This is a genomic window from Marinitoga lauensis (assembly GCF_004135675.1).
Taxonomy (GTDB): domain Bacteria; phylum Thermotogota; class Thermotogae; order Petrotogales; family Petrotogaceae; genus Marinitoga; species Marinitoga lauensis.
This window is the reverse complement of the sequence record NZ_QHLX01000003.1, coordinates 230,686-288,356: the sequence shown is the minus strand read 5'-3', so window position 1 is coordinate 288,356 and position 57,671 is coordinate 230,686. Positions and strand designations below refer to the sequence as shown.

The window sequence follows — 57,671 nt, the reverse complement described above, 5'->3', positions numbered from 1 at the left end:
GTTATGGAAGAATCATGGAGAGTAGTTACACCTGTTCTCGAAATATGGGAAAATTCCAATGAAAACTTGTATTTTTACCCTGCAGGAAGTTGGGGTCCAGAAGAATCTTTTTATTTTATAGAAAAAGATAATAGAAAGTGGAGGTTATAATGAGAGTTATTAATTATGAAAACATTAACGAGATGAGCTTTGATGCCGCAAAAACTATTTATAATTTTTATAATTATTATATAAAAAAACAGGGTTATTTTACTCTGGTATTAGCAGGAGGAAATACTCCAAAATTGTTATACGAAATTTTATCTTTTGAATATAAAAATAAAATAAATTGGAATAACACATTCATCTTTTTTGGTGATGAACGCTATGTTGATAAAAACAATGAATATAGTAATTATAAAATGGCAGTAGAAACATTAATTTCAAAAATAGACATTTCAAAAAGTAATATATATAGAATTAAAACAGAAATTTCACCTATAGAAAAATGTGCAGAAGATTATGAAAATAGAATTCTAAACTTTTTTAAATATAAAAAGAAAGATGTTTCTTTTGATCTAATTCTATTGGGAATGGGAAATGATGGACATACAGCTTCTATTTTCCCAGATACACCAGTTTCAGTTGATAAATATATTGACGTAACTTCCCTAAACAGGCTATTCCTAAAATACCTCGAATAACATTCACATATAAAGCCATTAATAATAGTAAAAATATTATGTTTCTCCTTGCTGGAGGAAAAAAGATACAAATATTAAAAGAAATTCTTGAAGGTAATGATTATCCCGCAAGGTTTGTAAAACCTAAAGAAAATTTATTATATTTTATTTCAAAAAAATAATTACTTTAAGAATTTTCTTACCTCGCATGGAATAATCTAACGAGGTGATAGAATGAAAAAGATTTTATTTTATATATTATTAATCTCTTTATTTTTACTATTAAGTTCATGTATTTTTAAAATTAAACCACCAAAGGCCATTTTAACATACCCACCAGAATTCAATAACCTTCCTACAACTATTGATTTATTCTGGACGCTGGAAGGCAATGAAAAAAATAATGGTTTTTATTTTGAAATATATTATGGTAAATCTGCAACTTTATTTGATAATAAAATATCCACTTCCAATACATCTATTAGACTCGAGAATTTAGAGCCTGAAACAGAATATTACATAAAAATCAGAACTATTAAAGGCAATGAATATACTGACTCTGAAATTTATAAGATTAAAACCACTGATAAACCTAAAATATCCTTTGTCATAAATAACACTACAATTTATAAAAGTTATATAGAATTAAAATGGAGTGCTCTGATAAAGATGGAATTAAAAATTATGAGCTATACAAAAGTACAAATCCAAATTTTTCAGATAAAGAACTTTTTTATTCTGGAAAAGATACAAGTTGTAGATTAGAAGGGTTGGCTTACGGGAAGACTTATTACATTAAACTAATTGCATTTGATAATCTAAATGAGAGTAGTAAAAAAACTCTGTCAATTAAAGTTGCTGATCTGGGTTTTTATAATTTTTCACCTTCTGGTAATGCAAATAGCATTCCTGTGGATAAAATCACTTTAAAATGGATTATACAATCGATACAAATAATTATACATTAATTATATCTACGAATGAAGATTTATCTAAAACTAAAGATAATTATTATCATATAAAAACCAATCAAAAACAATATACTATAGGTAACTTACCATCTGGAACTAAATTTTATTGGCAAATAATTGATGAAGAAAATAATTTTAAAAGCCCTATTTTATCATTTACAACCTCGTACAAACCAGAAATTGAAATAACATATCCTGTAAAAAATACAGAAACAGAAAACTATGCTATTGGAATACCTATTGATGCAAAAATAACATGGATTTCTACCGATACTGATAACGATGATCTAACTTATAATATTAAATTAAAAAATATTTCGGAAAATCCTGATATCAATATTAAGAATATAGATTTTTCCACAGATTTACTGGTAGATGAAATTACAGAAAATAATTTTTATAATGTTCAATTAAAAAAGAAGCAATATTATGCAATACAAATCTCAGCCAATGACGGAAAAGGCAACATATCTAAAAGCAATGTCATAAAATTCAGAACAAATTCAGATCCTGTCAAGCCATATAATTTATATCCAAATAATGAAATAAATGTTCCAACAGACATTGCTACTTTAACCTGGGAGTCATACGATATTGATGATAATAAATTAACTTATAATATTTATTTTGGAGATAGTCAAGATAATTTATCTTTTAAAAAAAATGTTAACAATAATTATTATATACTTCATAATCTTGATTACGGTAAAATCTATTATTGGCAGGTTGAAGCAATTGATTCAAATAATGCCACAGCCATAAGTAATACGGCAACCTTTATGACAAATAAGAAACCTCTTTTTAAAGATATTTTCCCTGATAATAATACAAAAAATATAGATTTGAAGCCCGAATTAAAATGGAATTTTGAAGATCCTGATGATGAAATTTCATATTACAATTTATATTTTTCAAAAAATTCTGAAAATTTATCTTTAATAGCGACATTGACAGAAAATAGTTATAAATTTAATTATTATTTATTACCTCAAACCACATACAAGTGGAAAATTGTTGTTTACGATAGTAAAAATGCTTCAGCAACAGGTGGAATAAATTATTTCACCACAACATCAGCTCCTAAAATAGAATTAGAAACTCCAAAGGGGAACAATGAATCTTTAAAACCAGTATTTTCATGGAATTCAACAGATACAGATAATGATGAACTAAAATATATTTTAAACCTTGTTCTTCCAGATAAAACAATAATTAAAACGACAAATTCTACATCTCTAGTATATGATGATTTTTTGCTCCCAGATACTGAATATTCATGGAGTGTTTTAGTAAAAGATAGCAGTCTGGCTACTACCATTTCAGCAACTCAAACATTTAAAACAACTCATCAGCCAACAATCACTTTAATTTATCCTATTTCTGAAAAAAAGTTAGAAGCTACAGTTACTTTAAAATGGAATGCTACTGATCAAGATAATGATGATTTATATTATAAAATTTATCTTGATAATACTGAAATTGCAACAACACTAAATTCAAATTACACACTGGAAAATTTAACAGCAAATAAAACATATGTATGGAAAGTTATGGCAATAGATAGTAATTTAGCAACGTCCATTTCAAGTGAAGCAACATTCACTACCGATTCTGCTCCATATAATTATCCTGACATTACAAATATATATGATTATTATGATCCTTCAAAAGAATATACATTTAATGAAAATAAATATCCTAATAAAATGAAAATACAATGGTCAAATAGCTTAAAGGCCACATATTATAATGTATATAAAGAAAAGGATGGAATAGAAACACCCATTGCTACAAATATTATGGAAAATTATACAACAATTAATATTCCAGAAGGCGGAATTTATAATGTTTACGTAAAAGCTTTCAATAATAAAGGTTTTTATATAAAAGGAAATTCTATTTCATTAAATATTAATACCCCCCTATTTTATTAGATTTTTCACCACAAAATGACGAAACAAATATACCTTTAAACCCCAAAATTATATGGAATGCAGATGATCACGACTCTTCTACTTTTAATATATATATTTATTTTGGAGAAACCGTTGATGATCTAAGCAGCGAATATATTTCTAATGCAAATGGAACTAATGATTATACAATCAACGAAATATTAAAACCAGGAACTACATATTATTGGAAATTAAAACTTGTAGATGAAATGCATGGTGTTACAGAAACTGATTTTAGAAAATTTACCACCACTTATAAGCCCATATAACTTTTATAAGCTTATCCAGTGGTTCAACTAATGTTTCCTTAAATCCAAATATAAATTGGAAAGCAAATGATAAAGATGGTGATCAGTTAACTTTTGACATTAAGTTAAGCGGAAATGGCTATGAAACACAAAAATATACTACATCTAATAACAACTATTCTTTAAAGTTATTACCTAATTCAAATTATATATTACAAATTACTGCCAAAGATGACAAAGGCTCTTCAGATTCAACGGAAATAACTTTTTCAACAACTAAATTACCTATTATTTATAATGATTCATTACGTTCAGATAATTTAGAGCATATGAAAAATGGTGATAAAATTTACTGGAGTGCATATGATCCCGATGGAGATAATTTAATATATGAAATATATTTAGGAACATCTGAAAATAATTTAAATTTAGTTGACTCTACTATTTTATCTGAATATATACTATCTAATCTAGAATATGGTGAAACGTATTATTGGAAGATAATCGCTTATGATGATAAAGGAGGAAAAACTGAATCTGAGATAAAATCGTTTAAAACCAATGCGTTTCCAGGTTTTGAGGAAGATAAATTTTATCCATCCAATAATTCTTTAGGAATAGAAAAAAATGTTACTTTAAAATGGAATGCATACGATAATAATAACGATACTCTTAAATATGATTTATACTTTGGAACTAATAGGTCTAATTTAACCAAAATTGCAACTGATTATATTTACAACTCTTATAATTTAAGCGCTTTAAAAGAAGGAACTACATATTATTGGAAGATTATTGCAAAAGATTCATATGATGGATCAACTGAATCAGAAATAATGAATTTTACAACTAATCTAAACCCTGATATCCCAGAGATCAACTATACGTTATATAATGGCTTAGAAGCATCAATAACCTGGTATGCAAATGACCCTGAAGGTCAAAATATTACATATGATTTATTGAAATCTTTAGATGACACAGATTATAGCACTATTTTATACAATACATTAGATAAATCATATTATGCATCAAAACTTCAACCTAATACCACATATTACTGGAAAGTACGGGCTATAGACGAAAAAAGTGATTTTAGTGAAAAAACTATTTCCTTTACAACCAACTCTATTGATACCAATATCTTTACAATTGAAAGAGGGGATACAATTGAAGAAAATGAAATAATTGATGCTCTTGTAACCACTGTAGATGAACTAATTATGATTCAAAAGGATGGATCCAAATATAATTTAATAAAATTAGATTCTTCTGGAACTCAGACCGATTCTAATTCTATTTCTGTTACTCCTAAATTTGTAGATTATAATAATTCTAATTTATTAGTAATAGGAATTAGTTCAAATAATATATTCTTTGAAGAGCATAAGAGTGATGATTTAATTAGTATAGTTTCCACATCAACAAGTATCCCTGCAGATGATATAAAAGATTATTTAAAATTGGCAGAAAATCAGTATTTAATTGTTGGAAATAATTCTGGTGATGGATTTATTTCAAAGATTGATATTTCTGATGGTTCAACATTGTTAAATACTAAATCTTTTGATAGTTTGAAATTGAATTCTGTTATAAGCATCATTGATGAAGATGGAAATAATAAATATATAGTTTGTGGTTATTCAGAAAGTAGCGGTTATTTGATAAAATTAGATGAAGCATTATCTCCTGAGGCAACCTTAATAGTAGATGATATGGATAATATTTCAAAGGTAATAGCAGATGGAACATATATAGTTGCGATAGGATTTAAGAATAATGATTTAATTATCAAAAAATATGATTATAGATTGAATAAAATCTGGTCTCCTGTTTATGAAAATAATTACGTGGATTCTTTTGCCGATATTTTAAAGGTTTCTGATGGATATTTAATATTATTAAATGATTCTAATGGATATATTGAAGTTATAAAACTCGATGATAATTTAAATTATCTTTCAGGACATATATTTGGGCGAGGTGATGAAGATACCGCAAACGGAATAATAAAAACCAATGATGGTGGATATATTATATTTGGAAAGACAAAATCATTTGGTGATACCGAATATGGTAATGCTTATATAATAAAAACTGATTCTAAATTAAATGGATGGAGCACACCGGAATAGAATGGGGGATTAATATGAAAAAAGTTTTAACTCTAATAATTATAATTCTTTCAATAATATCTTTTGGACGTTTAAATAATATTTTTATTAATTATGATTATGATTTTTTTAAATATGATAGTTCTTTTACTTCTATCAATATGCATTCAATATACGTTGGATATGATTTTGGTAATATACCTTTAAAATTACAGGTTGGAAGCTCTTTGAACTTCCAACCTTCTGGTATTATTTCTACTTTTGCAAATTTTGGAAAGCTCTATGTGGAACCATATATTAAATATGATTCCATGTATTCAATTGGTATAAAGGCAAAATTATATAATTTTTATTTAAATTATAATTTAAATAAAAATATGACCCAATACTTTGGTATTGGTTTATCTATACCTATTATAAAATTTGGAGAAGATAAAATTTTATATATTAAAAGTCCAGACTATTTAAAAATACGTGCAGGAGAAAAAGAAAATATCAAATTAATTGCCACATATAATACTTTTTTTTCAGAAAATATAAATATTTTTTATAGTATAAACAATGAAAAAATAATCTATGCCGGTAAAACAAATGAATTTGGAGAAATAAAAATAACTATTCCTGCTATATATAAAGCAGGTAAATATAACATATCTATTTTTGCTAATAAAAATAAAGTAAAAGACATACATTTAGAAGTATTACCGGATAAACCATTTAAAATTTCTTTTGATTTTGATAAAAATATTCTTTTTACAGATAACGAATATCTTTTAAGAATTAAAAATATAAAAGTATATGACAAATATTCCAATGAAATAAAAAAATATAATATTAAATTCTGGAATTTTAAAATTTTAGGTGATTATAGAGAAATCAACTATTCTTATTTAAATAATTCGCTAATTTTAGAACCATTTAAAAATCCAGGAATTTATGATTTGTATTTTGAAACAAATGTTAATGAGAAATATATCAACGGAATAAAAACTATAGAAATAGAAAATAATCCAAAAAATATAAAGAAAATAAATATAAATATTGATTACCTTGGAAAGGAAAGAAATTATGCTGTTTTTGAAGTAAAGAATCCAACGATTTTATTTTCAAATGCTCAGGAAAAAGTTATAAATAATTTTCGGATTTATCATAACAAAGAAAAAATCAAAATATATAAAAATAGATTTAAAGTGCCTATAAATGAAAACTTTCCTCAATCATATACTTTTGAAATAGAGTGCATGTATTATAATTACAATTCAATAATCAAAAAAATAATAAACGTTAAAGAATAATTCAAAACTTATTCGAATTTTTATCGTCTTAATAGTTGAAAAAATCTTATCTTTATGTTATAATCTATACCGCCTGGGGACGAAACGGTTTCGACGGGGGTGGAGTAAGTCGGAAAGCGAGCCGTGGACGACTGTAACCACGTTAAACAATCGGTCAAAAAAGAGAATTGCCGAAGAAAATTACGCTTTAGCTGCTTAATATAATTAGCAGCCGTCCTTTCAACCGTTCTGGGCCAAATGGTTGAATAGGACGTCATAATTATGGCCCTTACCCAAAAACATTTCTCCCGAGTTTTTGGGGACAACTTAGGGAGATAGCTTAATCTTATCCTGCCTGTGGGAGAAGATTAAGTGAATCTTAAAACACAGGCTGCGCTCGGAGACGTCCGGCTTACTCTGCTTTCGGACGCGGGTTCGACTCCCGCCGTCTCCACCAGCAGAGCCTCGCGGAGGCTCTTTTTTTACAAAAAAACGCCCTTAATGGGCATTTCAGACTGTTGACAAAATAAAATAAGAAAAAATAATATGAGCGAATCCTAAACATTTCGCGAAGCGAAAGGTTTAGGGTTATTTTTTATAATAAAAATATTTATCCTAACCCCTTCGCAGAGCGAAGAGTTTAAGAATTTTCACCGGATGAGCGAATATTATTTGAGTATTTTATTTTGTACTTTGTCTACAAACTGAAACGCCCTTAATGGGCGTTTAGATTAATGTTCTATTTTGATTTCAGATATTTTAATATTATACTTTTATCTACCTCTTTTTCTTTATTAAAGAAGAATTCTGGTATTTTTATATATCCACTTCGTTTCATAGGATTTTTTAAATATTCTTCTATACTTTCTAAGTATCTTTTTGCTGTAATCTCCCATGTATAATTTTCAAGAACTCTTTTCTTACCTAATTTAGAATATTTATCAAAATTTGTCAATCCTTCCAACATACCTTTTGCAATATCTTCTATATCAAAAGGATCTATTAAAACCCCATATTTGCCTTGATCAAAAGACTCAGTTGGGCCCCATTTTTGGTTGCTACAACTGCAAGTCCTACTGCGGCAGCTTCAATAGGGGCTAATCCAAAAGGTTCATAAAATGCTGGTAAAACAAATATTGATCTTTTTCTTACAAAATATCTATAAGCACTTGCTAATTCTTCCTGTCCCGGTACATCAAATAAAGATATTTTACCAAATAAATTGTGATCTTCCATAATTCTTTTTATTTCTCCTATTATTCTTTGTTCTTTCTCAGATAATTTATTTATATCTTCAAATCCGTTTTTTAGCCCTCTGACAAAAATAACAAGATTAGTCCTATTTTGTAACTCTTTAGACCTAGCATATGCTCTTACCACACCCAAATGATTCTTTTTTTCATCAACTCTGCTTGAAACAACTATATATTGTTTATCTTTATTTTTAATATCTCTAATTAAATATTTTTCTATTTCTTCCCAAAAACTTTATCTAACTCATTACTTTCTGCTGAAAATATTTTAATATTTACCCCTGGAGGAATAACTTTAAATTTACTATCATCGTTTACATCCACCACATCATTATATAATGGATGACCATATTGCTCAAATCTTTCAAGATTAGTACTTACTATATTAAATGCAGAACGGTTCATAGAAACTCTTTCAGCATTTATTCTTATAGAAAAATTATATTCACTATCATAGTCATCAAAATTAAATTTATTCACTCCTAATTTATCTATTTTTTGAGCCCCAAGTGAGTGTGCTGTAAACGAAAATGGTATATTGGTAATATCTTCAAATATTGCCCCGGTAATACCTCCATCCCCATAATGAGTGGTAACAAAATCCGGCATTTTATCGATAGAATCATAATATTTCAAAATACCTTCTGCAAACTCTTTTAAATGTGGCCATAATAATTCTTTTCTTAAAAACTTATTTCCACCAAAAGGAATTCTTATAATTTTTAAATTATTATATCCTTCGTAATAATCAAAATCTTCTTTAAATTCAGGCCAATTATCATCAATTATTTTCCTTGTAAAAATATCAACTTCAATACCCAATTTTGATAATTCCATGGCAACTTCTCTAACATAAATTAATTGTCCTCCAAAATCCGGGTGTTCTGTTAATCTTGAACTGTTTTTATCAAAATTCCCTTGAGGGTTAAAAAAAGCTATCCTCATTTTTTCACCTCTTCTACTTTATAATATTTTAAAGCTCCTGATATATCATCCAATTTTTGATTTGTATTGGCTGGATAACCATAAAAGCCGTATTTTTCGCATAATTTTATGAAATCTTTTATATTATCTTCATTTATTTTTTGGGGATTATACACATAATCTGTAACCAGAACGAATTTACCTGCATCTTTAATTCTTAATATATATCTTAGTCTATTACTTATATATTTATCTGAACGTTTTCTATTCTTTTTATAAAATAAACTCTCTACACCTATTCCGGAAATGTTTTTTATATATTCTCCTTTATCATCATATTCTAATATTTCTTCTGCATTTTGCGGAACGATTAAAAAATTAGGGTTTTTCTTTCTTGCATATTCTGCAATTTCTAACACAAAATCGATCATTTCTGAAGCAGTCATTTTTATATTATATCCATTATCTGCCCAATAAATATAACTATCTATCAAATCAAGATAAACACCGGAAAAACCTTGAGAAATAATTTTATCTAAATATGAAAATATTATGTTTTTCCATTCTTTATACCAATATTTTACTTTGTAATTTCCTTCCCATTTTGGATTTTCGGCATCTAACCATTCTGGTGGATCATAATACCATTTTTCATTCCAATAAAATCGATAGTCCTCTGCTTCGCCAATGCTTAAATAAGCAAGTGGAATTATATCCTTGCTTTTTATCCGGCTTATATCCCAATGGCTAAATTTATTTTTCTCACTTCCATTTTTTGAGTAATCTATTATCAAATATTTTGGTCTATAATATGTAGTTATTTTATTTAAATCGATATTTGTCAATTGATAGATTACAGGAACATCGATTTTTTCTATAAAAAACGGGATAAAAAATGGAAATGAAAATAATATTAACAGCAAAAACACAATAAACTTTTCCATAATATCACCTAAATCATATACTTTTCTTTTATATTTTTCCATGACTCTAATGGCGCAATAGCTCCTAAATATTTTAGTTTTTCTGCGGCAAATGCCAATCCCAGCTTCGTGGCTTCAACAATATTAAGATTATTCAGCAAACCTGTATATATTCCAGACCAAACAGCATCACCAGCGCCTGTTACATCTATAACCTTTGTAGCAAAGGTTGGAATATTCTCCTCATATTTTTTATTATGTATTAAAGCTCCATCTTTTCCCAGCGTAAATATAATATTTTTTATTCCAAATTCTTCGAAATATTTTATATAATTTTTGATATCATCATCTCCAAAAATATTTTTCGCATCATCATATGAGGGTTTTGATATATCAATATAAGGTCCAAGCATTTTCAAAACCTCAATTATACTATATTCGTTATTCCATAATATTTTTCTATAATTCGGATCAAATCCTATTAAAATATTTCTTTTTTTGCTTCTTTTACCAATTTATATATTTTTTCAAATTGTTTTGTTTCAGATACTGCCCATGATGATATATGGATAATTCTAATTTTTTCCAGATTTAAATTATCAGGAACTTCAAAATTTAATGATGCACTTCTATAAGCCTTAAATTCTGGCGTTTCTTTTGATTTATTGACAAAAACAATATCAGTATATACATTTTCTTTTTCTACTAAATAGTCTATTTTTACATTATTCTTTAATAAAAAATCTTTTATAAATTCACCAAACGGATCTTTCCCTATAGTTGATAACAAATAGCTATCGATCCCTGTCTGGCTATATTTATAGCAATATTAGCTGGTGACCCACCAAAAAATTTCCGGAAAACGGTTGCATTATATAATGCATCAGACTCTGTTATCATATCTATTAATACTTCTCCTATTGATAAAAACATTTTAATCTCTCCTATATATAAAATTTTTTTACTCTATCCTCAAATATATTGTTATATTTATTAATATTTTTATTAAGTGCTTCATCAGGATTAATTTCAACAACCTTTACTTTATCTCCTTTTTGAGGTAATCTTATAATAACTTCTCCTTTAGGATTTGTAATCTGACTCATACCTGTAAAAGTATTTGTATTTAAAAGATTTACCTCTTCTCCCCATCTATTTGAGGTTGCTATAAACACTCTGTTTTCAAGAGAACGTATCTTATTTGCCTCCTGACAGTAAGGCATAACAAGATTGGCACTGTGGGCTATCACCTGTGCTCCTTTTAACGCAAGTGTTCTAAATGATTCTGGAAAAAACCAATCAAAACATATTGCTAATCCTACTTTGATACCTCTTACATCCTCTACCCAGAATCCTGTATTTCCTTTCTCAAAAAATAATTTTTCTTCATAAAATAAATGTGTTTTTCTATATATTTTATAATCACCATTATCTTTAATGAGTATAGATGAATTATAATATTTATCTCCATCTTTTTCAACAAATCCAAAAACTATATTGTTTTTTTTAGAAACTGCAAAATCCATAAATGTTCTTATTGAATATCCTTTTATATCTTCTGCTACCCATTCAACCTCACTTTTGGTATTAAAGGTATATCCTGTAAATGCGAGTTCTGGAAAAATAAATAAATCTGCATCTTCATTTTTCATTAAATTAATTCCTCTTTCAACATTTTCCTTTACCTGAAAAAGCTCTGGTCTAAATTGAACTAAACCTATTTTCATATTTTCTCACCCTTTAAAATTCTTTTTTCTGTAATTATAATATCCATTTTTATATCATGTTCAAAAATTGGAAGTTCATTTAAAATTTGAAAATCAAAAGCCACACCTATTAAAAAACCTTTTTTGTGATTCGAAAAATATCTATCGTAATAACCTCCACCATATCCTAATCTATACAATTTTTTATCAAAAGCTACTCCCGGTACTAAAAATATATCTATTTCTTTATTATAAGATTCTCCTCTGGGTTCCATTATACCAAAATTTCCTTTTTCAAAATCATTTAAAGATGTTATTTTTATAAAATTCATATCTTTGCCTTTAACTTTTGGAAATAAAATCTCTTTATTCTTCAAAGTTTCAATTAAACTTAATAAATTCACTTCATTTCTAAATGGATAGTACATAGCTATACTTTTAAAATTTAGATCGTTTAAATACTTTAAAATTCTCTCCGTAATTAAAATACTGTACTTATCATATAAACTTTTTTCTAAATTAAGTCGTTTTTTTAACATCATTTTCCTTATTCCATCTTTCATTTTTTCACATCCATAAAATTAATATGCATAATACTTTTATTCATTTCAAGTATATACAATCTGTTATTTCTATAATATTTGACTATTTTTCCTCCATTAATCTTTTTTATTACTCTTTTTGATTTTATCATAAAATATTTTGGAAATAATGTTGAATTAGGTAATATCACATTTAATTCGTTATTTTTCCAATAATATTTTACAGTCTGAGTTAAATAATCAAAAAAATATGGATATGCTTCAGAAGCAGTTTGATTCCTTAGCCACGGGAACTTCTGTTTTATGGTATCATAAAATGTTCTTAAATTATTATACATTTCATCCCATGATCTATTTTCAGGATTTCTATCAGATGCAAATAAATCATCTGGATGTATAAAATGTTGAAATGTTCCAAAGTTTGCAAGCGTGTTTATAGTTGATAAATATATCCTTTTTAATGGATAATATCCATACGTCGAACGTGGTATAATTACCACAAAATTATTTGTTATCCTATATTCAGAAAATTCATCTTTACCTTCATATGATGTACCTATGGTTTTTATTGTTGGTATCGCTTTTAATAAATATTTTGCTCCAAATTCATCTATAAGATTATTTGGCGCTACGTAGCTACTTATAACTATAGGATGTCCAAGTATTTCACTTATAAACTTTTTTGCTGCATTTAAGCTCAATATTATATTTTCTGGATTAGCCCATCTATCTTTTGTTAGAGAATTATGATTATAGCCATGCAAACCCAGTTCGAAATCCGATTCATCAATTTCCTTCATAGCTTTATAAGGATTATTGTTATTGCTAATAAAAAATTCTGTAAATTCAAAAGGAGGAGTACTTGATCCATTATAACTCAATGGTGTAACAAAAGTATATTTTATATTATATTCCTCTGCAAATACTTTTATTGATGGCCACCAGACATCGTAATAATACTTATCATCTGTAATCATTTTATTATTAACCTTTGCCTTTTTTACATTATATGAAGGCAGAGGAAAATCATCTATATAAAAAATAAATGAATTCAATATACCAGCAATTGAAACATCCTGCATTTCTAAAATTGATTGTAAAATTAATCCTCTTAATTCTTTTACAATAATTCCAGGATACATATATCCCATATATCCAGAATTTACCTTTTTATACCATATTGCTGGAACTTTTACATTATTACCACCTAAATAGGCCAGAATAATATTTTTTTTAGAAAGTTCAATATTAAAAGATATGTTAAAATACCTATCAATCACACTTTCACCATTTTTCATATTACCAATAGGAAATATATCCTTTACAAATATTATTTTCGATATATCTATATTATCATTTTTTATATTTTCTTTCCATGGTGTATTTGAAAGGAGTGTTGCGAATACAAATGTTCCCCCATTTTCAATGAACCTTTTTATTGTCCCTGTTTCAACATATTCAGCATCTGTATTCCATATGATGTATTTATACGGTAATAAATCTATTAATGATAAATTGTAAAACTCTTCTACATCAATAGAATCGTAGTTTATTTTTGCATATTCAAATATTTTATATAATTCTTTTTGTGAATTTAAATATTGAGTAGCATCAAATTTAGTTTTTACAATAAGCACTTTATTTTCAATGCCAACCTTTTGATTAATCAAACTTGATATTATTTTCTCAATATTTAAAATAATATCTCCCTTTTCATTTACAAAGCTTCCAAAGATTGCACCTCCACCATTGTTAGATAATATTATCATGGGATACTCTTCATTATCTACTTTATATGATAATAAAATATCGTCATTATCTCCAAAAACAATATATTTCTCCACAGGTTCTTTCAATGAAGTGGGAGGCTGAGTTAAAAAATATTCTTTTTTATAATTAACTGTATAATTTTTCAATTCACGATATCCATATATATAATGAATTCCTATTTTATTTAATAAATTATTTATTTCTCTAATATCAGAAGTCACACCGAGATTATTAAAGAAAAAGAAAAAGCCTCCTTTTTCAACAAAGTTTGATAATTGTCTTAAATATAAATGCGAATTTTTCATCTCTGGAGAATAATACCAGCTAATTACACCAAAATACTTGCTATTATCAATTCTATAATAATTCATATCTTCTATATTTTTCAATTCATAATTTATATTATATTTTTCCAGAACAGGTATTATGTGATATTTAAACATGAATTCTCCATATTGTTCTGACTTTTTATATAGCAACAATAAATCTTTTTGCCCGAATAAGGATATCGTCAAAAAAGCCAATAATAAAATTACAATAAATTTTTTCATTTTTGTTCCTCCATTAGTTTTTTTATATCTTCATAATAAAGGTAGAAACCATTTTCAACTGCTAATTTTTGTCTATAATATTCAATTTTAACTATATTTTGAACTTTTTTTATTAATATTTTATATCCTAAAAAGGTTCCTATTGCAAAAGCAAATGAATAACTTGCTCCCAATGTGTAATATCCAAAATTTTTTATAAATATAATGCTTAACGTACTATTTATAAGTAACACCATTATATTTAAAAATAATGCTTCATTTCTAAAATCAAAATACAACAATAATAGCATTATCATTAAATAAAACGAATTCATCATAGCCCCAATTAATCCAAGCCTTAAAACCGATTTAAACATTTCTGATACAAATGGCAATAAATTCATTTCATTCAAAAAAAATAATATGAGAGTTATAATCATCTGAACTCTTACTGTTAAATTTATATCAAATTTCAACTCTTTCTCCATATCTTTTTGTCTAATAACAATTTCAGAATAATTATAGCCTTCTATAAGTGCGTCATAAAATAATTTATAAGTTTTATAAAACCTCGTTTCTAAAACCAATATAAACATCGTAGCAGTAGGAATTATAGTTAAATAAGCTAAAAACATTGGACTGTCATAAATAAAAGAAAAATGAAAACCTTTTAATGGAATTTCACCAAAATCTTTGGAATACCATGTAATAAAATCATCAATCCATAATGCCAGATAATATGTAAAACCTATAAAAATATTTTGCCAATACTTTTTTATTTCTTTCATCCATTCAAAGGTTATATTCATTTTAGTTCCAAAATACACCAAAGTTATTACATAATGAACAAAGGTTCCAATATTAACTCCAAATGCATAACCCAATATATATCCAAGCGGATTATTTTCAGATCCAAGATAATTAGAGAAAATTATTGCAAAAAAACCCATAACAAGATATGCCATTATATACCAATTTACAGCATCAGTAGAAATAGAAGCTATGGAAATTATCCATAAAGTCAATAAGGAAATAACCAGATATGAAAAAGAAAAAACAAACCATAATTCATGTTTATTAAATAGAAAAAATACTAATAAAAATAAAATTGCGAATAAAATAGCATATAATAACATTCCCATTACTTCCGGTATAATCTTTTTGTATTGCTTCAGGTAAATTAAATCGGAAATGCGTCTTGACTCAAACATAATAAATAAACCTGAAATTATTATAGAGTATACAAAAGAATATACTATAGCTATATTGAAATAAATATTAGTAATTTTTAAAAGTGATAATATTATCCATAAAGATATTGTTGTAATTATCCATGGTCCAGAGGAAATAACAACTGAATACGCTATAGCTAACAAGTCTGTAGATACTCCACCTTTATGAAACATTTTATTTAATCTAAAGCCAACTCCAGCCAATTTATTTCACCACCGAAAAATACAGGTCACGATAATTTTTTATCATATGTTCAAGTTTATATCTTTTTTCCACCCTAATTTTAGCTATTTTTGACGCATTATATCTAAACTCATCGTCTTCATATAATTTTATCAATCCATTTGCCAATCCCACAAAATCCTTAGGTTTTACAACCACTCCTGCATCTCCTATAATATCCTCTTCTGAACCATATATCATTTCTGAACATGCTCCAACATCAGTGGTTACTACTGGAATTCCAACTGCAAATGCTTCCAAAATTACTAAAGGCTGTCCTTCACTAACACTGGATAATAATAAAACATTTATTTTTGGATAATACTCTAAAACATTCACCTTTCCAGTAAACTCTATTGTATCCTCAAGCCTGAATATATTTATCATTTCCTGACATTCTTTATAATATTCCGGTTCTTCGTCGGTAGGACCTATTATCAGTAATTTGAAATGTGGTATTTTTTCTTTTACCATTTTTGCAGCTTTAATTGCTGTTTTTATATCTTTTATTTCAACAACTCTTCCAACCAGTCCTACTACATATGGATCTTTTTCTTTCCTATATTCTAATTTTGAAAATTTTTCATAATCAATTCCATTTGGTATAACATACATTTTGGATTCATCATCGCATAATTCTTTTTCAAACATTTGATTTTTTGAAAAAAGCGTTGTTATTTTATTTGAACCTTTATATACTAATGCACTAATAGTATTAAATAATTTAATCCAGGCTAATCTATATTCATCTTTTATCCAACCTGCTTTTAATACCTCCAATTGTCTTTCTCTGTGATATATACCATGTTCTGTTAATATTACAGGTATATTATTTTTTATTCCATTCATAATAGCAGATATACCTGCGTACCCAGTAGTTATTGTATGATAAATATCACATTTTGGAAAATCTACTGTCATTGAGTTCAAAAAAGGCAAAAGCATTGATTGTAATGTCCAAAAATAATTGGTAAAATTTTCATATGGTATGTATGCTTTATAGAACTCAAGCATAACTTCCCAATAAACATCTGATTTTAAAATACTTGTAAAGTCATAATTAAAATATTCATGAAAAAAACTATATAATTTATCTGCCATAACTTTTTCATCAAATGGATACTTTAAAATGTCCTGTAATTTTTTGCCAAATTCTTTTGTTACTCTGGGTTTTTTCGAAAAATCATATTTAGCAAATAAAAAGTATTCAAAATAGTCTACAACATTTTTGGAAAAAGTATATTTAGGTACCCTGATTTTTGGTACATCACCTATTTGAATTACACAAAACTCAACATCTTTCATATTTTTTATCAAAGTATTTCCCCAACTGGAAACGCCTCCAGTAACATAGGGATATGTTCCTTCAAATATTATTCCTACTCTCATATTATTCACCTTTTAATTTAAGATACTCAACTATTAATTTTATATTTTCTATATCTTTTTTATCAAATAAATAAGATACTTTTTTTAGTTCTTCTGGGTAAAAAAGATTTAATATAAACAATATCTGCAATTTTTCAGTTCTGGAAGATTTTTTTATTATCTCAGTTAAAAATTTTTCATTATTGGTAAGTAAATACAAACCCAGCTCAGTTTTAAAGTCTGATTTTCCCATAAATTCTTCAATTTTTTTTGTATTGGATAATTGCTTCAAAGAAGCGATTAAATATTCATACTTCAATTTTTGAGCGTATTCCAGTGTTTCTATATCTTTCAAAGCATAAGAAATTGAAATTAATTGATTTATTAAAAGTAAATCTTTGTCAGTATAGCTTTTTTTATTCTCTAACTTTGTTAAAATTTCTTTTTGCTTTATATATGAAGATCTTTTATTCCACGGAAGATTTTTTACATAATCTGGATCAAAACTATAATTGCTATTATAATTAACAATTATAATAACAGTTATTAATAATAAAGTCAATATAAACAGTAGATAATATGGTTGAAACATTTTTATTCTGAATTTCATTTTATCCCCCCAATAAAAATTTTATCGACTCGTGTTCCGGGGAAAAACCCAGATCTATAAATTCAGAAACAAATTTTTGAACGCTTTTTGGTTTTCTCCGCTTTATATAATACATAATGGCATATTCATATAATTCCTGTGCCCTAATTTTATTAATTTTTTCATTTAATACTTCTTCTAAAATTTCATATTCATTTAAAGATTCAAGTATTCTTAATGTATAGACTATTAATACTGGACTTTCTGGAAATATTTCCACTGCTGTTCTTAAAATTATAGAACTTTGCCATAAAACCTCAAACTTATGTTCTCCAGCTAGAAATCCAGAATTGGCATAATAATATGAATATTTTGCATAATTGATATAATCTTCCAGGGTATTTAAATTTTTCATATAATAAGAGATCTTGCTAATCAAATGATTTTCCAGATTCGTCAATGCATCAGAAGCATATAAAATAACATCGGGATGTGTATCTTCTTTTATAGCATTTCTAATTAGATTTATACCTTCAATAAATTCTATTTTCTCTTCTTTTATTGAATTATAAACCAACCTTACAACATATTTTCGCTGATTAGGATCTCCATATTTCAATATAATATTAAATGGAGCTAAATCAACAGAAGAAAAAGCAATATTACTTGTATCCACTAATTTATGTTCATAATAATTAATAGGTTTATATATTGGTTCAATTTTTTTATATTGCAATATTAAAATTAATGGATAAAAAGGATATAAAATAAAAGATATAAAACTTTTTGTCAAAGCATAAAAAAATCTTTTCTCAGTTAAATAATAAAACATAAACGAAATAAGATAATATATCGTTAATGCGATATATCCCAAAGTATTATAATGAAATATAAATAAAAATATACTCAGTATCCCAAATATCAAAGCTGTTATTAAAAACAAATAAATATATTTATTCATTTTTCGAATAGGCCTCCAAAACCTTTATTCCAGAATATTTAGATATAACATTTAAAACCCTTTTCAAACCTTCTTCAGCACATGAAGTCAAGATAATTCGAAATTCTTTCTTTTTCTCATCAAAAAAAAGAAAATCAGTATCTCTTATAAATGTTTTTAATATATCTATTGAAATATCATTACTATATTTAGCAATTATTACGGAATACGGAATTTTAAATCTTTCTCTTCTCTCTTCTATTTTTTCCAATATATTATTAAACTTTTCCATTGGTTTAAAAATCTTATTTTCATTTTCCGTTAAATCCTGAGCTGCCAGAAGCAGTGTATTTAACCAGCTTGCAAGAATTTTTAAATAAATTTCAGTATTTTTATTTATTTTTTCCGGATCTATTATTTCAACTATTATAAAACCCAATATTTCTTCATCATGTTTTATACTTACTGCCATAGCTGGTTCGTATTCAAAATCATATTCCATTTCTGTTAAATATAAAACATTTGCATTTGCACTTCCAAATTCTTTAGCCATCGAGATAACTATAGATTTATCCATAGGAAATGAATTTGGCAAAAATTGTGGTCCTTTTCTCACCTTTAACCTTAAAAAATTATTTTTTCCTAATGTATAAATGGATACTGTTTTAGCATAAATAAATTCCGATATAAGTTCTATTGTTTCATTAAATATATCTTCTGAACTATTATATTCGATATCTTTTAATTTTTCAACTAACAAAGATACTCCTTGCTTTTCCAGAACTAATTTGTGCTCAAGGTCATCAGTAATGTTTTTATACTTTCGAATATCCTCTTCGAGAGATTGTATCTTTTTTTCAACAAATCTATTTCCTCTTTCTGAGAATCTATTTTTGAACGTACATATCTCTAAAAAATCCTATAATAAATCCAAAAGCAAAATAAAAAGTGGGATTTTTAAAACATCCATGAAACTATTATTTTAAAAAGTCTTCTTTAACATTAAAAAATATAGATGAAAAAATATATACAGTGCTTAATCCTCCTGCAAATAATGAAAAATTAATTCCATAACGTATTGCAATAAAAATTGAAAATATAAAATATGGATTTGGATAAATAAAAATATAACCAAAATATTTTTATTTAAATCCAGGATGAATAATAATGTTAAAATAATTATGATTTCAAAAATTGCGTAAATCTTTGTGTTTTTCATTTTCTATCCCCAAAACTCCATGTTTTGCTTTTATTGAATATAGGTTGGCATATCTAACGATTTTTTTTCTGTTTTATAATCTATATTTAAAAATTTCATCCCATATATTTTTTCACCATATATATTTTCACCTACAAGCCTGACAACCCTTGTATTTATTTTGTTCAATATTAATTTATCATCCATGGTTAAATCTTTTATAACGTATTCTTTTTCTTCATCAAGATACTCTTTTACAACAATTTGCATTCCACCAGCACTAAAATCCCGAGTTTCAAAAGGGATTAATTTATTTTCTTCATTATCTATTAATGTTCCTTCTTTTATTATTGGTATTCTAAAAAATAATCTTTTCTGAATTTTAAAAGCAATCTTAGGTAAAAAACTGTTATTTTTTCCTTATCTATTTTTAATACACTTGATTTTATCATTATATTTGAACTGTTTTCATACACCCGTATATTCAATTTTTCTCCTATATATAATTTAATCCTTGAATTTCTATATATTGGAGGTAATATTTGTGCATATTTACCTGAAAAATTTAATAACATTATTCGGCTGTTACCTATAATATGCTGATGTGGAAATTCCACATCAATCAAATCACCAGGAGACAATATCTTTCTTACCTTTATTTTTTCTATAAAAACACTCTCATTATGCTTCATAATCTTTCTCCTTCATTATATAATTTCAAAATTATATATATATTATAACATATCTCATATATATGCCTTAAAATATATAATTATTTTTAATATTTTTTATTGAATATCTTTTTAGAGTACAAATTTTATACTTATTCTTAAGAGAAGTTTCTTTATAAGTACAATTTCTGTACTAATATAGTACATATGTTCTATATTAGTATAGTTGGCACACCGTTGCTTATATATAATTATGGCATTCAATTATTTTAACTTAAAATAAAAAATTTTAGGAGGTATGAAAATGAATAAAGTAGCAGTAACAGGATTAGGCACTATTAATTCAATAGCAAAATCAAAAGATGAATTTAAAGAAAATTTAAAAAAGATGACCATTGGAATAGACCATATAACTCAGTTTGATACAACAGACCATAAGGTTAAAATTGCAGGTGAAGTTAAAGACTTTGATCCAATTTTATATATGGATAAAAAGCTAGCCAGAAGATATGACAGATTCTTACAATTTGCCATAGCAGCCACCAAAGAAGCTTTAGAAGATAGCAATCTTGAAGGGAAGAATGGAAAGAAAATGCTGCTGTAATTGTAGCTTCTGGAATTGGCGGATTTAAAACATTATATAAAGAATTTCAAAAAATGGAAAACAAAGGGCCAAAAGTGGTAAGTCCTTCTTAATACCCATGATGATATCTGATATGGCATCTGGAGTTGTTTCGATAGAATTTGGATTAAAAGGACCTAATTTTAATACAGTAAGCGCCTGTGCTTCTTCTTTACATGCAATCGCAATGGGAAGCATGCTAATTAGGCATGGATATATTGATGTAGCTATTGTGGGAGGAGCTGAAGCCACCATCGATCCAATGCCAATAGCAGCTTTTGCCAATATGAAAGCATTATCTACAAGAAATGATGATCCAAAAGGATCTTCAAGACCTTTTGATAAAGATAGAGATGGATTTGTTATGGGTGAAGGAGCTGGTGTAATTATTTTGGAATCAGAAGAACATGCTAGAAAAAGAAATGCAAATATTTATGGATATATTGAAGGATTTGGTATGAGTGGTGATGCATATCATATCAGTGCTCCTGATGAACAGGGAACTGGTGCTGCTAAAGCTATAAAATTAGCTTTAAAAGACGCAAATGTTGAACCAGAAAAAATTGATTTAGCTAACTGCCATGCAACTTCAACACCAGCAGGAGATATTGCAGAAACTCGAGCTTTAAGGAACGCTTTAGGTGAGCATGCAAAGGAGATTTTTATCCAGGGATCAAAAACATTATTTGGACATGCCCTTGGTGGTGCAGCTGCAATTGAATTTGTTGGACTTGTTTTACAAATGAAAGAGGGCTTTGTACACGGTATGCCAAATTTAGTGGAACCAAATGATGAATTAAAAGATTTAAAAATTCCAAAAGAAACTGTTGACTTTAAAGCAAAATATGCAATTAAAAATGCTTTTGGATTTGGAGGTCATAATGTTTCAATTGTATATAGGAGTTTATAAGGAGCTGATATAAAATGAAAATTGGAATTGTAACCGATAATACTTGTAATTTACCTACAGATTTTCTGGAAAAAAATGATATTGGATATGTTTCTCTTTATATTCTGAGGGAAAGTAGACATATAAAAGCAGTAGACCTATGTCCAACAACATTTTATGAAGAATTAAAAGTTGGTTCATATGTTCCTCTAACTTCTCAACCATCTGTAAAAGATTTTGAAGAGGTTTATAGAGATATGTTAAAAAAGTACGATTATTTAATCACACTCACTATTTCAGAAAAATTGAGTGGAACTTTAAATTCAGCAAAGCTTGCAGCCTCAATGGTAGATGAAAAAAGAATTTTTGCTATTGATACCAAATTAACCAGTTTTGGACTTGGTTTTTTAATATTAGAATTAAAAGATAAAATTGAATCTGGAAACTATGAAATAAGTCAACTATTGGAATATGCACAAAATTTTTATACTACAATAAGAACTATTTTTAGCGTGACAAATATTGATTACTTATATAAAGGAGGAAGAATTGGGAAAGCAAAAGCATTAATGGGAGGATTATTAAATATGAAGCCAATCCTTTCTCTGGAAGAAGGAGAAATAATCCCTGTAAAAAATGCTCGAGGAATTAATAAAATGGTGAAAGAAGTAGTAAACCAATCTCTTACCAGAATAGATACTTTAAGATTAAAGAAAATTGCTGTTATTCATACAAGTAATCTAAAATACGGAGGCTTAATAATCGAAGAACTCAGAAATCAAGGAATTCATGATGATGATATTATTTACTCCTTACTTGATCCTGTAATAGGAACACATTTAGGTCCAGATGCCGTGGGGGTGATTACACAATGGGAATAATGAATATCGATAAAATAATGGAAATATTACCACATAGATATCCATTTTTACTTGTTGATGGAGTTATTGAAATAACTGAAAATAAAATAATAGCATATAAAAATGTCAGTATAAATGAACCTTATTTCACTGGTCATTTTCCTGATTACCCTATTATGCCAGGAGTATTGATAATAGAAGGACTAGCTCAAACTGCTGGATTATTATTAATGAAAGACTTAAAAGAAAATTCTATTCCCCTATTTTTAGGTATTGATAAAGCAAGATTTAAAAAGGAAGTCAGACCAGGAGATAAACTAATATATGAAATTGAAGTACTTCAGGAAAAAATGGGAATGTTCAAATTAAAAGCAACAGCCAAGGTTGAAAATAAAACTGTTACAAGTTCAGAATTAATGGTCGGAATAAAGAAGGGATAATATGTATATATCACAAATTAATGCTTTTATCCCAGAAAAAAAATTGGATAATCATACTCTGTCAAAAAAATTCAATGTTCCCGAAGATTGGATATATAAAAGAACTGGTATAAAAAATAGATATTTATCTGAAATAGATGTATTTCAAATGGGTATAAAGGCAGCAGAAGTTTTAGATCTTGATGGGGTTGATACTGTACTTTTTGTTTCTTCTGTAGGAGCGCATTATGTTCCTTTTTATGTCAGAATATTTGAAAAACTAAAAATTAAAAATTCACGTTATGGCATTGATGTTTCAAACGGATTTGTTGGTTTTGTAACCTCATTACATATTGCCGATGTTATGTTTAGAGAAAAAATTGCAAACAAAATACTATTAATAGTTTCAGAAAAGTTATCCGATCTCGTCGAAGAAAATGATATTAATACAGCCATTTTATTTTCTGATGCTTCTGTTGCTATGATTTTAGAAAATCATGATAAATGTATTTGCGATCATAGAGTTGTATATGATTCAGAATATTTAGATGCTTTAAATATAAATGAGAATAAAAAAATAACAATGAATGGTAAGAGAGTATACAAATTTGCTGTAAATAATATGAAAAAGATGTTATCACAATATATTAATGAATATGGAAAAAAAATAATTGTTCCACATCAGGCAAATAAAAGAATACTGGAAAGCGTTAAAAAAAGCTTTAATGATTTAGAATTTTTAGATATTATCGAAGAATATGGAAATACTGGTGCTGCAAGTATTCCCTTAACTTTATTTAAAACTTATGGAAATACTAAAATTATATTAAAAGATCATTTACTTATCTCAGTTGGTGGAGGAATGACAACATCAGCAATAACCTGGAGGTGCAACAATGAATAGAGTAACAGAATTGCTTAATATCAAATATCCCATTTTAGAAGGCGGTATGGCATGGGTTGGAACAGCAAAACTGGCTGCTGCAGTCTCTGAAGCAGGTGGCCTTGGAACCATTGGTGCTGGGAGTATGACACCTGATATTCTAAGAGAATCTATTAAGACAATAAAAACATTAACCAAGAATACTTTTGCTGTAAATATTATATTGGTAAATCCTTATGCCGATCAATTAGTTAAAATAGTAAAGGAAGAAAATGTTCCTGTTGTAATTTTTGGAGCTGGTAATCCAGGTAAATATATTCCACAATTAAAAGAAAAAAATATAAAAGTATTGGCTGTAGTTTCATCAGAAAATCTTGCTAAAAGATTAGAAAAAGCAGGCGTCGATGCTATTATCGGTGAAGGAATGGAATGTGGAGGACATATAGGTGATGTTTCTACTATGGTTCTAATACCAAAGCTTGTTGATGTATTAAATATCCCTGTTATTGCAGCAGGGGGTATTGCTGATTTAAGAGGAATGAGAGCAGTTTTAGCACTGGGAGCTGAAGGAATTCAAATGGGAACAAGATTTGTTGCTACCCATGAGTGTGAAGCACATGAAAATTATAAAAAATTAATCTTGAAAGCAGGCATAAGAGATGCTATTGTTACTGGTGCATCAATTGGTCATCCAGCAAGAGTTCTAAAAACAAAATTTGCTAAGAAAATAAAACAACTTGAAGTTGCTTCACCAGAAGAAGCAGAGGAAATGCTTGTTGGAAGTTTGCGAAAAGCCTTTATGGATGGAGATTTAGAAAACGGATCTTTTATGGCAGGCCAAAGTGCAGGATTAATCAATGAAATAAAAAGCGTTAAAGAAATTGTCAAAGAATTTGGAGAAGAATTAAAAAAATATTTCGAGAGGTGATAAAATGATAGCATTTGTTTTTCCTGGACAGGGTTCTCAAACTCTTGGAATGGGAAAAGAGATTTTAGAAAAATATCCCGAATATAAGAAGTATTTAGATAAAGCCTCTGAGGTTATTGATATAGATTTAGAATCTATTATTTTCGGTGATGACGAAAAAATATTAACCCTAACAGAAAATGCTCAACCAGCCTTGCTAACAATCTCGTATATTATGTACATGTATGCTATTGAAAAATTAAACATCACTCCTGATGTTGTTGCCGGACATTCCCTTGGAGAATGGACTGCACTGGCTGTAGCTGATGTTATCTCTTTTAAAGATGCCGTAAAATTAGTAAGGCTAAGGGGCAAATATATGAGCGAAGCATGTCCACCAGGTGTTGGAGGAATGGGTGCAGTTATAGGATTAAATATAGAAAAAATAAAGGAAGTTATTTCACAATTTAAAAATTTAAATATAGCCAACCACAATTCACCAGAACAAATTGTAATAAGTGGTAATAAACAGGAAGTTATAAAGGCTCTTGAAATGCTTAAAGGAAAAGGTGCAAAAAAAGTTGTTGAATTGAATGTAAGCGGTCCATTTCACTCAAGGCTTGTTGAACCTGCTCAAGAAAAAATGGAAAAAGAGTTAGAAAAAATAAAATTTGAAGAACCCAAATACAAACTAATTCAAAATTTTACTGGAGATTTAGAATCAAATCCTAAAAAAATTAAAGAAAATATCATAAATCAAATTACAGGAACTGTAAAATGGGTAGATTCCATTAAAAAGATGAAAGAAATAGGAGTAGAAAATGTATATGAAGTCGGACCAGGAAAAGTATTAACTGGTTTAGTAAAACGTATTGATAAATCGTTAAATCCTAAAAGTATATTAAAAATTTAATTCTATCAAATTTCAAGACAGCCATTACAAAATCCCGGCATCAGGCCGGGATTATATTTTTTCTAATACTTCTTTTAACTTTTCTTTTTTTATTGGTATAGCTAAAAAGTCCTTTGCCCCATTCATTATAGCTTCTTTTATATATTCTTTTTCTGAAAACGATGAAGTAACGATTATATTTGCCATTCCATCATTTTCTAAAATAAATCTCATTGCTTCAATGCCGTTCATTACAGGCATAAGCAAGTTCATTATAACTATATCCGGATAATATTTAAAGTAAAATTCAACAGCTTCTTTCCCATTTTTTGCTTCTCCGATAACATTATATCCTAAATCTTCAAGCATGTCTTTTATAACTATCCTATCAAATTTTGAATCATCAACTACTAATATATTATATGGCATCTTACCACCTCACATCAAACCTTCAAATAAATTAACCTGGTTCTTTTCTGGTAATCCTTTTAACATTCCTAATTTTCTAAATGTTTCAACTGTAGTTTTATTAATCCCTGTTCTTTTTAACAAGTCTTCTACTGATAAAAATTCTTTTTCCTGTCTAGCATTTACTATGCTTATAGCAGCTTTTTCACCTAAATTGGGAACTTTTATAAATGGTATTCTTAATTTATTATCTTCAATAATAAAATTTTTAGCATCTGATTTATATATATCAGGTGGTAAAAATCCAAACCCACGTAATAACATTTCATAAGATAACTCTAAAACTGTTAATTCATTTTTTTCTTTTACATCAAGGATTTTAAAGATTTTAAATCAAATATTCTAGATCTAATAGCATTTCTACCTTTTAATATTACTTCTGTATTAAATTCATCCCCTTTAACTGAAAAATATGTAGCATAAAATGCCAGTGGATAATGAACTTTAAAATACGCAATTCTAAATGCCATACTTACATATGCTGCCGCGTGAGCTTTTGGAAACAAATATTTTATTTTTTTACATGAATTGATAAACCATTCTGGTACTTTATTTTTTTCATTTCATCTTCATCTTCCGAAGCTAATCCTTTACCCTTCCTTACTTTTTCCATTATAAAAAACGAATGTTTTTTATCCAAGCCTTTTTGTATTAAATAATTCATGATATCATCACGACACGCAATAACTTCATCAACTGTAGCTTTTTTGGCAGCTATTAAATCTCTTGCATTGTTTAGCCATACGTCCGTTCCATGAGATAAACCAGAAATCCTTACAAGAGCTGCAAATGTTTTTGGTTTAGTTTCTTCAAGCATTCCTCTAACAAATTGTGTTCCAAATTCAGGAATACCCAATGTTCCAACAGTTGTTCTTAATTCAGAACTCAAATCCACTCCTAAAGCCTTTGATGATGAGAAAATAGACATAGTTTCCTTATCATCCATTTTTATATTTTTATATTCCACACCTGTTAGATCACTTAACATTTTTAGGAATGTAGGGTCATCATGCCCTAGCGCATCTAGCTTTACCAAATCATCATGAATAACATGATAATCAAAATGCGTTGTCATCGTATTGGCTTTTCTATCATTTGCAGGATATTGAACAGGGTAAAATCATAAACCTCCATATTTTTAGGAACAATCATTAATCCTCCTGGATGCTGCCCTGTTGTTCTCCTTGCTCCTTCAATCTTTTTAGCCAATCTTATTATTTCAGGGTTTTTCAGGTCTCCAGCATATTCTTCTGCATATTTTCTCACATATCCATACGCTGTTTTTTCTGCAACTGTTGAAATTGTTCCTGCTCTAAATACATGATCAACGCCAAATAATTCTTCAATAAATTTGTGCGCTCGTGATTGATATTCCCCAGAAAAATTCAAATCAATATCTGGTACTTTGTCTCCTTCAAATCCCATAAATGTTTCAAATGGTATATCCTGTCCATTTTTTTTCATTTCCGTTCCACATTTTGGACATTTCTTATCAGGTAAATCATAACCGGAATCATATGATCCATCAGTAATAAATTCACTATATTTACATTTTGGACATACATAGTGTGGTGGTAACGGATTGACTTCCGTTATCCCCATCATCGTTGCAACTAATGAAGACCCTACAGACCCTCTTGAACCAACAAGATATCCATCATCATTGGATTTTTTAACTATTTTTTGTGCCATTAAATACAATACAGCATAACCATGATTAATGATGGACTTCAATTCTCTTTCTATTCGAGCTTTAACGATTTCAGGCAATGGATCACCATATATTTCTTTTGCTGTTTTCCAGGATAATTCCTTTACTGTATCGTCTGCTCCTTCTATTATAGGAGGATGTAATTTTCCTTCTAATGGTTTAATCTCTTCTATCAAATCTGCTATTTTATTGGTGTTTTCAATTACTATTTCTTTAGCAATTTCTTCATCTTCAAATATTTCATAGGCAGCCTCTAACATTTCTCTGGTAGTTCTAAAATATTTATTAGAATCATATATTTTTTTCTTTTTTCCTTTAGTAGCTGAACCTATTATTAACGCATCTCTGGCTTTTTTATCTTCCTTGTTTAAATAATGCGCATTACTCGTCATTACCACCGGAATATTATAACTCTTTGCAGAATTATACAAAAGTTTATAAAACTCTTTTATTTTATTTCTATCAACACCACCATGTTCAACACTGTCAAGAGGTTGTATTTCAATATAATCAAATAAACTAATCAACGAATTTATTTCATCAATAGATGCCCCTTTAGAATACTCTTCAAATATTATATTTTTAGTACATCCACTACCTATTAAAAGACCTTCTCTGTTTTCAAGTAATTCATTTAATAAAATTGTCGTATCTCTATAAAAATACTCTGTATGCGCTTTGGATATCAATTTATATAAATTCTTTAACCCAACTCTATTTTTAACAAGAACAGTAGCATGATATTTCCTTAATTTTTTAAAATCTATCATTTTTTCAAGATTAATTAATTCATTTAATGTTTTAATACCTCTTCCTTTAGCTTTTTCCAGCAATTTTAAAAATGCATATGCTGTAACTTTAGCATCTTCATGTGCCCTATGATGTTCAAAATTTCCTAATCCCAATGCTTTAACTACCTTATCAAGTGAATGTCCACCTTTTAAATTCAATAAAGCTCTTGCCATTGCAAGAGTATCAACATATGGCATTTTTATTTCAATATTCATAACTTCTTTAACCCATCTTCTCAAAAATCTATAATCAAAATTCGCATTATGAGCTACCAGAACAGAATCCGATATAAAATCCAAAAATTGGGGCAACACTTCATTAATAGACGGGGCATCTATTAACATTTCATTTGTTATTCCTGTAATTTCCTGAATCTTTTGTGGAACATTCTTATTTGGCTTTACCATTTTATGAAAAGTCTCTGTAATTTCACCTTTTTCAATTTTTACAGCACCGATTTCAATTATCTCTTCGATATTTGGGTCAAATCCCGTTGTTTCAAAATCAAAAACAACAAAATTATAATCAAATTTGATTTCTTCTGAAAAATTGTTTACAATAGAAACTTTGTTATTAACCACATTAATTTCACAACCATATATTGGTTTTATATTATTCTTTTTCGCCACATTATAAAAAACAGGTATAGACTGAACTACCTCATGATCTGTAATAGCAACAGCCTTATGTCCCATTTCGCTGCAGTTTTTACCAATTCTTCAACGTCTAGAACAGAATCAAGTGCGCTAAACTTAGAATGTGCATGTAATTCCACCCTTTTTACTTCTGCATCGTCCATTCTTTCTTTAGGCTTTATTTTTATAATATTATCAGGATTTATTACATATTCTTTTTGATATTCATCATATGTAATCCTTCCTTCAACTTTTATAAAATCATTTTCTTTTATATTTGTATTTAGTTTTTCTGCCGAGTTTTTAAATGTTTTTATAGTGATAGAATCTGTATTATCAGTAATATACATTGTTAGAATAATAGCTCTATCATTATATTCTTTATAAAACACTTTTCCTTCCACAACTACTTTTGAAGTTTGATACATTATTTCAGTTAATCTCTCAAGAGGGATAGAAACTTTTTTAAATTTGCTTCCCAATATAACTTCATCATCTAAATTAATTTCTTTGTTATTATCTGCAGAAACTATTGTTTTAGAGTTTTTATCACTAATATCTTCATCATAATCTTCAATAATTTCATAATCTTTATTCTCAATTTCTGTATAATCTATATTTAAAGATTCATCAAAAATAAATTCATAATTTGGTAAATACCCAAGACTTCTATTCAATATATTATCTATAATTACTTTGTTTTTCTTTATTCTTTCAAGAGCAAATCTATTTGAAACTCTAAAGAGTAATTCGTCATCAGAAATATCAGGTAACAAAAAACGAAGGTAATTTTCTTCTTCATTACCTCTTATTAAATCTATCCAATTTTCCACAATATAGTTCAAATCTTTTTCTGTAAGCAGGACAAATTTAACTGGCATTTTCATAAGCCTTGAAAAAAATCTTTTTATACTCTTTTCCTCATTCTCATTTAATGGATTATAAAGTTTTAAAAGTAGAAAATCATTGATTTCTATTTCACCTTGAAGATTGAAAGGATCAAAGCCTAATTTAGAAAGCAAAAAATCCGAAATTTTCATCGAAAGACCTCCTGAAAGATTATTAATGTTTACTATACCATATTTTCTTTAAAATTATTGTATCATCAAAATAAAAATGGAGTTCATTGAACTCCATTTTTATTATCGAACAAGTAAAAATATTTTTTATTAAAAATTTTTCCAAACCCCTTCGCAAAGCGAAGTGATTGAGTTCAAACGAACTCCATTATATTTTTTGATTGCCTGAGTAGCAGCTACTAAATCTATATCCCAAACTGGAGAAAACGGTGGCGAATAAGCAAGATCCATATTTCTTAATCGATCAACATTTCCATTAGTATATATAAGAGAAGTTATTGTATTTAATCTTGGATGTATCTCTCCACCAATAAATTGAGCCCCTAAAATTCTACCTGTTTTTTTCTCAAAAACAAGTTTTATCTTTATTTTTTTGGAACCTTTATAATAATGCGCTTTACTCCCAGATTTAATAAATACTGCTTCTGCATCAAATCCTTTTCCTTTTGCTTCTTCTAAAGTCAATCCTGTTTTTGCATATTCAATATCTTCAAATTTTGTGATTAATGATCCAACTACTCCTATAAAAGAATCATTACCTCCTGCTAAATTTTTTCCAGCTATTCTTCCCTGTTTATTTGCAGTTGTTCCCAGAGGAATATAGACATTTTCCTTTGTTATAAAATGATTTACCGTTGCACAATCTCCAGCTGCATATACATCATTAATATTCGTCTCCATTTTTTCATTAACTATAATAGCTCCGTTCTTTGCTAAATCTAAGCCTTTATCCTTTAAAAATAATGTATTTGGTTTTACTCCAATAGATACAATTACCATATCTCCAGTATATTCATTATTTTCTGTAATTACTTTAAAAACTTCCTCTTCTTTTATAATATCTTTAGCAAAGGTATTAAATATAACATTTACACCTTTTTCTTTCAGTCCATTAATAAATTCTTCATGTATTTCTGGTTCTATATTTCCAAGTATATGGTCCATGCCTTCAATAATAGTAATTTCTATTCCATGTTTTTTTAAAGCTTCAGCGGTTTCTATACCAATAAATCCTCCTCCGATAATAATTGCTTTTTTAGGATTTTTCTCATTTATAAAATTGAGAATATCCTTTGCATCATCAGGATTCCTCAATTTAAAAATTCCTTTTTCACCCCATGCTTTAAATTTTGGAATAATTGGTGAAGCACCCGTTGAAATTACTAATTTATTATAAGAAACCTCTTTTTCACCTTCTTCAGATTTAATATAAACAATCTTATTTGAAAAGTCTATTTCATATGCTTCATGTTTAACGAAAACGTCTGCTCCTTTTTTTCTTTAAATTTTTCTGGTGTTAAGGCTATAACATCTTCCGGAGAAGCTACATCACCACTTATTACATATGGTAATCCACACCCTCCATAAGATATATATGGTTCCTTTTGAAATATTGCTATTTTTAGATTTTTATTTATTCTTTTAGCACTTGCTGCCGCACTCGTTCCAGCTGCAACTCCACCAAGAATAACTACATCGTATTCCATTTTTTCCATTTTTCCACCTCCAACAACTTCATCTTAACTTTCGATATCTTATATTAAACAAACTATATCATTATTAAACTTATTATTAAAAATAAAAGGAGCTTTGCTCCTATTTTAAAATATCATAATATGACAGTAATGACAAAAATACAGAATATGTCAAATAAACTATACTTGGGATATAAAATATCTGATTTTTCCCCAAACTGGTATTTCCAAACAAAGATGCTCCAAACCACTGAATACCATGTTTAAAAATTAGATATAATATAGCAAAAATCATAATCATAGATATTAAAAGTTTTACAAACGCTGTAATCCTGGTGGCTTTTATATTACCTTTCAAATAATATATAGCATTAAATTGTTCAAAAACGCTATAACTTAAGTACAATATACCGAGCAATATAATGTTAACTACATCTAAAGTAAATTGACTTCCAAGCATACTTTGAATTAACGGTTTTTGAAAATATATCATTCCTACCATCAAAGTTAATATTAATGAAATCAGAAAATTAAAGCTGGAAAATATAATCTTCAACCAGCCTATCCCAGCATTACCAGAAGAAAATTGTTCAACTATTTCCTGCTGGTTTTTATATTCTGATTTATTATATATTTTTACAGGATTAACTTTTTCAGATAAATAATGTTTTTTACTTTTTCTTTTTTTATCTTCATTATGTATTTTTAATGTTGCCATTTTATCCTCCTAAAATTTCCTTGAAAATTCTAAAGCTCTTCTTTTTTCCAAAAAACAAAACCTGATTTCTTTTAAAGATTTTGCGTTTTTGGAAAAGTCATTAATAGCTTTAGAATAAACATCACATGCTTTATCAAACGGATACCCAAAGATCCCGGAACTAATAGCAGGTAAGGAGATTACTTTTAATCCCATTTCTTCTGCTTTTTTAAGAGAATTATATACTGCATTATATAAATATTTATCCTCATTTGAATTCCCGCCATTCCATACGGGTCCTACAGCATGTATAACATATCTTGCTTTAAGATTGCCTCCTGAAGTAATCCCAACTTCCCTGTCTTTATTATACCATTTTTTTTTATATATTCATTACTCTCTTCCTGAATAATTCTTCCACCAGCTCTAACAATAGCTGCTGCAACGCCCCCACCGTGTGCAAGATATGAATTTGCAGCATTTACAATAGCATCTGAATCTTCTTTTGTTAAATCTCCAACCACAATTTTTAAAACAACACTATTTATCTCTTTTTCAAAGATAACTTTATTCATATTCTCACCTCAGATTAAACAAAAAAGAGATATACTGTTCCCAATGCCATTGGCACTAATACAGGCAAAAATGATTTTTTCATATATTCTCCAAAGGTTATTGTTTGATTATAATTTTTTTCAAGTAAAGATACTCCTACAATATTTTGAACTGCCCCAAGTGGTGTTAAATTTGTTCCCAAATTTGCTCCTATTGCATAAGCATACCATAATTCAAATGGTGCTCCATGTAACACTAAAAGTTTAATAACTGGAGCTAAAATTAATGTCCCGGGAACTGCACTTAAGAATGGAATAATAAATGCAGATACCCACATAATCACAATCATTAATAAAAATGGTGTATGCAACAATGGATTAAACAAATGAGCTATTGCTTCTGTTACCCCAATTTCCTCTAAAGAAAAAGCTATTGTAAATAAACCACCATAAAAAAACATAGTATCCCAATCAAGGTCTTTAGACATACTTTCAAAATCTTTTTGAGTCAACAACATTAATACTAACGCACCAGCAATTGCTATTAATGCCAGGTCTATTTTTATAACAGAATGAAACATAAAACCAGTTAAAACTATTGCAAACACAGATACCCCTTTATACATCAATGATTTATTTTCAATAGCTTTTTCCGGATCCATATCTGATAATTTTCTTAACCTTTCATTAAAAACTTTAGTATCAACTTTATTATTTATTTTAAACATTAAAAGAACCGCTATAAAAGACAATGCAGTAATTGGTAACATTACAGTTAAAAATTTAGCGAAATCCAGATGACCAATGGAACCTAAAACAATATTTAAAGGACTACCTATAAGGGTACTCATACCACCAATATTATCAATATATATTGTTAGTAATAGAAGAGGTGCCGGATCTACTTCAAGCGTATCTGCAACTAAAAATATAATAGGAGCCATTAACATTATTGTGATTAAATTATCCAAAAATGCTGAAAATAACGTTACAATAAGCATGAGTAAAGTTAAAACTATCCAGAATTTATAACGACTTAATTTAATAGCATTAACAGCTGTAAATGTAAAAAATCCACTTTCTTTAAGAATTTCAACAATGATCATCATTCCCAGCAAAATACCAAGCGTCTCAAAGCTAACTATTCTACCAAGATTTTCAAATTCCAAACCATCTACAGGTTTAAGAATAAAAAGTAAAACACCAAAAAAGAAAGTAATAATAGACTTTTTAATCCTTCTCGCAAAAATAATAAAATAATACGCCACTATAGCTATTCCCAAAACCAACAACTCTGACATAAGACCGCCTCCAATTAGATAGTTTTAACATACTAATTAAACTCTTTTTCTTTAAAGTTATCTTGAAAAGTATTTTAATTTTTAAAAACGTTTTTCTTTTAATTTTAAACCAACATTCTTCATAATTTAGTGAAAATGTGTTAAAATATTGATAGGTATTCATGGAGGTGATAATATGTTTGACAACTTTACAGATAGAGCAGCAAAAGTTTTTATTGAAGCTCAAAATGAAGCACGTTTTATGGGCCATCCCTATGTAGGGACCGAACATCTGTTATTAGGGCTTTTAAAAGTAAATGGAAAATATTTATCTCAAATATTTTCATATTACAATCTAACATACGGAAAAATAAAGTCTGAAATAACTAATATTGTAGGAGTTAATGCATCACATAATATCGTTGGCTCTTCACCACAACCTACGCCAAGAGCAAAAAGAATAATTGAATTAGCTTATGATGAATCCGAAATACTTGGAACTTCACAAATTGATGCAGAACATTTACTTCTTGGAATATGCAGAGAAGGCGAAGGAATTGCAGCACATGTTTTAAGAAGATTGGGATAAATCTTGTTGAAATGAGAAAAAACTGGCCGATTTAATGCTAAATAAAAGTGAAAGTATAAAAGGAGAACAATCTTCATTTGCAGAAGAAGATGAAGAGAGGATAAGACAAAGACAAAATGCTATAAAACAACTTGAGGATACGGAACAGATTTAACCGATAAAGCTGCAAAAAAGAGTTAGATCCTGTTATCGGTAGAGAAGTTGAAATAAGAAGATTAATGGAAATACTTGCCAGAAGAAAAAAGAACAATCCTGTACTTATAGGAGAAGCAGGGTTGGAAAAAGTGCTATTGTCGAAGGATTGGCCGAAAAAATTGTTAATGGTGATGTACCTGAAGTATTAAAAATAAATGTATTTTTTCTCTGGATTTGACTTCTTTAGTTGCTGGAACAAAATATCGTGGTGAGTTTGAAAAAAGAATGAAGAAATTAATGCAAATTCTGGAAAAAACAAAGATATTATATTATTTATCGATGAATTGCATATGATAGTCGAAGCAGGTGCAGCAGAAGGTTCTTCAATGGATGCTGCAAATGTCCTTAAACCAGCATTGGCAAGTGGAAATATCACTGTAATTGGAGCAACAACTCCTTCAGAATATAGAAAATTTATAGAAAAAGATCCTGCACTGGAAAGAAGATTCCAGAAAATTTATGTAAATGAACCAACATACGAAGAAGCATTGGAAATATTAAAAGGTATTAAATCAAAATACGAGGAACATCATAAAGTTAAATATACATATGCTGCTCTGGATGCGGCAGTTAATCTATCTTTACGATACATAACTGATAGGTTCCTTCCTGATAAAGCTGTTGATTTAATCGATGAAGCTGGTGCAAGAGTTCGCTTAAGTGCTCTTACTTTGCCAAATAATTTAAAGAAAATTCTCAATAAAATAACTGAACTTGAAAACAAAAAAGATTATCTTGTTCAAAATAACAAATATGAAGAAGTAGATGAAATAAAATCGCAAATAAGTGATTTAAAGAAAAAATATGCAAAAAAATATAGTGATTGGCGAAAAAAAGCTGAAAAAGAAATTATAGAGATTACTGAAGAACATATTTCAGAAGTTGTTTCAGATTGGACAGGAGTACCATTGAAAAAATTAGAGATGTCTGAAATGGAACGATTATTAAATCTTGAAGCTGTATTACATGAAAGAGTTATTGGACAGGATGATGCTATAAAAGCTGTATCTCGAGCAATAAGACGCGCCAGAAGTGGAATAAAAGATCCACGAAGACCTACAGGTGTTTTCCTATTCCTTGGACCTACTGGTGTCGGAAAAACAGAATTGGCTAAAACCATTGCAGAGTATTTATTTGGTGATGAAAAAGCATTGGTTAGAATTGATATGTCTGAATACATGGAAAAATTTAATGTTTCAAGATTAGTAGGTGCCCCTCCAGGCTATGTTGGCTATGAAGAAGGAGGTCAATTAACCGAAGCAGTTAGAAGAAGACCGTATTCTGTTATATTACTTGATGAAATAGAAAAGGCTCATCCAGATGTTTATAATATATTATTACAGATTATGGATGATGGACGTTTAACAGATTCCCAGGGTAGAATTGTCGATTTTAGAAATGCTATTATTATTATGACAAGTAATTTAGGAAGTGAAACAATAAATAAAACTAAACGTTCCATGGATTTGTTGACGATGAATCTGAAGAAAAAAAATATAATGAAATAAAACTATCCGTTATGGAAGAGGTCAGAAAGGCTTTTAAACCAGAATTTTTAAACAGATTAGATGAAACAGTTGTATTTCATCCACTCACTAAGAAGGATATGAAAGAAATAATAAAAATACAGCTAAAAGATTTGGAAAAGCGGCTAAAAGAAAAAGATTTGCATTTAAAATTCAAAGAAGATGCCGTTGATTTCCTTATTGAAAAAGGATTTGATCCAATTTTTGGTGCCAGACCATTAAAAAGATCTATTCAAAGATATTTAGAAGATCCATTATCTGAAGAAATTTTAAAAGGCAGATTTAAAGAAGGAGATAAAATAATTATAGACGTTAAAAACGATAAAATACATTTTAAAAAGGCAGAAGAACTTCTTCTAAACAGAAGGTGTTATAATGCCAAAAAGAAACAAAATTATTTTGTATGTTCTGAATGTGGGTATGAAAGCACCAAATGGTTTGCAAAATGCCCTTCATGTAATGAATGGAATACCGCGGTGGAATTCACCGCGGATATTTTTGATGATAAAGTGAAATCAACACCATCAGAAATTTTATTTTTAACCGATAATATAAAAGAACCAGAAAAAATTGATACCGGGTTTAAAGAACTTAATGAAATTTTATACGGTGGATTCGTTGAAGGTGCCATATATTTATTGGCTGGAGAACCTGGAATTGGAAAAAGTACTTTTTTAACTCAAATATCATCAAATATAAGTCAGCAAAATTTTGTTATATATGTTTCCGGTGAAGAATCTGCAGAACAGGTATTCCAAAGATTTAAAAGACTTAACGTTAAATCAAACCAAAATAAAATCGGATTAGTTTTTGAAAATTCTCTGGAAAAAATAGTTGCTTTACTGGAAAAGCTTGAAAACAAACCTAATTTTTTAATTATTGACTCCATACAAACCATTAAATCGGATAATTTTTCTTCATATGCCGGAAGTGTGTTGCAAGTAAAAGAAGTTACAAGATACCTTTCTGAATATTGCAAAAAAGAGGCATTACATTGATAATAGTTGGTCATGTAACCAAAGGCGGAATTATAGCTGGACCTAAATTTTAGAACACATGGTGGATGCAGTATTACAATTCGAATTAGAAAAAGCATCAGGATTACGCATGCTGAGAATTTTGAAAAATAGATATGGCCCAACAGATGAAATTTTGATGTTTGAAATGACTCAAAAAGGATTAAAACCTATTTCTGAATATACCAGTTATTTTTTAAAAGATTATAAAAATGCATCAGGAAATGTTTTAACTATAGTTAAAGAAGGAAGCAAATTAATCCCCATAGAAATACAGGCTTTAGTAAGTAAACCTGTGTATGGTAACCCAAGAAGAGTTACATCAGGTGCTCCACTTGACCGATTGCTTATGATAATTGCTGTTTTAAGTAAAAAATTAAGGTTACCTATTGAATCGAAAGATATTTTTTTAAGCACCTCTGGTGGTTTCAAAATTTCGGATACTTCAAGTGATCTTGCTATCGCATATGCATTGCTTTCATCATTATTTGATATAACAACAAACGAATCTATAGTCGTTTTAGGAGAAATTGGCTTAGATGGAAACATTAGAAATATAAGAGATCTGGAAAAAAGGATTGATTTTGCCAGAAAATTAGGAGTAGAAAACATAGTTATTCCTATTTCAAAAAATAAAACAACAAACACCTTAAAAATCAGCAGTTTAAGTAGCTTAGTTAAAAAATTCTTTTCATAAAAAGAGGTGATTCTATGAAAAATACATTCTCTGAAATACTTAGCTCTTTAGCACCAGGTAAAAAATTGAGAACTGGTATAGATTTAATAATTTCTGCAAATCTTGGCGCATTAATATTCTTAACAGATAATGCTGAAGAACATTTAGAAAGGGGATTAATTCAACTTGGTTTTATTATAGATACAGATTTTGAACCTGAAAGACTATATGAATTAGCTAAAATGGACGGTGCTATTGTTTTAAATAAAGATGCTACTAAAATTTTATATGCTAATGCCCAACTAAATCCATCAAGTGATATTCCGAGTTTTCAAACAGGAATGCGCCATAGAACTGCAGAAAGAATGGCTAAACAAACCAACGAAATACTTATTGCTGTATCAAAAAGAAGAAACCAGGTTTCAATATATCAAGGAAATAACAGCAGAGTTTTATATCCAGAAATTATAATATTGCCAAGATTAAATCAGGAAATTGCTGTAGCTCAACGTTATAAACAAAGTTTCTTTGAATTACTATCAGAAATTAATATAGCTGAAATGGAAAATAGAGTTATATTGTCAAACGTGGTTGAAGCTATATCAAAAGGTTTTATGACCTTAAAAGTTGCTGAAAAAGCTGAAAAATATTTACTTGAATTAGGCGAAGCTGCTGAAAGCTCAAGACTTGAAATAAATGAAATTTATAGAATTACCCCAAGATATCTTGGAGCCTTAATTATGGACTATTCAAAAAATTTATTGGATTATCAATATCCTCAAGACTCACTAAATCTATTCAGTGGATTAAAAACAGAGGATTTTTTAAATATGAAAATAATTGCCCAAAAATTAGGATATGATATTGAAACAGAAAACGATCTTGAAGAATTTTTTGTTTCACCCAGAGGATTCAGGTTATTATATTCTACAAGAATACCATCGATTATTGTAAGAAATGTTGTTGAAACATTCAAAAATTTAGATACCTTAATGAAAGCAAATATGGAAGAATTAATAAATGTTCCTGGAATAGGTAAAAAACGTGCTGAAAGAATTAATAGAGCTATAAAGAGAAAGAATGAATTCTCAGAAAAACTCTCTTCTGAAATGGAGGAATTTGAATGAAAATAATAACCAATAATAAACATGCCACCTATCAATATCATATACTGGAAAAATATGAAGCTGGAATTGAATTAAAAGGCTCAGAAGTAAAATCTTTACGTGAAGGCAGAGTTAACCTAAAAGATGCCTTTTGCAAAATAGAAAAAGGTGAAATATATCTATATAATGCCCATATTAGCCAGTATAAAAATGCTTCATTATTTAATCATGATCCGGAAAGACCCAGAAGATTGTTAATGCATAAATATGAAATTTTAAGGCTAGATCAAAAGGTAAAAGAAAAAGGGCTAACAATTGTCCCATTAAAAATGTATTTTAACGAGAAAGGTCTTGTTAAAGTGGAAATCGCTCTTGTTAAAGGAAAAAAACTATATGATAAAAGAGAAGACATTGCAAAACGTGATCTTGAAAGAAGAATAAGAAAAAGTATTAAATATGATATGTGAGGTGTATTATGAATAAAGCTATTGAAATGAAAAACGTTACCAGAAAATTTGGGGATGTTATTGCTTTAAATAATATTGACTTTGAAATAGAAACAAAAAAAATTGTGGATTATTAGGTCCGAATGGTGCTGGAAAATCAACTTTAATGAAAATAATCTCCACATTAATATTACCCTCTTCAGGTGAAGTGAAAGCTTTTGGAATTGATGTTGTAAAAGCAAAGAGTAAAGTTAGAAATCTTATCAGTCTTGTATCAGATTATACTGTTTTAGAAGATGAATTAACCCCATATGAAAATTTAATATTATTTGGAAAAATTAGTAATGTGAAAAATGATTTAAAATCAAAAGCATTAAATCTTCTGGAAGATTTTGGATTATCACAATATAAACATAGATTAACTAAAAATCTTTCCTCTGGAAATAAGCAAAAATTGAATATTGCCCGTTCTCTTATAAAAAATCCTAAACTATTATTATTAGACGAACCAACTATTGCTATAGATGTAGAAACTTCCAGATTCATACGAGAATATATATTAGATCAAAACCTAAAAAAAGGTAAAACTATTCTTATTTCTTCACATTATATGTGGGAAGTTGAACAAATTGCCTCAGAAATTGCTATATTGGTTAATGGAAAAATTATTGCTCAGGATAAAATGATAAACATTATGAAAAAGTTTGAAAATGAACTATCTATAATAGAAGTTGAATTAGAAAGCTCTGAATATCTTTCCAATTTAGAGGCATTAAAAAATGAAGAAATAATATCTGGACTAAAAATTATTTCTTCAACAACTGCAATAATAGAAACCAAATTAAAAATTGAACATTTTGACGAACTCATAAAAAAATACAACATAAAATGCGTGTACAGAAATATGAAAATATCCTTAGAAGATGTTTATTCTTATATAATAAAAGGAAGATCATAATATGGAAAGATTGGATAAATTCTTAGCCAATGCAAAAATAGGTTCCAGAAGCGAAGTAAAAAAACTAATAAAAAGCGGTTTAATAAAAATAAACGGCAAAACTATTAAAAAAATCGATTTTAAAGTGACTAAAAATGATATTGTTGAATTTAATGGTAAAAAAATAGAAGGACATAAATTAATATATATCATTATTAATAAACCAATTGGTTATCTATCCTCCACATACGATCCAAGAGATAAATATATTCTACAATTAATAGATCACAAATATAAAGATGAATTGAGTATTGCAGGAAGATTAGATAAAGATGCTCATGGTTTATTGCTTTTAACCAATGATGGAGAATTAATTCATAAAATTATTTCTCCAAAGAAAAATATATATAAAACATATGAAGTTAAAGTATCTGGTAATATTACAAAAGAAAAAATTAAAAAATTAGAAAGTGGAATTCAACTAAAAGACTTTAAAACAAAACCTGCAATTGTGGAAAAAGCAAATGAAAATATTATTATAATAAAAATTTCAGAAGGCAAATTTCATCAAATAAAAAGAATGATGAAAGCAGTAAATCTTGAAGTTATTGATCTGAAAAGAACAGCTATAGGAAAACTTCAACTTCCTGATAGTCTAAAAGAAGGAGAATGGATTGAAATTGAAAAACCAGATCTTTTCAATAATCGTTCCCCAGAATAAATAATAACCGAATGCAATTTTACCTTTCTTTTCAAATATATATGATATCAAAACAGAAAAAATAATTATAGAAAATACATTAGGTCCATAATTCAATGATAATCCAAATATGAGCTTTATATCTCCATATCCCAATGCATCTCTTCTGGCATAGTAAAATAGAAATGAGATAAGAAATATTCCTATAAATATAAAAAAACTATTAAATTTCATTAACCCTATCAATATAATTAAATAATTTAAAACATCTGGAATATATAATGTATTAAAATCTACAAATGCTATACAGGCTAACAATATTATAACAATATCTATTTTTCCCATAATCATAGCAAAAATAACTCCCGAAAAAATCGGGAGTATAATTTTTTTATTTTTCAAAAACGCTTTTTTTATCAGACTAAAATCTTCTTTAATCAATGAGTATAGCTTTTTCATCTTCATCCAAAATTTCGTCTAAAATATTTTTCATTCCATAATAATACCATGGGAATTTTTCTTTAATTTCTCTGATCATTAGCCTTGCTTCTTCTTTCTTACCGGATTTTAAAAGTGGAACTGTCAATAATATCTTAAAATGTTCATATTCCTTGTTTTTATCCAAAAATTTATTTATAAACTTTTCAACCTTTTCATATTTTTCATTTTGGAACATTATTTTTGCCCATATTTCAACATCACTTACATATTCAGGCTGTGAGTTTGATATCTCTTCTTTCAACTCTTCTGCTTCTATGCTTCTACCTAACTTTTTATAAATTTCTGTCAATTCATATTTGGCTAAAATACTCTTTGGATATTTATTTAAAAACTTTTCTAATATTCTTGCCGATTTTTCAAAGTTATTTGATTGCCTATATGCATCAGCTATCATAAAATATGTAACTGTGTTCTCAGGCATTAACTCCACTTCTTTTAACCAGATCTCGGCAGCCTTTTCAAACTCACCAAGATTAAAATACGTTTCACCTAATTCCGATAATGCTGCAACATTCCATGGATCTTGTTTAATGGCTAATTCTAAATATTTTTTCCCTTCTTCCAAATTGCCTTCTTCTACCAGCACTGAACCAAGTATTTCATATGCTGGTGTATAGTTCGGATCTATTTCAATCATAAATTTAACTATTTCTTTTAATTCATCAAAATTATGATGATCAGCATAATCCAATATTATATCGTATAATTCATTTAATGTAGCATGATTAAAATCGGAAGGCTTTAAATTAAATTCTTTTAAATAGGAAAGAAATTCAGAAAATATGAAAGGTTTTGTAACAAAATTAGAAGAAATTCCAGAAATATGTTCTGAAATAATCTTTATTTTTTTTGCTTCCGTCATTAATTTCTCCTTCGTTTTCAAATCTGCCATCATTAAATCAAGATCTCCTTCATACATAACATCTGATAAAATAACTGGAAAGACCGTATTTGTATTTATTTCAATCTTTTCATCTTTTAACTTTAAAATAGCCACTGTTTCCATGGGTATCTCCTCCCTATATTTAATATAGTCGTAATTTTATTTTATCATTTTTAACATAAAATAATAAATGTTATAACTTATAATAATCTGGTATAATATCAAATAAGAATTAAATATTCATAATTATTTTAAAAAATTTAAACATTTATTCAGATAAGGTGATTGCATGAAAAATTTTACAAAAACTATTTTATTTATAATTTTTTTGATTATCATTTATGCCTTTTTTATTGAACCTTTTTCAATAAAAAAAAGTTACCTAAGTATAAAGCAAAATATTAAAAAGCCAATAAAAATTATTGATATCACAGATTTACACATATATAAATATATTTTTTTTCATGATAAAATCTTAAATGAAATAAAAAAAGAACAACCTGATTTAATTCTTTATACTGGAGATTCTATTGTAAAAAATACTGACAAAAATAGTTTAAATATATTTTTTAAAAAATTAAGTGAAATTGCTCCAGTGTATGCTGTTTATGGAAATTGGGATTATTACGATTTAAATATGGTAAATGATGTATATAATAGCAACAACATACACCTAATAAATGATAATTCTATAAGCTTGTATTATGGTAATTTCACACTAAAACTCATAGGACTACCAATCTATAAAAAATTATCTTATGCTGATACAACAAATGCAAGTTATACAATAGTAATGGAACATATTCCTGATACAATATTTTATAACAAAGAAGCTTTTGATCAGGCAAACCTTATTTTAGCAGGTCATACCCATGGCGGTCAGGTTTACATTCCTTTTATAACCAAACTATTTTTGAAAAAGTATGCATTTTATATGCGTGGAGAAAAAAAGTTTAGTAATAATAAATTGATGTATATAAATAGGGACTCGGGGCATGGTTTAATATCAGACTTTTTTCACCTCCAGAGATTTTAGTTATCACCATTTCTAATAATTAAATTTTAATATAATTGTTTATTAAAATATAAATTCTTTCTTGACTAAGAAAAGAGAATATGTTATAATTTGTCAGACAAAAATATTATAATATAGAGGTGAATAACATGAAAAAAGGAATACACCCTGAAATGAAACTCATCACTGTAAAGTGTGCTTGTGGTGCTGAACATCAGCTTTACAGCACAGAAGATAATTTCCGTGTTGATGTTTGTTCAAAATGTCATCCATTTTATTTGGGTGAAACAAGCTCTCAAATTATCGATACAGAAGGAAGAGTTCAAAAATTCAAGAACAAATACGCAAAATTTCTCAACTCATAGGTGGAGGATAACCTCCCATATTGTTATATATAAATTATTTTATGGAGGTAGTATTTGTGGCTAAAAGTATGGCATTTGGCGAAACTGTGAAAGTAACGGTAAAAGACATTAAAAAATTCGGAGCTTTTGTTACACTAGAATCTGGTGAAGAAGGTTTTATTCACATTTCAAAGATTTCAAATGACTATGTAAAAAACATCTCTGACTTTTTAAAAGTTGGTCAAGAACTCGAAGGAAAAATCATTGGAAAAACAAAAGACGGTAAAGTAGAGCTCTCCTTGAAAACTGAAGATGTCCAGGAAGAAAAGAAAGATGACGAGTTTGAAAAGAAACTCACAAGATTCTTGAGAGACAGCGACAGAAAGTTATCCGAGTATTCAAAAAGACTCGATAAGAAAAGAGGTGGCAAGGGAAAAGATAACATTTAATAATTTAGTGGGGATATAAGGCGGTTAAAACCGCCTTATTTTTTTCGCTTGATGATACTGAATTACTGGATTTTTTTGAATCATTTATATAAAAACCACTTCCTTTAAAAGAAATACCTACCCTTCCTATTCCTTTTTTAGCTAAGTTTCCACATTTTTCACAAAAAACTTCTGGTGTTTCACTCATACCGTGCATTACTGTAAATTCATGTCCACATTTCTCACAAACATATCTGTATATTGGCATTAATACACCTCCCGTCCATATATTTCTAATAAATTTTAACAATATTATATTTAAAATCCATTTCACATAATTTAACTTCATAAAAACATCATCATGACTTTTTTAATAAATTCATTTTTTACTTGAATTATCAAAAGTTTTAGTGTATAATATTTTTTGAGATGTATGCAGAAAAAGGGAAAAGGAGGCAGATGAAGTGTCAATTTTAACAATATTAGCAGTTATAGTTCATGTAGTATTATCTATTGCTTTGATTTATTTTGCTTTGCACAGAATGCAAAAAAACGCAGAATTGGGTGGAGCTTTCGGTTCTGGTGCTGCACACACAATGTTCGGCAGGGAAAAAGGCTTTGATCCAGCTGCAAAAATGGCATTATGGACTGGAGTTTTATTTATGATTTCATGTTTTGTAACAGCAGCACTCCTTGCGAGGTGATTGAATAGTGGATTTTGAAAAGCAATTTGACATCATAAAAAGAAATACGATAGATTTAATAACAGAAGAAGATTTAAAAGAGCGTTTAAAATCCAAAAAAAATTTACGAATTAAATTAGGAGTTGATCCTTCAAGGCCTGATTTGCATTTGGGTCATGCTGTTGTATTAAAAAAATTAAGAGAATTTCAAGATTTAGGTCACCAGGTAGTTTTAATCATCGGAGATTTTACTGCAAGAATTGGTGACCCTTCTGGTCGTTCAAAAACCAGACCAATGCTTACAAAAGAAGAAGTTGAACAAAATGCTGAATCATACAAAAAACAAGCATTTAAAATTTTGGATCCTGAGAAAACAGAAATTAGATATAATAGTGAATGGTTGGATAAATTGAGTTTTTACGATGTTATAAAATTATCTTCCAATTATACAGTTGCAAGAATGCTTGAAAGGGATGACTTCGCAAAGAGATTGGCTAACAATGAACCTATAAGTGTTTCTGAATTCATGTATCCTTTGGCACAGGCTTATGATTCAGTAATGGTTGAAGCAGATGTCGAAATAGGTGGGACCGATCAATTATTCAATCTTCTTGTGGGAAGAAAAATTCAAGAAGCTTATGGTCAACAGCCTCAAATAGTTTTAACTATGCCTATAATTGAAGGCACTGATGGAAATTTAAAAATGAGTAAATCATATGATAATTATATTGCTTTTGAAGATGAACCATTTGATATGTACGGAAAGGTTATGTCAATACCAGATACATTAATAATAAAATATATGAGATTAGCAACCGATGTAAGTGAAAATGAAATAAAAGAATATGAAGAAAAATGAAAAATAACTCAATAAACCCAAGAGATGTTAAGATGCGTTTAGCTTACGAAATCGTTAAATTCTTTCACAATGAAGAAAAAGCAGAATATGCTCAAAATGAATTTATAAAAGTTTTCCAGAAAAAAAATATTCCAGACGAAATGAAAGAAATTATTGTTGAAAAAAATATAAGTGCAATCGATTTAGTAATGAAAACAAAATCTGTTTCCAGTAGAAGCGAAGCGAAAAGACTTATAAATCAAGGTGCTGTAAAAATTAATGATGTTAAAATCGATGATCCTTTCCAATTATTAGAAATTAATGGCGATGAAGTCTTAAGAATTGGGAAAAGACGATTTTTTAAACTAAATACTAATTGATAGAATTTTAGTATTTTATAGTATAATATAATTAGTGCGTTTTAATAATCAAAAATTCAAAATTTAAAAGAGGGGGTAGAGCGTATGCGTAAAACACTTTTAGTATTGGCATTAGTTCTTTTCGGAGTATTATCTTTTGCATTTAAAGATGTTCCCGAAGATCATTGGGCATATGATTACATTATGGATTTAGCAAATAGGGGTATCCTTCCAATGGAAGATAACTTCAATCCTGACATTGTTTTGACAAAAGCCGAAATTGCTGTATTATTATCAGACACATTAACTTATGTTGAAAATGATCCTGTATTAGCAAAAGCAGAGGATATAAAGAGAGTAGAAACAGTTATGAAAATTTTTGAACAAAAATTAGCTTCAGTAGAATCAAAAGCTATGGAAGATAACAAAGCTTTAAGCGTAAAATTAGGTGCTGTTGAATCTGCAGTAACAGCAAATCAAAATGTATTAATTAACCTAACAAAAAAAGTTAATGCATTAGGAAACGGTTTAAGCACTTTAAAAGCTAATAGCTCAAGAAGTTATTTAGAACTAAAATATACTGTATTAGATTTATCTGACAAATTAAATTCATTGCCAAAATTAAAAGATGATGTTTCTGTTAACATCGAAAACATTGATGGGTTATGGGAAGAATTAGATACATTAAGATCAGACTTAGATTATGTTGCTGGCCAAAACGCTAAAGAACATAGTGAAATAAAAGCATTAATTGCTAAAAAAGCGGATACATCTTCTGTTGAAGAATTATCAAAAGATTTAAAAAAGGCAAATGATGAACTTGCTACACTTAAGAAAGTTGCATATAAAGCTTATAATAATGCTGATATGGTTTCAGAAGATATGTTAGATCTTCAAGACCAATTAGACAATCTATCTTCACAATTATCTAATGTTCCTGGTGATTTATTGAAAGTTCAATATTTAGCTAATGATTTATCCGATAGAATGACTAATGTTGAAGGAAAAGTAGCTGCTAATGAAGAAAAAGTAAACAAGACAAATATGTTAGCTATTATGGGGTAGCATTGGCAGGTATTGCATTAGTAGTTCCATTTGTAATGAAATAGTGGTAATTTATAATCATTTGATTAATTAATTTAACGTTAAAAACTCTTGACTTTTATTTACGAATATGATAGAATAATTACAGTTTATATCAAATCAAATTAAATTATATTTAAGGAGGTTGTTTGAATGAAGAAGATTTTCGCTTTAGTCATGGCATTAGCTTTATTGGTATCTGCATTTGCAGCTACAGAAGTGCCTGCAACATTGTCAGTTACTAACCAGTTTTTGAAGGTAGTGTTGGTTTTGAAGTTGGCTTTGATGAAAATGGTTTGGATTTGAATTTAACAAATTCATTAAAAGTTACTACAGCTTTTTCAAGTGGTTATTCAGCTACATATGGTGGAAAAACTGAAGGTATGTTATCAGTTGTTTTAAGTGGAGATGTATCTACTTTGGCAAAGGATACTGTTCCTGCATTGACTTTAAAAAGCATTACATACGAAGACAACATGGTAAAAGTTTTATTTAACAACGGTGGTATGTTAGATTATTCAAAATATATTATATACAACACTTATGATTCAGATGGAAATGCTCAATTGCCCGTAGTAGGTGACAGATATGCAGCAGTTACTTTAAAAGGTTTTGACGCTGATGTATTATATGTTGATTTAACATCTGGTTATGATGTTGATACAGATGCTACACATGTAGATAATCCAACAATGTTAAATGGTGATTTATTAGCAGCTAAAAAATCATTATCCGTTTCTATGATTGATGCTGATTTAACAGTTGCTGCTTGGTCAGCAGATTCAACAAGATTAGCAGTTGCTGGTCCTGCAACAAAAACAGGATTCGCTGTATCTGCTGAAACAACTGGAAAAGATGCTTTAGCAGGTTTAACAGCTGATTTATTCTTTGGTTCTCATGATGGTTCATCAGCATATTTGTTATCTGCAAGCTATTCAAAAGATTTTGAATCAGGTATGTTTACAGTAACTCCTCATATGACATTTGATTACGCAAAATCAGCTACATTACCAGAATTCATTAGACCTGTTTCAGATGCAACAAAAGTTACTTTTGGTGCTGATTTATCAGCAGATTTTGGAATAGCTGGAAGCTTATCATTAACAGATAAAATCACATTACCATTACCTGGAGATATGACATATACATATGCAGTTGAATACTCAAATAAAATTCATGATTTATTCAATATTGAAAGTGTAAAAGTTTCTAAAGCTGATGGAACAGAAATTGCTTCTCCATTAAACTTATCAGCAAAAGTATCAGGTTCTACAACAATGGACGCTGTTTCAGCAGGTTATGATGTTACTTTAGGTTCAGTTGCATTGGATAAAGTTTCTGATGAATATGCTGTTGATATTCATGTAAAAACTGGTTATGAAGCAGATATGGTTACAGTATCAGGTGATGTATGGTATAAATTACATGCAGCTACAAAAGATGCTACAAATAATTTAGGTTATATGGTTACAGTATCTGTTAAACCTATGGATAAAGTTGCTGTAGATTTATCATTAAAGAACTTTAGTGATACTGACAGTGATGGAAATTACTTTGAAGAAACATTCAATGAACCAGCTGATTTCTTATACTCAGCAGATGTAACTTACACACCAAATGATGCTATTACATCTGGATTACACTTAAGCAATGCTACATATGGCGGAAAATCTTTCTACTGGAATGCATACGTAAAAGGTTCAGTAAGCTTCTAATATTTTTAAATAATAAATCCCGGCTTTTGCCGGGATTTTAATTTATATAACATAAGTCTGCAAATCGAATTTGATTTAAGCTGTATTTTTATATAATTTTCGATTATTATATATATAACAAAAACTCCCGGATTATTCCGGAGTTTTTTATGGCGGGACGACGGGACTCGAACCGCGGCCACCGGTGTGACAGACCGGCATGCTAACCAACTGCACCACGTCCCAACCGACCGAATATATTGTACCAAAAGAAATATTACATTTCCAGTCCTGAGTGGTTTCTAAATAGTGACGTGTTTTTTAGTATTATTTTAAAAAGAAAAGAATTGAAAATGAATTAAGAATTTTTACATAGTAAAAAACGCTAAAATTTACATTACTGCTTGATTTTAAGCCAAAAATGTGGTAAAATTCCTTTGAAATGCGTTTATATCAATATATAGGGGTGCATGTATGAACAAAAAGGAACTCGTTAGTGCATTAGCTGAAAAAGTTAATGTTACAAAAAAAGAAGCTGCTTTATTTGTTGATTCTTTTGTTGAAGTTGTTTCCGAAACTTTAGGAAAAGGCGAAAGCGTTAAGATTGTTGGATTTGGAACATTCGAAGTTGTAGAAAGAAAACCAAGAAAAGGTGTTAACCCACAAACAAAAGAAGCTATCGAAATTCCTGGTGGAAAAGTACCTAAATTCAAAGCTGGTAAAGAATTAAAAGCCAGAGTAAAATAATTTAAACGGAGCCAGATGGCTCCGTTTAAGTTTAATGGAGGTTTAATTATGACTTTAATATACATAGGCCTTGGTGGTTTTCTGGGTGCCATTTCAAGATACTTAGTATCAAAATATATAAATTCTCTTTTTCTCTTGGCAATATGCCATATGGAACTCTATTTGTAAATATTTTAGGTGCTTTTGTTTTAAGTTTTTTAATGTCTTTAGGTATATATAAATTAGAATTTCCTAAAAGTTTTATGTTATTTTTCGCAACTGGTTTTATAGGTTCTTTTACTACTTTTTCTACTTTCATGTATGAAACTATTGTATTAAGTGAAGAATCTTTTACGTTATATTCTTTGTTATATTTATCAATTAGTATTATCCTGGGACTTTTATTTGCTTTTTTAGGATATGCGCTGGGGAGGATGGGATCATGAATTTTTTAAGAATTTATTTGGGTGAAAGTGACCATTGTGGTCATGAGCCTGCATATAAGCACATAGTTAAATTATGTTATAATCACGGTTTAAAAGGTGTAACTGTACTTAAAGGCGTTATGGATTTGGAGAAAAACATCATGTTCATAGAGCAGATTTTTTTACTTTGAGCGAAGATTTACCAATTATAATAGAAGTTATCGATGAAAAAGAAAAGATTAGAAAATTAATTGAAGAAATTAAAAAATGCAATTTTGATGGACTTGCAGTTTATTGGGATGTAAGTACTGTCAGAATAGAAAAAGAAGCCCTTTAATCTGGGCTTCTTATATTATGTTATTACTCATATATAATTCTAATGCTTCCTCTTTAAAATTCTCTACTAAACTATCAATTTCACTTTCTGAAACTTTATTCTCCATATATCCTAATTTCTTGTTTAAAAAGTTTTTTATTATTTTCATTTTTCTCCCTCCCCATTTAATGATTTCAATTTAATTATATATTTTAATTTATACAATTCGGTATCCGAACTATTATGTTATTTAACATTTATCTTTTCTCTTTCATTAACCCTCACACTTTTAAAATGGGAAGGAAATAGTTTCTTAATTTTTATTTAATAACTACTATTTTCTTTAAAAAGTTTATGCTTTTCTTTATTATATTTTTTATTTCCTCTTCCGTATATTCATAGTTTTTTTCACCATATTCTTTTAAAACAAATAGATTTGTTAAAAGTTTAAATTCTTCAGGATATTGTATTTTATTTAGTAATTCATAAGGAGTTAAATACGAAAATATCCTGAAAAATCTTTTTCTGATATATTTATATCCTTCTTCTATTAAATAGGGTATATCTTCATAATCAAGTTTATCGATAGAGAATTTTTCTATTTCCTTTTCCTCTTTTTCTTGATTAATAAAAAATTTTCTAATAAATATTACAGCAGTAATACCAAGCAAAATGGATACTATAAAAAAGATCCATTTTATTTCCTGATATAATTTTATAAATGCCGTTCTTGGTGAAGCCGCTATCTCTCTAAATATATTCATTTGGTGTCCTGAATAATTTGCATCAATAGTTTTATTTTGAACATTAGTATTAACGTTACCAGAGAATAACTCACTTTTATCCAGAGGCAATCTTCCTCTTTTCATATATGCTATACCTGTTCCCATTAATGCCCATATTGAAAAAAATATTATAAGTGAAATTATTATTTTTCTTTTTTCTTTCTTTGTAAATAATTTCCACGTAATAATTGCTAGGATAATAGATATTATTCCACCTATAAAGATATTTATCAATACTATAACATCTATAACCTTATTATTCAACTGAATCATTGATTTTTCTTCTACATTTATATCTCCTGTATATTCTTTCTTCTTTTTTCTACAACTGTTTTTTTAACATTATAATTATTACCTTTTATAATTTCATTTATTTTTCATTTTCTAATTTTTTTCTTTTAATAACTGAGTATCTGGTGAGAGATGAAATTCTTTAAATGGATTATAATATGTATTAAAATTCCACAAACTAAATATTATAAATATAGAAAAAAGTGAAACAAAGATTTTCTTATTTTTTTGTTCTTTAAATAATTCAATAAGTGAAACAATAAAAGTTATAAGTGGAAATATGGGATTAATCAAATTTCTTAATAATATAATAGATATCAAAAATATAAATGTAAATTTTATAATGTCTCCAGGGTTAAGCGGCAAATAATAAGACAACACTACAATAGCAATTAAATTAAAACTATAAAGTAAATTTTTTGATCCTGTTGCATTTAAAAGAAAAAATACCAGAGTATATATACCTGCTAAAGACAAAAAAGCTATATAATATGGCATTCCAAATTTTCTTATTCTAATAAATAAAAAGGAAAATAAAATTCCCAGTAAAAAAATCACTATTCCAGAATGGAAATTAAAAGGCACAAAGGTTAAAAATATAGATAATAAATATAATACCCTTTGATTTTTCAATGAAATCCCCTCCATTTATATTGTTTCAAATACTTCTGTTAAAGAACTATTTGGAGATACTAATCTTACTATTATATGGTTTTCTTCCAATAAAACAGCCTTTTTTTCAAGATCTATTGCTTCAACTCTAAACATATCATGTTCTTTTATATCTAACTTGCCTTCTGTTTCAATCCTGAATCCATATGGCATTATTAATACTACAACCTTTGAAACTTTTGCTCTTATTCTTATTAAGTCTGGAATAATTTCATCTGTTAAATGTATAGAAATTATTATTACTGTATCCTCATAGGTAAAATAAGGTATATCTTCTTTTATTATTGTATCTAATCTAAATTCTGGATCATTTGTACCTTTTGCACTGGATAATAGATCAAAATAGTCAAGCCATTCCTTTGAAGAATATTTTTTTACTTCTTTCCCTATTAATACCAGATTTACATCTTCATGTTTCATTTTTTGATACCTGATAATACTTGCAGCTGCTTTTAGTGCATACTCCTCATATATTTTTCTTTCACTTTTCCAGAAAACATTATTTTTAGGAATTCCGTCTGGAAGGTTTAAATCTACAAACATATATATTTTTCCCGTAGATGTATGAGAATATTTTTTTACCATTAATTTATCGTATTTTGCAGAGATTTTCCAATTTATTCTATTCATAGGCTCATTATTATATTCATCAATATTTTCTACGTAAGTTACATCTTCTAATACCCTTATATTAGATTTTTGCCCGGGCAATAATTTTTTTAAACTTTCTTTATTGAATTCAGAATAAATAAATTCTGGCAATACTTCTATGGTTTTTTCCACTTTTTTTGTTTTCCAGAATTCAAATCCTAATGGAGTTTTATAATTAATACTTATATACCCTATCTCTTTTATTCCACGTGTTCCAAAAGAGGTAACGAATACTAATTTCTTTTTTCATTGGCTGATAATTTGATTTTTTGAAAAGGTGGTCTTAATCTACTTAATAAGTTAGACGGAGAAACTGTTATAATTATGTCTTCATCTGAATTGTTTGTTAAATATAATCTATATTCAACTTCTTCCTCAATAAAACATTTTTCATATTCTATATCATATTTAATATCTAAATTTTTAAATACTTTTTTCTTTTGAAAAAACTCATACCAGCCGAAACCTACAAGAGCTAATAGCAATATTGTATAATTGCTAAAATAAAATAGATTAAATAATATTGATATTACTGTCATTATTACCAGACTTTTAATTTTATATTTCATGCTATCATCTACTTTATCACTTTAACTTCTTCTAATATTTCACCTATTAACTTATATGTTGATACTTTTTTTATTTTTGCTTCTGCTTTTAATATTATTCTATGCGCAAGAACATAAGGGCTATCTTTTTTACATCATCTGGAATAACAAAATCTCTTCCTTCAATAGCTGCAATACTTTTAGATAACTGCATTAATGCAATTGAGCCTCTCGGACTGGCTCCTATCTTTATATCTTTGTGATTTCTTGTTCGATTTACTATATCTACTATGTATTTTTTTATTTCTTCAGAAACATGTACATTTTTTATTTCATCCTTTATTTTTCTTATTTCCTCATTATTAGAAACTTTATTTATTTTATTTATTGGATGTTCTTTTTCCTGGGATATTAACATATTAATCTCATTTTCAAAATCTGGATATCCAAGATTGAGCCTTATCATAAACCTATCCAATTGTGCTTCTGGCAGCGGAAATGTCCCCTCATATTCTATTGGATTCTGTGTTGCAATGACAAAAAAATTATCTTCCAATTTATGTGTTATCCCATCAATTGATACTTGATTTTCAGCTAATGATTCTAACAATGCCGACTGTGTTCTTGGAGTAGCTCTGTTAATTTCATCTCCTAATAGTATATTTGTGAAAATCGGACCTTTTTTCAGTATAAATTCATTTTTATTTTTATCAAATATATATAATCCTATTAAGTCATTTGGTAATAGATCCGGTGTAAATTGTACTCTTTTAAAATTTAAATCAAATGATTTCGCTAAAGCACGAGCTAACATAGTTTTACCAGTTCCTGGAACATCTTCAAGCAACACGTGACCATTAGAATAAAATACTGCTAATACCATTTTTATTTGTTCTTCTTTCCCCTTAATAACTATCCCCACATTATCTATAATCTTTTTGGATAAATCTGTTGTAACCATACCCCACCTCTTTCTATTAATATTTATATTTTATTACCCACAAAAAATTATATCATAAAAAAATGCTCCCTGATGGGAGCTAAATTTGTCTGTTTGTTATTTATTTTAAGGGTTGTAATAATATTATATCTTAATTTCCTTAAGAATTACTTAGAATACTGTTTCACTCCCATTTCAACATTCTTTCTTTTACTTTATTTATCTCTTTTCCTGTTAAATATATAATTAAAATCAATAAAAATATAGGCAAAAATCCTCCCACCAAATGATATAAAAGTTTTGAATCAAATAGAAAATCAATAAACTTACTTTTTAATTGAGGATTTTCAAAAGACAGTATATATAAATTGCCTGGAATAAAAATACCAAAACTAAATCCCATTATAACCCCTTCAAGATACATTACTTCCTTACCTTTAATAATATTTTTCTGAGATAAATCTCTTTTTGGATTCTTCAAATACATACTAACTCCTAAAACTGAGGAATATACAATCAGAGTAATTACCGGTATAATCATTACAAAAATTACCCATGTTGCTTTCCCAAAAATAAAAGATAATAATGCTATTGCTATATATTCAATAGAGAAAATCAAAATAGGTAACATAATTTTTGAAAATATCATATTTCCCATACTAATAGGAAAAAGCTTTGGCATTGGCCATATTTTCCCCTCATAAGAAATGGAAAAAATAGAGAGCATTGCTGCATATATAGATGCAATCATTATAAAAACAAAACTCATAACATCAGAACCAGAAGATGTGAAAACAAAAATAAGTGGTAAAAATACTGGATATAATATAAGAAAAAACGTTTGAGAATCTCTAAATAATAATTTAAAGTCTTTTTTAATTGCTGGAAATCTTGAAGTTTTGAATTTTATTTCATAATTTTTCTTTTTGCCTTTTTTACGTGATACTGTTAGTTCCAATGAATTAGAAATTGTAAATACTATATATCCCAATATTATAATTACAGATAATAACATAGTCAAAGCTAAAAAATTGCCTTTCATAGTTAATATTACCCATGTGTGTGGCCATGCATAATTCAACAATAATGAAGATAATTTCTTTAAGGACTCTGCAACCTGTGCTGGAGAAGCATTTTCCATTATTCTCGGAATAATATTAGTTATTCCCACATACAGAAATATACTTATAAAATACATTATCATTGTCATTCTTTTGGCAGATGTTTTAGTTAAAAATTTTGAAAATAAAACTCCACCTAAATTTGAAATTAATAAAAGTATTAAAATATATCCCAAACCTGCTAATATTGAAAAAAATATATTGGTTTTTGCGATAATGGCATATATTACAAACACAGGAATCATCATACCAAGCGGTAATCCTGCCATAACAAGACTATCTATTGCACTGGAAATATAGATATCCGAACGTTTTAAAGGCATAGAAAGTAATATTTGTGTCATATCACTTTCATATAGATTGGCAACAATAGCGGGAGAATAATTGATAAAAAACATAAATCCCATTAATAAAAACCACATAGAAAATACTACATCAAGCATACTCCATGGTAAATCAATTCCAAACTGAGAAAAAGGAATATTTAGGTCTTTAAACATCATATACAAAATAGGCGATAATGATGCTCCGAATATAACCGCTGGAACTAAATAAGCAATTAATGCATTTAAAGGACTGGACTTTTTATATGTCCCATCTTTTTTCTTTTTAGGCCTTATTTTATTTTGATATGAATATTTTAATATCAACCATATTTTGTTTTTCATATAATCACCCCTAAAGTTCTTTTATAATATCATCTAATTCACCTGCACCTGTTAATTCAAGGAATAAATCTTCAAGTGATTGTTTTTCAGATGTCTTTGAAAGAGCTTTTAATTCTTCTAAAGTTCCTTCTGCAATTAATTTACCAGAAGAAATAATTCCAATTCTATCACACATTTTTTCTGCAATTTCCAGAATATGTGTTGTTAAAAATATTGTTGCTCCTTCTTTAGAATACTTTTCCAATAACATTTT

Annotated in this window: 62 protein-coding genes, 1 tRNA gene, 1 other RNA gene and 8 pseudogenes (2 of these 72 only partly in view); 33 read left to right on the top strand and 39 right to left on the bottom strand. The window is 28.1% G+C overall.

Features of this window, described 5'->3' with window-relative positions:
* The 9 genes and pseudogenes from zwf to ssrA form a co-directional block, all read left to right on the top strand.
* A pseudogene (gene zwf, locus DJ007_RS20095) lies at positions 1-150 on the top strand (glucose-6-phosphate dehydrogenase) (it extends 1,360 nt beyond the left edge of the window).
* Positions 150-683: a 6-phosphogluconolactonase gene (gene pgl, locus DJ007_RS06570; protein ID WP_129408839.1), complete on the top strand. Its 534-nt coding sequence runs from the start codon at positions 150-152 to the stop codon at positions 681-683. The pseudogene zwf and the gene pgl overlap by 1 nt, the downstream one beginning before the upstream one ends.
* A 38-nt stretch (positions 684-721) precedes the next feature.
* The gene (locus DJ007_RS20090; protein ID WP_368359530.1) at positions 722-844 is read left to right on the top strand and encodes a hypothetical protein; all 123 of its coding nucleotides are present in this window, start codon (positions 722-724) and stop codon (positions 842-844) included.
* A gap of 52 nt (positions 845-896) precedes the next feature.
* Entirely contained in the window at positions 897-1,427 is a 531-nt protein-coding gene (locus tag DJ007_RS06560; RefSeq protein WP_129408837.1) for a fibronectin type III domain-containing protein, read from the top strand.
* A 5-nt stretch (positions 1,428-1,432) separates the two neighbouring features.
* Positions 1,433-1,630: a hypothetical protein gene (locus DJ007_RS06555; protein ID WP_129408836.1), complete on the top strand. Its 198-nt coding sequence runs from the start codon at positions 1,433-1,435 to the stop codon at positions 1,628-1,630.
* Entirely contained in the window at positions 1,594-3,567 is a 1,974-nt protein-coding gene (locus DJ007_RS06550; protein WP_129408835.1) for a fibronectin type III domain-containing protein, read from the top strand. Before DJ007_RS06555 ends, DJ007_RS06550 begins: the two co-directional genes overlap by 37 nt.
* A gap of 598 nt (positions 3,568-4,165) precedes the next feature.
* A complete protein-coding gene (locus DJ007_RS06545; protein ID WP_129408834.1) occupies positions 4,166-5,971 on the top strand; it encodes a fibronectin type III domain-containing protein in 1,806 nt (601 codons plus the stop codon).
* Between the two features lie 14 nt (positions 5,972-5,985).
* A complete protein-coding gene (locus tag DJ007_RS06540; protein WP_129408833.1) occupies positions 5,986-7,245 on the top strand; it encodes a hypothetical protein in 1,260 nt (419 codons plus the stop codon).
* A 75-nt stretch (positions 7,246-7,320) separates the two neighbouring features.
* Positions 7,321-7,681, top strand: a transfer-messenger RNA (tmRNA) gene (gene ssrA, locus DJ007_RS06535).
* Positions 7,682-7,963: 282 nt separating this feature from the next.
* Here ssrA and DJ007_RS15730 read toward each other — a convergent pair.
* The 17 genes from DJ007_RS15730 to DJ007_RS06460 form a co-directional block, all read right to left on the bottom strand.
* The gene (locus tag DJ007_RS15730) at positions 7,964-8,191 is read right to left on the bottom strand and encodes a hypothetical protein (protein ID WP_206076183.1); all 228 of its coding nucleotides are present in this window, start codon (positions 8,189-8,191) and stop codon (positions 7,964-7,966) included.
* Positions 8,192-8,226: 35 nt separating this feature from the next.
* Positions 8,227-8,610: a glycosyltransferase gene (locus DJ007_RS15725; protein WP_368359526.1), complete on the bottom strand. Its 384-nt coding sequence runs from the start codon at positions 8,608-8,610 to the stop codon at positions 8,227-8,229.
* Between the two features lie 83 nt (positions 8,611-8,693).
* Positions 8,694-9,422: a glycosyltransferase gene (locus DJ007_RS15720; protein ID WP_206076182.1), complete on the bottom strand. Its 729-nt coding sequence runs from the start codon at positions 9,420-9,422 to the stop codon at positions 8,694-8,696.
* On the bottom strand, positions 9,419-10,387 hold the full coding sequence (locus tag DJ007_RS06525) for an MJ1477/TM1410 family putative glycoside hydrolase (RefSeq protein ID WP_206076181.1): 969 nt from the start codon (positions 10,385-10,387) through the stop codon (positions 9,419-9,421). The genes DJ007_RS15720 and DJ007_RS06525 overlap by 4 nt, the downstream gene beginning before the upstream one ends.
* Positions 10,354-10,752, bottom strand: a complete 399-nt coding sequence (locus tag DJ007_RS19020) for a carbohydrate kinase family protein (protein ID WP_276318703.1) — start codon at positions 10,750-10,752, stop codon at positions 10,354-10,356. The genes DJ007_RS06525 and DJ007_RS19020 overlap by 34 nt, the downstream gene beginning before the upstream one ends.
* 53 nt (positions 10,753-10,805) lie before the next feature.
* Positions 10,806-11,114: a PfkB family carbohydrate kinase gene (locus DJ007_RS19015; RefSeq protein ID WP_165974047.1), complete on the bottom strand. Its 309-nt coding sequence runs from the start codon at positions 11,112-11,114 to the stop codon at positions 10,806-10,808.
* A complete protein-coding gene (locus tag DJ007_RS06510; protein ID WP_129408830.1) occupies positions 11,099-11,257 on the bottom strand; it encodes a hypothetical protein in 159 nt (52 codons plus the stop codon). The genes DJ007_RS19015 and DJ007_RS06510 overlap by 16 nt, the downstream gene beginning before the upstream one ends.
* 11 nt (positions 11,258-11,268) lie before the next feature.
* The gene (locus tag DJ007_RS06505; RefSeq protein WP_129408829.1) at positions 11,269-12,051 is read right to left on the bottom strand and encodes a nitrilase-related carbon-nitrogen hydrolase; all 783 of its coding nucleotides are present in this window, start codon (positions 12,049-12,051) and stop codon (positions 11,269-11,271) included.
* Positions 12,048-12,593, bottom strand: a complete 546-nt coding sequence (locus DJ007_RS06500) for a 5-formyltetrahydrofolate cyclo-ligase (RefSeq protein ID WP_129408828.1) — start codon at positions 12,591-12,593, stop codon at positions 12,048-12,050. Before DJ007_RS06500 ends, DJ007_RS06505 begins: the two co-directional genes overlap by 4 nt.
* The gene (locus tag DJ007_RS06495) at positions 12,590-14,893 is read right to left on the bottom strand and encodes a DUF2194 domain-containing protein (RefSeq protein ID WP_129408827.1); all 2,304 of its coding nucleotides are present in this window, start codon (positions 14,891-14,893) and stop codon (positions 12,590-12,592) included. The genes DJ007_RS06500 and DJ007_RS06495 overlap by 4 nt, the downstream gene beginning before the upstream one ends.
* On the bottom strand, positions 14,890-16,308 hold the full coding sequence (gene pelG / locus DJ007_RS06490) for an exopolysaccharide Pel transporter PelG (protein ID WP_129408826.1): 1,419 nt from the start codon (positions 16,306-16,308) through the stop codon (positions 14,890-14,892). The genes DJ007_RS06495 and pelG overlap by 4 nt, the downstream gene beginning before the upstream one ends.
* Position 16,309: 1 nt before the next feature.
* Complete coding sequence (pelF, locus tag DJ007_RS06485; protein WP_129408825.1) at positions 16,310-17,716, bottom strand: GT4 family glycosyltransferase PelF; 1,407 nt, start codon at positions 17,714-17,716, stop codon at positions 16,310-16,312.
* A 1-nt stretch (position 17,717) separates the two neighbouring features.
* On the bottom strand, positions 17,718-18,305 hold the full coding sequence (locus DJ007_RS06480) for a hypothetical protein (protein ID WP_129408824.1): 588 nt from the start codon (positions 18,303-18,305) through the stop codon (positions 17,718-17,720).
* A 1-nt stretch (position 18,306) separates the two neighbouring features.
* Positions 18,307-19,245 carry a hypothetical protein gene (locus DJ007_RS06475; protein WP_129408823.1) on the bottom strand — a complete coding sequence of 313 codons (939 nt, stop codon included), beginning with the start codon at positions 19,243-19,245 and terminating at the stop codon, positions 18,307-18,309.
* Positions 19,238-19,984, bottom strand: coding sequence for a GAF domain-containing protein (locus tag DJ007_RS15715; protein ID WP_206076180.1), 747 nt, complete (start codon positions 19,982-19,984; stop codon positions 19,238-19,240). The genes DJ007_RS06475 and DJ007_RS15715 overlap by 8 nt, the downstream gene beginning before the upstream one ends.
* 489 nt (positions 19,985-20,473) lie before the next feature.
* Entirely contained in the window at positions 20,474-20,752 is a 279-nt protein-coding gene (locus DJ007_RS06465; protein ID WP_240739362.1) for a PilZ domain-containing protein, read from the bottom strand.
* A gap of 17 nt (positions 20,753-20,769) precedes the next feature.
* Complete coding sequence (locus DJ007_RS06460) at positions 20,770-21,114, bottom strand: flagellar brake domain-containing protein (RefSeq protein ID WP_129408821.1); 345 nt, start codon at positions 21,112-21,114, stop codon at positions 20,770-20,772.
* Between the two features lie 283 nt (positions 21,115-21,397).
* Between DJ007_RS06460 and fabF the strand changes: the two are divergent.
* From fabF to fabD, 6 genes and pseudogenes are all read left to right on the top strand, one after another.
* Positions 21,398-22,625: pseudogene (gene fabF, locus DJ007_RS19005) on the top strand (beta-ketoacyl-ACP synthase II).
* 14 nt (positions 22,626-22,639) lie between these two features.
* Positions 22,640-23,485 carry a DegV family protein gene (locus DJ007_RS06450; protein WP_129408820.1) on the top strand — a complete coding sequence of 282 codons (846 nt, stop codon included), beginning with the start codon at positions 22,640-22,642 and terminating at the stop codon, positions 23,483-23,485.
* Positions 23,485-23,904 carry a 3-hydroxyacyl-ACP dehydratase FabZ gene (fabZ, locus tag DJ007_RS06445; RefSeq protein ID WP_165974060.1) on the top strand — a complete coding sequence of 140 codons (420 nt, stop codon included), beginning with the start codon at positions 23,485-23,487 and terminating at the stop codon, positions 23,902-23,904. Before DJ007_RS06450 ends, fabZ begins: the two co-directional genes overlap by 1 nt.
* A 1-nt stretch (position 23,905) precedes the next feature.
* On the top strand, positions 23,906-24,787 hold the full coding sequence (locus tag DJ007_RS06440) for a 3-oxoacyl-ACP synthase III family protein (RefSeq protein ID WP_129408819.1): 882 nt from the start codon (positions 23,906-23,908) through the stop codon (positions 24,785-24,787).
* The gene (locus DJ007_RS06435; protein ID WP_129408818.1) at positions 24,780-25,694 is read left to right on the top strand and encodes a nitronate monooxygenase; all 915 of its coding nucleotides are present in this window, start codon (positions 24,780-24,782) and stop codon (positions 25,692-25,694) included. Before DJ007_RS06440 ends, DJ007_RS06435 begins: the two co-directional genes overlap by 8 nt.
* Positions 25,695-25,698: 4 nt before the next feature.
* Complete coding sequence (gene fabD / locus DJ007_RS06430; RefSeq protein WP_129408817.1) at positions 25,699-26,586, top strand: ACP S-malonyltransferase; 888 nt, start codon at positions 25,699-25,701, stop codon at positions 26,584-26,586.
* A gap of 51 nt (positions 26,587-26,637) precedes the next feature.
* Here the strand turns inward: fabD and DJ007_RS06425 are convergent, their stop codons facing one another.
* The 10 genes and pseudogenes from DJ007_RS06425 to DJ007_RS06395 all read right to left on the bottom strand — a co-directional run bounded on the left by DJ007_RS06425 (position 26,638) and on the right by DJ007_RS06395 (position 35,277).
* Positions 26,638-26,994 carry a response regulator gene (locus DJ007_RS06425; protein ID WP_129408816.1) on the bottom strand — a complete coding sequence of 119 codons (357 nt, stop codon included), beginning with the start codon at positions 26,992-26,994 and terminating at the stop codon, positions 26,638-26,640.
* A gap of 9 nt (positions 26,995-27,003) precedes the next feature.
* The gene (locus DJ007_RS17400; protein WP_240739330.1) at positions 27,004-27,297 is read right to left on the bottom strand and encodes a helix-hairpin-helix domain-containing protein; all 294 of its coding nucleotides are present in this window, start codon (positions 27,295-27,297) and stop codon (positions 27,004-27,006) included.
* Positions 27,298-27,338: 41 nt separating this feature from the next.
* A complete protein-coding gene (locus tag DJ007_RS17395; RefSeq protein ID WP_240739329.1) occupies positions 27,339-27,539 on the bottom strand; it encodes a hypothetical protein in 201 nt (66 codons plus the stop codon).
* 5 nt (positions 27,540-27,544) lie between these two features.
* Positions 27,545-28,108, bottom strand: a complete 564-nt coding sequence (locus DJ007_RS17390; RefSeq protein ID WP_240739328.1) for a hypothetical protein — start codon at positions 28,106-28,108, stop codon at positions 27,545-27,547.
* Positions 28,105-30,231, bottom strand: a complete 2,127-nt coding sequence (locus tag DJ007_RS17385; protein ID WP_240739327.1) for a PolC-type DNA polymerase III — start codon at positions 30,229-30,231, stop codon at positions 28,105-28,107. Before DJ007_RS17385 ends, DJ007_RS17390 begins: the two co-directional genes overlap by 4 nt.
* A complete protein-coding gene (locus DJ007_RS17380) occupies positions 30,192-31,211 on the bottom strand; it encodes an OB-fold nucleic acid binding domain-containing protein (protein ID WP_240739326.1) in 1,020 nt (339 codons plus the stop codon). The genes DJ007_RS17385 and DJ007_RS17380 overlap by 40 nt, the downstream gene beginning before the upstream one ends.
* A gap of 129 nt (positions 31,212-31,340) precedes the next feature.
* Positions 31,341-32,737, bottom strand: a pseudogene (locus DJ007_RS20085) (FAD-dependent oxidoreductase).
* A 109-nt stretch (positions 32,738-32,846) separates the two neighbouring features.
* Positions 32,847-33,443, bottom strand: a complete 597-nt coding sequence (locus DJ007_RS06405) for a hypothetical protein (RefSeq protein ID WP_129408813.1) — start codon at positions 33,441-33,443, stop codon at positions 32,847-32,849.
* Positions 33,444-33,452: 9 nt separating this feature from the next.
* Positions 33,453-33,997: pseudogene (locus tag DJ007_RS06400) on the bottom strand (macro domain-containing protein).
* Between the two features lie 14 nt (positions 33,998-34,011).
* On the bottom strand, positions 34,012-35,277 hold the full coding sequence (locus DJ007_RS06395) for an ArsB/NhaD family transporter (RefSeq protein ID WP_129408812.1): 1,266 nt from the start codon (positions 35,275-35,277) through the stop codon (positions 34,012-34,014).
* A gap of 175 nt (positions 35,278-35,452) precedes the next feature.
* On the opposite strand from DJ007_RS06395, the pseudogene DJ007_RS20080 reads away from it, so the two are divergent.
* The 7 genes and pseudogenes from DJ007_RS20080 to DJ007_RS06365 form a co-directional block, all read left to right on the top strand.
* Positions 35,453-37,916 (top strand): annotated as a pseudogene (locus DJ007_RS20080) (ATP-dependent Clp protease ATP-binding subunit); the annotation flags it as partial.
* Positions 37,893-38,564: a DUF7125 family protein gene (locus DJ007_RS17355; protein ID WP_438268387.1), complete on the top strand. Its 672-nt coding sequence runs from the start codon at positions 37,893-37,895 to the stop codon at positions 38,562-38,564. The pseudogene DJ007_RS20080 and the gene DJ007_RS17355, both read left to right, overlap by 24 nt.
* Positions 38,565-38,622: 58 nt before the next feature.
* Entirely contained in the window at positions 38,623-39,279 is a 657-nt protein-coding gene (locus DJ007_RS17350) for a magnesium chelatase domain-containing protein (RefSeq protein WP_240739324.1), read from the top strand.
* 14 nt (positions 39,280-39,293) lie between these two features.
* Complete coding sequence (gene disA / locus DJ007_RS06380; RefSeq protein WP_129408810.1) at positions 39,294-40,385, top strand: DNA integrity scanning diadenylate cyclase DisA; 1,092 nt, start codon at positions 39,294-39,296, stop codon at positions 40,383-40,385.
* On the top strand, positions 40,382-40,831 hold the full coding sequence (smpB, locus tag DJ007_RS06375; protein ID WP_129408809.1) for an SsrA-binding protein SmpB: 450 nt from the start codon (positions 40,382-40,384) through the stop codon (positions 40,829-40,831). The genes disA and smpB overlap by 4 nt, the downstream gene beginning before the upstream one ends.
* A 145-nt stretch (positions 40,832-40,976) precedes the next feature.
* Positions 40,977-41,768, top strand: coding sequence for an ABC transporter ATP-binding protein (locus tag DJ007_RS06370; protein WP_240739323.1), 792 nt, complete (start codon positions 40,977-40,979; stop codon positions 41,766-41,768).
* A 1-nt stretch (position 41,769) separates the two neighbouring features.
* Positions 41,770-42,468 carry a pseudouridine synthase gene (locus DJ007_RS06365; protein WP_129408808.1) on the top strand — a complete coding sequence of 233 codons (699 nt, stop codon included), beginning with the start codon at positions 41,770-41,772 and terminating at the stop codon, positions 42,466-42,468.
* Here the strand turns inward: DJ007_RS06365 and DJ007_RS06360 are convergent.
* Entirely contained in the window at positions 42,403-42,888 is a 486-nt protein-coding gene (locus DJ007_RS06360; RefSeq protein WP_206076179.1) for a prepilin peptidase, read from the bottom strand. The genes DJ007_RS06365 and DJ007_RS06360 overlap by 66 nt on opposite strands.
* Complete coding sequence (locus tag DJ007_RS06355; RefSeq protein ID WP_129408806.1) at positions 42,881-43,954, bottom strand: tetratricopeptide repeat protein; 1,074 nt, start codon at positions 43,952-43,954, stop codon at positions 42,881-42,883. Before DJ007_RS06355 ends, DJ007_RS06360 begins: the two co-directional genes overlap by 8 nt.
* Positions 43,955-44,159: 205 nt before the next feature.
* Here DJ007_RS06355 and DJ007_RS06350 point away from each other — a divergent pair, with 205 nt between their 5' ends.
* The 3 genes from DJ007_RS06350 (at position 44,160) to DJ007_RS06340 (ending at position 45,639) form a co-directional block, all read left to right on the top strand.
* Complete coding sequence (locus DJ007_RS06350; RefSeq protein ID WP_206076178.1) at positions 44,160-44,867, top strand: metallophosphoesterase; 708 nt, start codon at positions 44,160-44,162, stop codon at positions 44,865-44,867.
* A gap of 128 nt (positions 44,868-44,995) precedes the next feature.
* Positions 44,996-45,211, top strand: coding sequence for a 50S ribosomal protein L31 (gene rpmE / locus DJ007_RS06345; protein ID WP_047265630.1), 216 nt, complete (start codon positions 44,996-44,998; stop codon positions 45,209-45,211).
* A 68-nt stretch (positions 45,212-45,279) separates the two neighbouring features.
* Entirely contained in the window at positions 45,280-45,639 is a 360-nt protein-coding gene (locus tag DJ007_RS06340) for a S1 RNA-binding domain-containing protein (protein WP_129409018.1), read from the top strand.
* 4 nt (positions 45,640-45,643) lie between these two features.
* On the opposite strand, the gene DJ007_RS06335 is transcribed toward DJ007_RS06340, so the two are convergent.
* Entirely contained in the window at positions 45,644-45,886 is a 243-nt protein-coding gene (locus DJ007_RS06335) for an FmdB family zinc ribbon protein (RefSeq protein WP_129408804.1), read from the bottom strand.
* A gap of 196 nt (positions 45,887-46,082) precedes the next feature.
* On the opposite strand from DJ007_RS06335, the gene secG reads away from it, so the two are divergent.
* The 5 genes and pseudogenes from secG to DJ007_RS06315 all read left to right on the top strand — a co-directional run bounded on the left by secG (position 46,083) and on the right by DJ007_RS06315 (position 50,296).
* Entirely contained in the window at positions 46,083-46,322 is a 240-nt protein-coding gene (gene secG / locus DJ007_RS06330; protein WP_129408803.1) for a preprotein translocase subunit SecG, read from the top strand.
* 7 nt (positions 46,323-46,329) lie between these two features.
* A pseudogene (gene tyrS / locus DJ007_RS06325) lies at positions 46,330-47,519 on the top strand (tyrosine--tRNA ligase).
* 84 nt (positions 47,520-47,603) lie between these two features.
* The gene (locus tag DJ007_RS06320) at positions 47,604-48,563 is read left to right on the top strand and encodes an S-layer homology domain-containing protein (RefSeq protein WP_129408802.1); all 960 of its coding nucleotides are present in this window, start codon (positions 47,604-47,606) and stop codon (positions 48,561-48,563) included.
* A 171-nt stretch (positions 48,564-48,734) separates the two neighbouring features.
* A complete protein-coding gene (locus tag DJ007_RS14675) occupies positions 48,735-48,887 on the top strand; it encodes a hypothetical protein (RefSeq protein WP_165974045.1) in 153 nt (50 codons plus the stop codon).
* The gene (locus tag DJ007_RS06315) at positions 48,878-50,296 is read left to right on the top strand and encodes a hypothetical protein (protein WP_129408801.1); all 1,419 of its coding nucleotides are present in this window, start codon (positions 48,878-48,880) and stop codon (positions 50,294-50,296) included. The genes DJ007_RS14675 and DJ007_RS06315 overlap by 10 nt, the downstream gene beginning before the upstream one ends.
* Before the next feature lie 150 nt (positions 50,297-50,446).
* On the opposite strand, the gene DJ007_RS06310 is transcribed toward DJ007_RS06315, so the two are convergent.
* A tRNA-Asp gene (locus tag DJ007_RS06310) sits at positions 50,447-50,520 on the bottom strand.
* 229 nt (positions 50,521-50,749) lie between these two features.
* On the opposite strand from DJ007_RS06310, the gene DJ007_RS06305 reads away from it, so the two are divergent.
* The 3 genes and pseudogenes from DJ007_RS06305 (at position 50,750) to DJ007_RS20070 (ending at position 51,763) form a co-directional block, all read left to right on the top strand.
* Entirely contained in the window at positions 50,750-51,022 is a 273-nt protein-coding gene (locus tag DJ007_RS06305; RefSeq protein ID WP_129408800.1) for an HU family DNA-binding protein, read from the top strand.
* Between the two features lie 143 nt (positions 51,023-51,165).
* Entirely contained in the window at positions 51,166-51,447 is a 282-nt protein-coding gene (locus DJ007_RS20075) for a fluoride efflux transporter FluC (protein WP_206076176.1), read from the top strand.
* Positions 51,444-51,763 (top strand): annotated as a pseudogene (locus DJ007_RS20070) (DUF190 domain-containing protein). The gene DJ007_RS20075 and the pseudogene DJ007_RS20070 overlap by 4 nt, the downstream one beginning before the upstream one ends.
* Before the next feature lie 10 nt (positions 51,764-51,773).
* Here the strand turns inward: DJ007_RS20070 and DJ007_RS14670 are convergent.
* The 8 genes and pseudogenes from DJ007_RS14670 to DJ007_RS06260 form a co-directional block, all read right to left on the bottom strand.
* Complete coding sequence (locus tag DJ007_RS14670; protein WP_165974044.1) at positions 51,774-51,911, bottom strand: hypothetical protein; 138 nt, start codon at positions 51,909-51,911, stop codon at positions 51,774-51,776.
* Positions 51,912-52,062: 151 nt separating this feature from the next.
* A complete protein-coding gene (locus DJ007_RS06290) occupies positions 52,063-52,800 on the bottom strand; it encodes a hypothetical protein (RefSeq protein WP_129408799.1) in 738 nt (245 codons plus the stop codon).
* Positions 52,801-52,911: 111 nt separating this feature from the next.
* Positions 52,912-53,451 carry a hypothetical protein gene (locus DJ007_RS06285; protein WP_129408798.1) on the bottom strand — a complete coding sequence of 180 codons (540 nt, stop codon included), beginning with the start codon at positions 53,449-53,451 and terminating at the stop codon, positions 52,912-52,914.
* Between the two features lie 15 nt (positions 53,452-53,466).
* On the bottom strand, positions 53,467-54,273 hold the full coding sequence (locus DJ007_RS06280) for a DUF58 domain-containing protein (RefSeq protein ID WP_129408797.1): 807 nt from the start codon (positions 54,271-54,273) through the stop codon (positions 53,467-53,469).
* A 101-nt stretch (positions 54,274-54,374) separates the two neighbouring features.
* The gene (locus tag DJ007_RS06275) at positions 54,375-54,710 is read right to left on the bottom strand and encodes a hypothetical protein (protein WP_129408796.1); all 336 of its coding nucleotides are present in this window, start codon (positions 54,708-54,710) and stop codon (positions 54,375-54,377) included.
* Between the two features lie 8 nt (positions 54,711-54,718).
* A pseudogene (locus DJ007_RS06270) lies at positions 54,719-55,650 on the bottom strand (AAA family ATPase).
* A gap of 163 nt (positions 55,651-55,813) precedes the next feature.
* Positions 55,814-57,418, bottom strand: a complete 1,605-nt coding sequence (locus DJ007_RS06265) for a permease-like membrane multi-spanning protein (protein WP_129408795.1) — start codon at positions 57,416-57,418, stop codon at positions 55,814-55,816.
* A gap of 10 nt (positions 57,419-57,428) precedes the next feature.
* Positions 57,429-57,671, bottom strand: partial view of an ABC transporter ATP-binding protein gene (locus DJ007_RS06260; protein ID WP_129408794.1) — the 3' portion only. Its footprint extends 510 nt past the window's final position; 243 of the gene's 753 nt are visible here — the last part of the coding sequence; the start codon falls outside the window, past its right edge; its stop codon occupies positions 57,429-57,431.

Bases quoted from the DNA above. Each gene is read 5' to 3' on its own strand.
- DJ007_RS06550 (WP_129408835.1), top strand. From the start codon at position 1,594: ATGGATTATACAATCGATACAAATAATTATACATTAATTATATCTACG.
- DJ007_RS06425 (WP_129408816.1), bottom strand. From the start codon at position 26,994: ATGCCATATAATATATTAGTAGTTGATGATTCAAAATTTGATAGGATA.
- fabZ (WP_165974060.1), top strand. From the start codon at position 23,485: ATGAATATCGATAAAATAATGGAAATATTACCACATAGATATCCATTT.
- DJ007_RS06405 (WP_129408813.1), bottom strand. From the start codon at position 33,443: ATGGCAACATTAAAAATACATAATGAAGATAAAAAAAGAAAAAGTAAA.
- fabD (WP_129408817.1), top strand. From the start codon at position 25,699: ATGATAGCATTTGTTTTTCCTGGACAGGGTTCTCAAACTCTTGGAATG.
- DJ007_RS06450 (WP_129408820.1), top strand. From the start codon at position 22,640: ATGAAAATTGGAATTGTAACCGATAATACTTGTAATTTACCTACAGAT.
- DJ007_RS14670 (WP_165974044.1), bottom strand. From the start codon at position 51,911: ATGAAAATAATAAAAAACTTTTTAAACAAGAAATTAGGATATATGGAG.
- DJ007_RS06395 (WP_129408812.1), bottom strand. From the start codon at position 35,277: ATGTCAGAGTTGTTGGTTTTGGGAATAGCTATAGTGGCGTATTATTTT.
- DJ007_RS20075 (WP_206076176.1), top strand. From the start codon at position 51,166: ATGCCATATGGAACTCTATTTGTAAATATTTTAGGTGCTTTTGTTTTA.
- pgl (WP_129408839.1), top strand. From the start codon at position 150: ATGAGAGTTATTAATTATGAAAACATTAACGAGATGAGCTTTGATGCC.
- DJ007_RS06540 (WP_129408833.1), top strand. From the start codon at position 5,986: ATGAAAAAAGTTTTAACTCTAATAATTATAATTCTTTCAATAATATCT.
- DJ007_RS15720 (WP_206076182.1), bottom strand. From the start codon at position 9,422: ATGAGGATAGCTTTTTTTAACCCTCAAGGGAATTTTGATAAAAACAGT.
- DJ007_RS06480 (WP_129408824.1), bottom strand. From the start codon at position 18,305: ATGAAATTCAGAATAAAAATGTTTCAACCATATTATCTACTGTTTATA.
- DJ007_RS06365 (WP_129408808.1), top strand. From the start codon at position 41,770: ATGGAAAGATTGGATAAATTCTTAGCCAATGCAAAAATAGGTTCCAGA.
- DJ007_RS06340 (WP_129409018.1), top strand. From the start codon at position 45,280: ATGGCATTTGGCGAAACTGTGAAAGTAACGGTAAAAGACATTAAAAAA.
- DJ007_RS17400 (WP_240739330.1), bottom strand. From the start codon at position 27,297: ATGTTATTACGTGGGTTTGGATTTTTACCACCTGATATATATAAATCA.
- DJ007_RS06370 (WP_240739323.1), top strand. From the start codon at position 40,977: ATGAAAATAATCTCCACATTAATATTACCCTCTTCAGGTGAAGTGAAA.
- rpmE (WP_047265630.1), top strand. From the start codon at position 44,996: ATGAAAAAAGGAATACACCCTGAAATGAAACTCATCACTGTAAAGTGT.
- pelF (WP_129408825.1), bottom strand. From the start codon at position 17,716: ATGAGAGTAGGAATAATATTTGAAGGAACATATCCCTATGTTACTGGA.
- DJ007_RS06355 (WP_129408806.1), bottom strand. From the start codon at position 43,954: ATGGAAACAGTGGCTATTTTAAAGTTAAAAGATGAAAAGATTGAAATA.
- DJ007_RS06500 (WP_129408828.1), bottom strand. From the start codon at position 12,593: ATGAAAGATGGAATAAGGAAAATGATGTTAAAAAAACGACTTAATTTA.
- DJ007_RS06335 (WP_129408804.1), bottom strand. From the start codon at position 45,886: ATGCCAATATACAGATATGTTTGTGAGAAATGTGGACATGAATTTACA.
- DJ007_RS06460 (WP_129408821.1), bottom strand. From the start codon at position 21,114: ATGAAGCATAATGAGAGTGTTTTTATAGAAAAAATAAAGGTAAGAAAG.
- DJ007_RS06435 (WP_129408818.1), top strand. From the start codon at position 24,780: ATGAATAGAGTAACAGAATTGCTTAATATCAAATATCCCATTTTAGAA.
- DJ007_RS06510 (WP_129408830.1), bottom strand. From the start codon at position 11,257: ATGTTTTTATCAATAGGAGAAGTATTAATAGATATGATAACAGAGTCT.
- disA (WP_129408810.1), top strand. From the start codon at position 39,294: ATGAAAAATACATTCTCTGAAATACTTAGCTCTTTAGCACCAGGTAAA.
- DJ007_RS06265 (WP_129408795.1), bottom strand. From the start codon at position 57,418: ATGAAAAACAAAATATGGTTGATATTAAAATATTCATATCAAAATAAA.
- DJ007_RS15730 (WP_206076183.1), bottom strand. From the start codon at position 8,191: ATGTTGGAAGGATTGACAAATTTTGATAAATATTCTAAATTAGGTAAG.
- DJ007_RS06525 (WP_206076181.1), bottom strand. From the start codon at position 10,387: ATGGAAAAATATAAAAGAAAAGTATATGATTTAGGTGATATTATGGAA.
- DJ007_RS17380 (WP_240739326.1), bottom strand. From the start codon at position 31,211: ATGAAAATTTCGGATTTTTTGCTTTCTAAATTAGGCTTTGATCCTTTC.
- smpB (WP_129408809.1), top strand. From the start codon at position 40,382: ATGAAAATAATAACCAATAATAAACATGCCACCTATCAATATCATATA.
- DJ007_RS06320 (WP_129408802.1), top strand. From the start codon at position 47,604: ATGCGTAAAACACTTTTAGTATTGGCATTAGTTCTTTTCGGAGTATTA.
- DJ007_RS06475 (WP_129408823.1), bottom strand. From the start codon at position 19,245: ATGAATAAATATATTTATTTGTTTTTAATAACAGCTTTGATATTTGGG.
- DJ007_RS06545 (WP_129408834.1), top strand. From the start codon at position 4,166: ATGAAAAATGGTGATAAAATTTACTGGAGTGCATATGATCCCGATGGA.
- DJ007_RS20090 (WP_368359530.1), top strand. From the start codon at position 722: ATGTTTCTCCTTGCTGGAGGAAAAAAGATACAAATATTAAAAGAAATT.
- DJ007_RS06305 (WP_129408800.1), top strand. From the start codon at position 50,750: ATGAACAAAAAGGAACTCGTTAGTGCATTAGCTGAAAAAGTTAATGTT.
- DJ007_RS14675 (WP_165974045.1), top strand. From the start codon at position 48,735: ATGAAGAAGATTTTCGCTTTAGTCATGGCATTAGCTTTATTGGTATCT.
- DJ007_RS06560 (WP_129408837.1), top strand. From the start codon at position 897: ATGAAAAAGATTTTATTTTATATATTATTAATCTCTTTATTTTTACTA.
- DJ007_RS17350 (WP_240739324.1), top strand. From the start codon at position 38,623: ATGGTGGATGCAGTATTACAATTCGAATTAGAAAAAGCATCAGGATTA.
- DJ007_RS17385 (WP_240739327.1), bottom strand. From the start codon at position 30,231: ATGGGACATAAGGCTGTTGCTATTACAGATCATGAGGTAGTTCAGTCT.
- DJ007_RS06440 (WP_129408819.1), top strand. From the start codon at position 23,906: ATGTATATATCACAAATTAATGCTTTTATCCCAGAAAAAAAATTGGAT.
- DJ007_RS17390 (WP_240739328.1), bottom strand. From the start codon at position 28,108: ATGACAACGCATTTTGATTATCATGTTATTCATGATGATTTGGTAAAG.
- DJ007_RS06290 (WP_129408799.1), bottom strand. From the start codon at position 52,800: ATGATTCAGTTGAATAATAAGGTTATAGATGTTATAGTATTGATAAAT.
- DJ007_RS06495 (WP_129408827.1), bottom strand. From the start codon at position 14,893: ATGAAAAAATTTATTGTAATTTTATTATTGGCTTTTTTGACGATATCC.
- DJ007_RS06505 (WP_129408829.1), bottom strand. From the start codon at position 12,051: ATGAAAATAGGTTTAGTTCAATTTAGACCAGAGCTTTTTCAGGTAAAG.
- DJ007_RS06275 (WP_129408796.1), bottom strand. From the start codon at position 54,710: ATGAAATATAAAATTAAAAGTCTGGTAATAATGACAGTAATATCAATA.